At 25.1% G+C, this 57,461-nt stretch carries 49 protein-coding genes, 1 other RNA gene and 1 pseudogene (1 of these 51 cut by a window edge); 33 read left to right on the forward strand and 18 right to left on the reverse strand.

Annotation, left to right across the window (positions count from 1 at the left end; genetic code table 11):
- The 11 genes from nuoG to D9V67_RS00860 form a co-directional block, all read left to right on the forward strand.
- Nucleotides 1–177, forward strand: partial view of an NADH-quinone oxidoreductase subunit NuoG gene (gene nuoG / locus D9V67_RS00810; protein WP_158359161.1) — the 3' end only. The gene continues 2,553 nt to the left of window position 1, outside the view; 177 of the gene's 2,730 nt are visible here — the last part of the coding sequence; its start codon lies beyond the left edge, outside the window; it ends in the stop codon at nt 175–177.
- A complete protein-coding gene (gene nuoH, locus D9V67_RS00815; RefSeq protein WP_158359163.1) occupies nt 174–1,142 on the forward strand; it encodes an NADH-quinone oxidoreductase subunit NuoH in 969 nt (322 codons plus the stop codon). The genes nuoG and nuoH overlap by 4 nt, the downstream gene beginning before the upstream one ends.
- A 23-nt stretch (nt 1,143–1,165) precedes the next feature.
- The gene (nuoI, locus tag D9V67_RS00820; protein ID WP_158359165.1) at nt 1,166–1,708 is read left to right on the forward strand and encodes an NADH-quinone oxidoreductase subunit NuoI; all 543 of its coding nucleotides are present in this window, start codon (nt 1,166–1,168) and stop codon (nt 1,706–1,708) included.
- 10 nt (nt 1,709–1,718) lie between these two features.
- Complete coding sequence (gene nuoJ / locus D9V67_RS00825) at nt 1,719–2,234, forward strand: NADH-quinone oxidoreductase subunit J (RefSeq protein ID WP_158359167.1); 516 nt, start codon at nt 1,719–1,721, stop codon at nt 2,232–2,234.
- A gap of 21 nt (nt 2,235–2,255) precedes the next feature.
- Nucleotides 2,256–2,558: an NADH-quinone oxidoreductase subunit NuoK gene (nuoK, locus tag D9V67_RS00830; protein ID WP_158359169.1), complete on the forward strand. Its 303-nt coding sequence runs from the start codon at nt 2,256–2,258 to the stop codon at nt 2,556–2,558.
- Nucleotides 2,555–4,396: an NADH-quinone oxidoreductase subunit L gene (gene nuoL, locus D9V67_RS00835; RefSeq protein WP_158359171.1), complete on the forward strand. Its 1,842-nt coding sequence runs from the start codon at nt 2,555–2,557 to the stop codon at nt 4,394–4,396. The genes nuoK and nuoL overlap by 4 nt, the downstream gene beginning before the upstream one ends.
- Before the next feature lie 86 nt (nt 4,397–4,482).
- The gene (nuoM, locus tag D9V67_RS00840; protein ID WP_158359173.1) at nt 4,483–6,000 is read left to right on the forward strand and encodes an NADH-quinone oxidoreductase subunit M; all 1,518 of its coding nucleotides are present in this window, start codon (nt 4,483–4,485) and stop codon (nt 5,998–6,000) included.
- Between the two features lie 6 nt (nt 6,001–6,006).
- Nucleotides 6,007–7,479 (forward strand): NADH-quinone oxidoreductase subunit N, encoded by a 1,473-nt coding sequence (locus D9V67_RS00845; protein WP_158359175.1) that lies wholly within the window; start codon nt 6,007–6,009, stop codon nt 7,477–7,479.
- Nucleotides 7,480–7,526: 47 nt separating this feature from the next.
- Nucleotides 7,527–8,471, forward strand: a complete 945-nt coding sequence (locus D9V67_RS00850; protein ID WP_261979699.1) for a TerC/Alx family metal homeostasis membrane protein — start codon at nt 7,527–7,529, stop codon at nt 8,469–8,471.
- Nucleotides 8,472–8,714: 243 nt separating this feature from the next.
- Nucleotides 8,715–9,977, forward strand: a complete 1,263-nt coding sequence (folC, locus tag D9V67_RS00855; protein ID WP_158359179.1) for a bifunctional tetrahydrofolate synthase/dihydrofolate synthase — start codon at nt 8,715–8,717, stop codon at nt 9,975–9,977.
- A gap of 13 nt (nt 9,978–9,990) precedes the next feature.
- Nucleotides 9,991–10,443 carry a CvpA family protein gene (locus D9V67_RS00860; protein WP_158359181.1) on the forward strand — a complete coding sequence of 151 codons (453 nt, stop codon included), beginning with the start codon at nt 9,991–9,993 and terminating at the stop codon, nt 10,441–10,443.
- 96 nt (nt 10,444–10,539) lie between these two features.
- On the opposite strand, the gene D9V67_RS00865 is transcribed toward D9V67_RS00860, so the two are convergent.
- Both D9V67_RS00865 and ispE read right to left on the reverse strand, forming a co-directional pair.
- Nucleotides 10,540–11,487: a ribose-phosphate pyrophosphokinase gene (locus D9V67_RS00865; protein ID WP_158359184.1), complete on the reverse strand. Its 948-nt coding sequence runs from the start codon at nt 11,485–11,487 to the stop codon at nt 10,540–10,542.
- Nucleotides 11,488–11,576: 89 nt separating this feature from the next.
- The gene (gene ispE / locus D9V67_RS00870) at nt 11,577–12,455 is read right to left on the reverse strand and encodes a 4-(cytidine 5'-diphospho)-2-C-methyl-D-erythritol kinase (RefSeq protein WP_158359186.1); all 879 of its coding nucleotides are present in this window, start codon (nt 12,453–12,455) and stop codon (nt 11,577–11,579) included.
- A gap of 194 nt (nt 12,456–12,649) precedes the next feature.
- Between ispE and prfA the strand changes: the two genes are divergently transcribed.
- The 3 genes from prfA (at nt 12,650) to sirB1 (ending at nt 15,533) form a co-directional block, all read left to right on the forward strand.
- Nucleotides 12,650–13,723, forward strand: coding sequence for a peptide chain release factor 1 (gene prfA, locus D9V67_RS00875; protein ID WP_158359188.1), 1,074 nt, complete (start codon nt 12,650–12,652; stop codon nt 13,721–13,723).
- 7 nt (nt 13,724–13,730) lie between these two features.
- A complete protein-coding gene (prmC, locus tag D9V67_RS00880) occupies nt 13,731–14,573 on the forward strand; it encodes a peptide chain release factor N(5)-glutamine methyltransferase (protein ID WP_158359190.1) in 843 nt (280 codons plus the stop codon).
- 150 nt (nt 14,574–14,723) lie between these two features.
- Nucleotides 14,724–15,533: an invasion regulator SirB1 gene (gene sirB1 / locus D9V67_RS00885; protein ID WP_158360067.1), complete on the forward strand. Its 810-nt coding sequence runs from the start codon at nt 14,724–14,726 to the stop codon at nt 15,531–15,533.
- A 7-nt stretch (nt 15,534–15,540) separates the two neighbouring features.
- On the opposite strand, the gene nadE is transcribed toward sirB1, so the two are convergent.
- Nucleotides 15,541–16,347 carry an ammonia-dependent NAD(+) synthetase gene (gene nadE / locus D9V67_RS00890; protein WP_158359192.1) on the reverse strand — a complete coding sequence of 269 codons (807 nt, stop codon included), beginning with the start codon at nt 16,345–16,347 and terminating at the stop codon, nt 15,541–15,543.
- A 102-nt stretch (nt 16,348–16,449) separates the two neighbouring features.
- Between nadE and D9V67_RS00895 the strand changes: the two genes are divergently transcribed.
- Both D9V67_RS00895 and pta read left to right on the forward strand, forming a co-directional pair.
- Nucleotides 16,450–17,652, forward strand: a complete 1,203-nt coding sequence (locus D9V67_RS00895) for an acetate kinase (RefSeq protein ID WP_158359194.1) — start codon at nt 16,450–16,452, stop codon at nt 17,650–17,652.
- 46 nt (nt 17,653–17,698) lie between these two features.
- Entirely contained in the window at nt 17,699–19,828 is a 2,130-nt protein-coding gene (pta, locus tag D9V67_RS00900; RefSeq protein ID WP_158359196.1) for a phosphate acetyltransferase, read from the forward strand.
- A gap of 35 nt (nt 19,829–19,863) precedes the next feature.
- On the opposite strand, the gene yfaE is transcribed toward pta, so the two are convergent.
- The 4 genes from yfaE to gyrA are packed head-to-tail and all read right to left on the reverse strand — an operon-like array spanning nt 19,864 to nt 26,116.
- A complete protein-coding gene (yfaE, locus tag D9V67_RS00905; RefSeq protein ID WP_158360070.1) occupies nt 19,864–20,127 on the reverse strand; it encodes a class I ribonucleotide reductase maintenance protein YfaE in 264 nt (87 codons plus the stop codon).
- 1 nt (nt 20,128) lies between these two features.
- Nucleotides 20,129–21,259, reverse strand: coding sequence for a class Ia ribonucleoside-diphosphate reductase subunit beta (gene nrdB, locus D9V67_RS00910; protein WP_158359198.1), 1,131 nt, complete (start codon nt 21,257–21,259; stop codon nt 20,129–20,131).
- 35 nt (nt 21,260–21,294) lie between these two features.
- Nucleotides 21,295–23,577 (reverse strand): class 1a ribonucleoside-diphosphate reductase subunit alpha, encoded by a 2,283-nt coding sequence (gene nrdA / locus D9V67_RS00915; RefSeq protein ID WP_158359200.1) that lies wholly within the window; start codon nt 23,575–23,577, stop codon nt 21,295–21,297.
- Nucleotides 23,578–23,626: 49 nt separating this feature from the next.
- Nucleotides 23,627–26,116 (reverse strand): DNA topoisomerase (ATP-hydrolyzing) subunit A, encoded by a 2,490-nt coding sequence (gene gyrA / locus D9V67_RS00920; protein WP_158359202.1) that lies wholly within the window; start codon nt 26,114–26,116, stop codon nt 23,627–23,629.
- Between the two features lie 270 nt (nt 26,117–26,386).
- On the opposite strand from gyrA, the gene D9V67_RS00925 reads away from it, so the two are divergent.
- Nucleotides 26,387–27,130, forward strand: a complete 744-nt coding sequence (locus D9V67_RS00925; protein ID WP_158359204.1) for a DUF2076 domain-containing protein — start codon at nt 26,387–26,389, stop codon at nt 27,128–27,130.
- 112 nt (nt 27,131–27,242) lie between these two features.
- Here the strand turns inward: D9V67_RS00925 and D9V67_RS00930 are convergent, their stop codons facing one another.
- Nucleotides 27,243–27,836, reverse strand: coding sequence for a peroxiredoxin C (locus D9V67_RS00930; protein WP_158359206.1), 594 nt, complete (start codon nt 27,834–27,836; stop codon nt 27,243–27,245).
- A 72-nt stretch (nt 27,837–27,908) separates the two neighbouring features.
- Here D9V67_RS00930 and ung point away from each other — a divergent pair.
- A pseudogene (gene ung, locus D9V67_RS00935) lies at nt 27,909–28,575 on the forward strand (uracil-DNA glycosylase).
- 95 nt (nt 28,576–28,670) lie between these two features.
- Here the strand turns inward: ung and grpE are convergent.
- Nucleotides 28,671–29,216, reverse strand: a complete 546-nt coding sequence (grpE, locus tag D9V67_RS00940) for a nucleotide exchange factor GrpE (RefSeq protein WP_158359208.1) — start codon at nt 29,214–29,216, stop codon at nt 28,671–28,673.
- Nucleotides 29,217–29,328: 112 nt separating this feature from the next.
- Between grpE and nadK the strand changes: the two genes are divergently transcribed.
- Nucleotides 29,329–30,207: an NAD(+) kinase gene (gene nadK / locus D9V67_RS00945; protein WP_158359210.1), complete on the forward strand. Its 879-nt coding sequence runs from the start codon at nt 29,329–29,331 to the stop codon at nt 30,205–30,207.
- A gap of 69 nt (nt 30,208–30,276) precedes the next feature.
- A complete protein-coding gene (locus D9V67_RS00950) occupies nt 30,277–30,588 on the forward strand; it encodes an outer membrane protein assembly factor BamE (protein ID WP_158359212.1) in 312 nt (103 codons plus the stop codon).
- A gap of 27 nt (nt 30,589–30,615) precedes the next feature.
- Here D9V67_RS00950 and ssrA read toward each other — a convergent pair.
- Nucleotides 30,616–30,979: a transfer-messenger RNA gene (gene ssrA / locus D9V67_RS00955) on the reverse strand.
- Between the two features lie 97 nt (nt 30,980–31,076).
- Between ssrA and grxD the strand changes: the two genes are divergently transcribed.
- On the forward strand, nt 31,077–31,403 hold the full coding sequence (gene grxD, locus D9V67_RS00960) for a Grx4 family monothiol glutaredoxin (protein ID WP_158359214.1): 327 nt from the start codon (nt 31,077–31,079) through the stop codon (nt 31,401–31,403).
- Between the two features lie 163 nt (nt 31,404–31,566).
- Here grxD and rnt read toward each other — a convergent pair whose 3' ends face one another.
- Nucleotides 31,567–32,211 (reverse strand): ribonuclease T, encoded by a 645-nt coding sequence (gene rnt / locus D9V67_RS00965; protein WP_158359216.1) that lies wholly within the window; start codon nt 32,209–32,211, stop codon nt 31,567–31,569.
- A 347-nt stretch (nt 32,212–32,558) separates the two neighbouring features.
- Between rnt and D9V67_RS00970 the strand changes: the two genes are divergently transcribed.
- The 3 genes from D9V67_RS00970 to ychF all read left to right on the forward strand — a co-directional run bounded on the left by D9V67_RS00970 (nt 32,559) and on the right by ychF (nt 35,006).
- On the forward strand, nt 32,559–33,170 hold the full coding sequence (locus D9V67_RS00970; RefSeq protein ID WP_158359218.1) for a Fe-Mn family superoxide dismutase: 612 nt from the start codon (nt 32,559–32,561) through the stop codon (nt 33,168–33,170).
- Between the two features lie 178 nt (nt 33,171–33,348).
- Nucleotides 33,349–33,879 (forward strand): aminoacyl-tRNA hydrolase, encoded by a 531-nt coding sequence (gene pth, locus D9V67_RS00975; RefSeq protein WP_158360073.1) that lies wholly within the window; start codon nt 33,349–33,351, stop codon nt 33,877–33,879.
- A gap of 38 nt (nt 33,880–33,917) precedes the next feature.
- Entirely contained in the window at nt 33,918–35,006 is a 1,089-nt protein-coding gene (gene ychF / locus D9V67_RS00980; RefSeq protein ID WP_158359220.1) for a redox-regulated ATPase YchF, read from the forward strand.
- A 76-nt stretch (nt 35,007–35,082) separates the two neighbouring features.
- Here the strand turns inward: ychF and thrC are convergent, their stop codons facing one another.
- Genes thrC through thrA form a run of 3 tightly spaced genes read right to left on the reverse strand, consistent with a single transcriptional unit; the run spans nt 35,083 to nt 39,774 of the window.
- On the reverse strand, nt 35,083–36,372 hold the full coding sequence (thrC, locus tag D9V67_RS00985) for a threonine synthase (RefSeq protein ID WP_158359222.1): 1,290 nt from the start codon (nt 36,370–36,372) through the stop codon (nt 35,083–35,085).
- On the reverse strand, nt 36,359–37,306 hold the full coding sequence (thrB, locus tag D9V67_RS00990) for a homoserine kinase (RefSeq protein WP_158359224.1): 948 nt from the start codon (nt 37,304–37,306) through the stop codon (nt 36,359–36,361). Before thrB ends, thrC begins: the two co-directional genes overlap by 14 nt.
- Before the next feature lie 17 nt (nt 37,307–37,323).
- On the reverse strand, nt 37,324–39,774 hold the full coding sequence (gene thrA / locus D9V67_RS00995; RefSeq protein WP_158359226.1) for a bifunctional aspartate kinase/homoserine dehydrogenase I: 2,451 nt from the start codon (nt 39,772–39,774) through the stop codon (nt 37,324–37,326).
- 634 nt (nt 39,775–40,408) lie between these two features.
- Between thrA and hpt the strand changes: the two genes are divergently transcribed.
- Nucleotides 40,409–40,942, forward strand: a complete 534-nt coding sequence (gene hpt / locus D9V67_RS01000; RefSeq protein WP_158359228.1) for a hypoxanthine phosphoribosyltransferase — start codon at nt 40,409–40,411, stop codon at nt 40,940–40,942.
- A 9-nt stretch (nt 40,943–40,951) separates the two neighbouring features.
- Here the strand turns inward: hpt and panC are convergent, their stop codons facing one another.
- The 3 genes from panC to dksA all read right to left on the reverse strand — a co-directional run bounded on the left by panC (nt 40,952) and on the right by dksA (nt 43,177).
- A complete protein-coding gene (gene panC / locus D9V67_RS01005; protein WP_158359230.1) occupies nt 40,952–41,809 on the reverse strand; it encodes a pantoate--beta-alanine ligase in 858 nt (285 codons plus the stop codon).
- 14 nt (nt 41,810–41,823) lie between these two features.
- A complete protein-coding gene (panB, locus tag D9V67_RS01010) occupies nt 41,824–42,615 on the reverse strand; it encodes a 3-methyl-2-oxobutanoate hydroxymethyltransferase (protein ID WP_158359232.1) in 792 nt (263 codons plus the stop codon).
- A gap of 106 nt (nt 42,616–42,721) precedes the next feature.
- Entirely contained in the window at nt 42,722–43,177 is a 456-nt protein-coding gene (gene dksA, locus D9V67_RS01015; protein WP_158359234.1) for an RNA polymerase-binding protein DksA, read from the reverse strand.
- Between the two features lie 361 nt (nt 43,178–43,538).
- Between dksA and truA the strand changes: the two genes are divergently transcribed.
- The 4 genes from truA to D9V67_RS01035 all read left to right on the forward strand — a co-directional run bounded on the left by truA (nt 43,539) and on the right by D9V67_RS01035 (nt 49,998).
- Complete coding sequence (gene truA / locus D9V67_RS01020; protein WP_158359236.1) at nt 43,539–44,339, forward strand: tRNA pseudouridine(38-40) synthase TruA; 801 nt, start codon at nt 43,539–43,541, stop codon at nt 44,337–44,339.
- A gap of 25 nt (nt 44,340–44,364) precedes the next feature.
- Nucleotides 44,365–46,671 carry a penicillin-binding protein 1B gene (gene mrcB, locus D9V67_RS01025; protein WP_158359238.1) on the forward strand — a complete coding sequence of 769 codons (2,307 nt, stop codon included), beginning with the start codon at nt 44,365–44,367 and terminating at the stop codon, nt 46,669–46,671.
- Between the two features lie 267 nt (nt 46,672–46,938).
- Nucleotides 46,939–49,560 carry a preprotein translocase subunit SecA gene (secA, locus tag D9V67_RS01030; protein WP_158359240.1) on the forward strand — a complete coding sequence of 874 codons (2,622 nt, stop codon included), beginning with the start codon at nt 46,939–46,941 and terminating at the stop codon, nt 49,558–49,560.
- Between the two features lie 45 nt (nt 49,561–49,605).
- Nucleotides 49,606–49,998 (forward strand): NUDIX domain-containing protein, encoded by a 393-nt coding sequence (locus tag D9V67_RS01035; protein ID WP_158359243.1) that lies wholly within the window; start codon nt 49,606–49,608, stop codon nt 49,996–49,998.
- A 54-nt stretch (nt 49,999–50,052) separates the two neighbouring features.
- Here D9V67_RS01035 and coaE read toward each other — a convergent pair whose 3' ends face one another.
- Nucleotides 50,053–50,706, reverse strand: a complete 654-nt coding sequence (gene coaE / locus D9V67_RS01040; RefSeq protein WP_158359245.1) for a dephospho-CoA kinase — start codon at nt 50,704–50,706, stop codon at nt 50,053–50,055.
- A gap of 120 nt (nt 50,707–50,826) precedes the next feature.
- On the opposite strand from coaE, the gene D9V67_RS01045 reads away from it, so the two are divergent.
- From D9V67_RS01045 to lpdA, 4 genes are all read left to right on the forward strand, one after another.
- The gene (locus tag D9V67_RS01045; protein ID WP_158359248.1) at nt 50,827–51,876 is read left to right on the forward strand and encodes a GMP reductase; all 1,050 of its coding nucleotides are present in this window, start codon (nt 50,827–50,829) and stop codon (nt 51,874–51,876) included.
- A gap of 199 nt (nt 51,877–52,075) precedes the next feature.
- Nucleotides 52,076–54,739, forward strand: a complete 2,664-nt coding sequence (gene aceE, locus D9V67_RS01050; RefSeq protein WP_158359250.1) for a pyruvate dehydrogenase (acetyl-transferring), homodimeric type — start codon at nt 52,076–52,078, stop codon at nt 54,737–54,739.
- Nucleotides 54,740–54,751: 12 nt separating this feature from the next.
- Nucleotides 54,752–55,969, forward strand: coding sequence for a 2-oxo acid dehydrogenase subunit E2 (locus tag D9V67_RS01055; protein WP_187308337.1), 1,218 nt, complete (start codon nt 54,752–54,754; stop codon nt 55,967–55,969).
- A gap of 31 nt (nt 55,970–56,000) precedes the next feature.
- Nucleotides 56,001–57,422: a dihydrolipoyl dehydrogenase gene (gene lpdA / locus D9V67_RS01060; protein ID WP_158359252.1), complete on the forward strand. Its 1,422-nt coding sequence runs from the start codon at nt 56,001–56,003 to the stop codon at nt 57,420–57,422.
- Nucleotides 57,423–57,461: the final 39 nt, after the last annotated feature.

Raw genomic sequence — 57,461 nt, forward strand, 5'->3', positions numbered from 1 at the left:
GGTTTTAAAAAAGATTCTATAGTAGAATTTAATTGTTTAAATAAGAATTATCGTTTATCAATACGATTATCTAAACATTTAAAACAAAAACAGATAGGCTTGCCTATAGGAAGAAAAGGATTTCCAATTACTCTTGTTGGTAATAAAATTAAATCGTTAAAGGAATTTATGAGATGATTTTTTTAGAATCACATATATTAACAATAATTTTTTGTTTGTTAAAAGTTATTTTTATTTTATTTTTTATAGTTTTTTCTGGTGCTCTTTTAAGTGTTATTGAACGTAGATTACTAGCATTATTTCAAAATAGATATGGACCTAATCGAGTTGGTTGGATGGGAAGTTTACAATTATGCGCTGATATGATCAAAATTTTATTTAAAGAGGACTGGGTACCTCCGTTTAGTAAAAAATTTATTTTTATTTTATCACCAGTCATTGCTTTTGTTTCGTTATTATGTGTTATTCCAATCATTCCATTTAATTCTAATTTTTTTATTATTAATTTAAATATAGGAATATTATTTTTTTTAATGATGGCTGGCTTATCGGTTTATTCTGTATTATTTGCAGGTTGGTCTAGTAATAATAAGTATGCATTATTAGGAGCTATGCGCGCCTGTGTTCAAACTTTAAGTTATGAAGTTTTTTTAGGATTATCATTAATGGGTGTAGTAGCTCAGTCAGGATCTTTTAATATTATAGATATTGTTAATAGTCAAAAAGAAGTTTGGAATATTTTTCCACAATTTTTTGGTTTTTTAACTTTTTTTATAGCAGGTTTAGCTGTTTGTCATAGACATCCATTTGATCAACCAGAATCTGAACAAGAATTAGCTGATGGTTACCATATTGAATATTCTGGTATGAAGTTTGGTTTGTTTTTTATTGGAGAATACATTTCTATTATTACAATTTCATTATTAATAGTAACAGTTTTTTTTGGTGGTTGGTTTGGACCTTGGGCATCAAGTTGTTTTTGGCTTTTTTTAAAAACATGTTTTTTTATTATTTTGTTTATTTTAATTCGAGCTTCTTTACCGCGACCAAGATATGATCAAATGTTATCATTTGGATGGAAAGTTTGTTTACCATTAACATTATTTAATTTATTTATAACTGCTTTTTTTATATTATTGTGAATTTTATAAGAGATTTTTTATTTATGATTTTAAAAAATATTATTATCGGCTTTATAACACAAATAAGAAGTATTTTAATGATTGGTTTGAATATTTTTTCGAAAGCAGAAACGCAATCGTATCCAGAAGAAAAAGTAAATTTATCTCCTCGTTATCGCGGTCGTATTATATTAACACGTAATTTAGATGGAAATGAACGTTGTGTTGCTTGTAATTTATGTGCAGCAGTTTGTCCTGTTGATTGTATTTCGCTTCAAAAATCTGAGAAAATAGGAGGTCGTTGGTATCCTGAATTTTTTAGAATTAATTTTTCTCGTTGTATTTTTTGTGGTTTATGCGAGGAGGCATGTCCAACAGCTGCTATTCAATTAACTTCAGATTTTGAACTCGCTGATTTTAAGAGAAAAGATTTAGTCTATGAAAAAGAAGATTTATTAATTTCTGGTCCAGGGAAATATTCAGATTATAATTTTTATAATTTTTCTGGAGTTGCTATAAAAGAAAAAAATATAGGTGAATTAAATATTGAATCTAAACCTATTAACGTAAAGGATTTATTACCATAAGGAGATTTTTATGGAATTTGTTTTTTATATATGCGCATTTATAGCAGTTATTTCTACTTTTTGTGTAATTATTCAAAAAAACGCAGTATATTCTTTATTATATTTAATTATTTCTCTTTTATCAGTATCTGGTATTTTTTTTACACTTGGTGCTTTTTTTGCAGGTGCTTTAGAAGTTATTATTTATGCTGGAGCTATTATAGTATTATTTGTTTTTGTTATTATGATGCTTAATCTTGGTGATAAAAATGATATAAAAGAAGCAAAATATTTAAAGCCTTACTTTTGGATTGGACCTAGTTTATTATCATTAATATTATTTTCATCAATGACTTATGCGATATTTTTTTTAAAAGAAAAAAAAATAGAATGGTTTCTAATTGACTCAAAAATGATTGGTATTAGTTTATTTGGCCCTTACGTATTATTAGTTGAACTATCTTCAATTCTTTTATTATCTGCTTTAGTTGTTGTATTTCACATTGGTACAGAAAAAAATAAATCAAACATCAATCATAATAATTGATATCTATAAGGATCATGAGTAATGATTTCTTTATTTTACGGCTTGTTTTTATCATTAATATTATTTATCTTAGGTTTAACATCTTTAATTGTACGACGTAATATATTATTTATATTGATTAGTTTAGAAATCATGATCAATGCTGCTGGATTAGCATTAATAGTAGCAGGTAGTTATTGGCAACAAGTAGATGGTCAAATAATGTATATATTCGTGATTACTTTAGCTGCGTCAGAAGCAAGTATAGCTTTAGCATTATTACTTCAAATTTATAGACGTTGGAAAACATTAAATATTGATATTTTAAGTGAGATGCATGGATGAATATTATTTTTTTCATAGTTTTGTTTCCACTAATTGGATTTTTATTTTTATCTTGTAATCAAAGTGTAATTTCTAGAACAAAATCGTCTAATATAGGTATATCTTCAATATTTATATCATTTTTAATCACTTGTTTTTATATTTATAGTTTTATAAAAAACACGGATCAAGTTGTTGTTCAAAAATTATGGCAATGGATATCTATTTATAATTTTAATATAGACTTTTCTATGTGTTTAGATAGCTTATCTTTAAGTATGCTATCTGTAATTACAGGTGTTGGTTTATTAATACATATTTTTGCTTCATGGTATATGAAGAACAAAAAAGATTGTTCACGTTTTTTTGCATATACTAATTTATTTATAGCAAGTATGTCAGTGTTAGTATTAGCAGATAATTTTTTATTTATGTATTTAGGATGGGAAGGAGTAAGTGTATGTTCTTATTTACTAATTGGTTTTTATTATACTAAATTTCACAATAACTACTGTGCTCTTAAGGCTTTTATTTTAACGAGAATTTCTGATATTTTTTTAATGGTTGCAATGTTTTTAATATATCAAGAATATGGTACTTTAAATTTTCAAGAAATTAAATTTTTATCAACTTTTTTAAATATAGACAGTTGCTATAATTTAAATTGGATTACAATTTGTTTATTAATAGGTGTTTTAGGAAAATCTGCTCAGTTACCATTACACACCTGGTTATCTGATGCAATGGTTGGTCCTACTCCTGTTTCAGCTCTTATACATGCAGCTACTATGGTAACAGCAGGTGTGTATCTAATAGCTAGAACTTATTTTTTATTTTTATTAACTCCAGATATATTATATCTTGTAAGCTTAATTGGTACAATAACAATATTATTATCTAGTATTTCTGCTGTATTTCAAACTGATATAAAACGTATTTTAGCTTATTCTACTATGAGTCAAATAGGATATATGTTTTTAGCATTAGGTGTTCAGGCATGGAGTGCAGCAATAACACATTTAATTATACATGCTATTTTTAAAGCATTATTATTTTTATCTGCAGGTTCATTGATTTTATCGTGTAACAATGAAAAAAATATATTTAAATTAGGTGGTTTACGTAAACAATTACCTTTTTTATATATGAATTTTATTGTTGGAGGTGCTGCTTTAGTTTCTTTTCCTTTAGTGACAGCTGGTTTTTATAGTAAAGGTAATATTTTATTTAGTGTTTTACAAAGCGGTTATATTAATTTATTTTTAATCGCTTTGTTATGTTCTTTTTTAACATCTATTTATACCTTTAGAATGATTTTTGTTGTTTTCCATGGAAAAAGCTCTTGTATAGCTATTCCCGCTACTAGCTTGCAGCATAATGTACCATTATTAATTTTATTGTTTTTTTCTACAATTTTGGGTTCATATATTATTTTACCATTATCATATGTATTTCCTATATCTAATGTATTATTAACAGATAATAAATTTTTATTTGAAACAATATGTAGTATATTATCTATTTCTGGAATTTATCTTTCTTATTATATTTGGGTTAAAAACAAATATTGGGTTAATGATAAGTATTTTAAACTTAATAGAATAAGATATATCTTTTCTTTTTTTTCAAAAGGTTGGGGTTTTGATTTTTTTTATAATATATCTTTTGTGAATTTTTATTTATATATATCTCAAATATTCTCTCTTGATCCTTTTAATAAAATTATATATTTTTTTATAAAAATAATAAAAATATTTAATTGTTATTTATTAAAGATAAGTAATGGCTATATAAGATGGTATGTAACTTCAATGGTATTAAGTGTTATCTTAATGTTTATATTAATTTTGTTGTATTAGTGTAGTATACAATAAATTATTTTTTTAATGATAAAAACAATTTCATTGAAAAAACACTTATAGTATATAATAGGAATATATGTGTGATGTTACTTTCTTTATTAATTATCATTCCATTTTTTAGTAGTTTTTTTTCTTTTTTTTCTTATAATTTTAATAAAAACATTCCTCGTTGGACTGCGTTAATAGGAACAATATCAACTTTATTAGTTGTTATAATACTTTTAATACAGGAGAATTATTGTTTTTTACAAGATAAACATTATCCTAATTGGGATTATCAATTTATTATCCCTTGGATACCAAGTTTTGGTATTTCATTTAATATTGCAATTGATGGTTTATCTATTGTGATGCTTATTTTTGCTTCTTTATTATCAATGATAGCTATTGTTTGTTCATGGAATGAAATTAAAACAAAAGAAGGTTTTTTTTATTTTAATTTGATGCTGGTCTTTAGTGGTATAATTGGTATTTTTATTTCTATAGATCTTTTTTTATTTTTCTTTTTTTGGGAAATTATATTAATTCCTATGTATTTTTTAATTGCATTATGGGGTTATAAAGATCAAAAAGAAAATAGTTGTCTTGCTGCTAATAAATTTTTTATATATGGACAAATTTCTGGATTAATATTGTTATCATCTATTTTATTATTAGTTTTTAACCATTATCAAATTACTCATATTATAACTTTTGACTATAATTTATTGCTACATGCATCTCTAAATCAATATGTAGAATATATTATTATGTTGGGATTTTTTTTCGCATTCGCTATAAAAATGCCTATTGTTCCATTCCATGGTTGGTTGCCAGATATGCATGTGCAATCTTCATCTTGTGGTTCAGTAGAGATCATTGGTATTTTATTAAAAACTGCTCCTTATGCACTTTTAAGGTATCATTTAGTTCTATTTCCTCATTCAATAGAAAAATTTGCTCCAGTTATAATGTTTTTAGGTCTTGTGAGTATATTTTATGGTGCTATTCTTGCTTTCGCTCAAACAAATATTAAACGTTTAATTGCTTATTCTTCTATCTCTCATATGGGATTAATCTTAATTGCTATTTATAGTAATAATGAAATATCACTTCAAGGTGTGATAATTCAAATGTTATCTAATAGTGTATCTACTGCTGCTTTATGTATTTTATCTGGTCAACTATATAAACGCTTGAAAACTCAAGATATGCGTCTAATGGGAGGATTATGGTCTTACGTATATTGGATTCCAGGTTTTACATTATTTTTTTCTCTAGCAAATTTAGGAATACCTGGAACAGGGAATTTTATTGGTGAGTTTCTGATTTTATCTGGTCTTTTTCAGTTTTATCCTCTTGTATCCATATTAGCTACAACTGGTATTGTTTTTTCTTCTATTTATTCTTTAAATATGATACACAAGATATTTTATGGTTCACCTACAAAAAATTTTCCAGTTTTCTTTGTAAATAAGCAAGAATTATGGACAATAATAGTATTAATTTTTATGTTAGTTTTTTTAGGTTTAAATCCTCAGAAAATTATAGATACTTCGTATAATTCTATACATAATATTCAAAAAGAATTTAATTATTCTATTTTAAAGATAAGGTTGTGATTAGGAATGACAACAAATTTACAACAATTAATAGCATTTTCGCCTTTTTTAATTGTACTATTCACTGTAATAGCAGTTGTATTTTTTATTGCTTATAATAGAAATCATTGTTTTGTTTCTGTGTTTAGTTCACTCGGCTTAATATCTTCATTATCTTCATTATATTTTTTAAATACTATTGTTCCAATAGATATCAATTGTTTATTTTATATTAATAATTATTCTATTTTTTATATTGGAATGATTATTATTGCGAGTATTAGCACATGTATTTTTGCATACCCATCGTTATTAAAATATCCATTTAATAAAGAAGAATTTTATTTACTGATACTTATATCTACATTAGGAGCTATGTCGTTAATCATTTCTAATCATATGGCCTCTTTTTTAGTCAGCATTGAACTAACATCTTTACCAATATTTGGTTTAATTGGTTATTCTAGTTATAAAAAACAGTCTTTAGAAGCTTCATTTAAATATGTTATTCTATCTGGTGTTACATCTAGTTTTTTATTACTTGGTATTGCTTGGGTGTATTCTATTTGTGGAAGTTTAAATTTTATATCTATCAATAAAGCATTTAATATATTATCTTTGAGCGAAAAAACAGTCGTATTATTTGGTATTAGTATGATATTATTATCTTTATTATTTAAATTATCTATTGTACCATTTCATTTATGGACTCCTGACGTTTATGAAGGCACCCCTGCTTTAGTATTATCTTTTTTTTCTACCGTGGGGAAAATTGCAACTTTTTATGTATTATTAAATTTATTGACATGTTTTTCTATTTCTGATCATAAAATATTATATTTTTTAATATCATTGTGTACTATTTTTTCGATGTTATTTGGTAATTTAATGGCTCTTTTTCAAAAAAATTTCAAGAGATTTTTAGGGTATTCATCAATATCACAAATGGGATATCTTTTTATAGTATTACTTGTATTAGATAATAATTATATATTTTCTTTAGAAGCGAGTACTATATATTTGTTTGCTTATTTATTTAGTAATATAGTTTGTTTTGGTATTATTGATTTAATTTCTAGTTCAGATAAAAAAAATGATGCACATTTAATATCTTCATATCAAGGATTATTTTGGTCACATCCTATTTTATCTACTGTTTTAACACTTGTTCTACTATCTTTGGCAGGCATTCCAATAACTTTAGGATTTATAGGGAAATTTTATATATTATCAATTATTGTTAAAGAACATTTATGGATGATTGGTTTTTCATTTTTAGTCGCTACATTGTTAGGTGTTTATTGTTACTTGAGAGTTATTATTACTTTATACTCAAGTTCTTCATCATTATTTGTGCAAAAAGATTTAAAGATATTAAATAATTTAGTATATACTCCTTCTAAAATAGTTATAGTTTTTTCAGGATTAATCTTATTAATATTAGGGATATATCCAAATCCATTGATTAGCTTACTAAAGCTATCTTCATTATTTGAATAATTACAAATATTTTTTTAAAAAAAATAGGATTGAGATTAGTGATTTATATGCATTCTATGAAATTACTTTGGAGTATTTTTTTTTTCTTAATTGTAATTATATTCATAATAGATCATTACATCTACAAAAAGAACAAAATACAAGAAAAATTTTTAAAAAAATCTTTTTTTTATTGTTTTTATTGGTTTTTTTTATCTTTATTTTTCGTGATAATTTTTTGGTTTATTACGTATAAGAATCAAGGTCCTGCAATCGCTAATGAAAATATTATAATATTTTTTACTGGATATTTATTAGAAATATTACTTTCAATTGATAATGTGTTTGTATGGTTTCTTATTTTTAAATCGTTAAAGATACCAAAAATTTTTCAAAGAAAAGTGTTGTTATATGGGATATGGAGTGCAGTAATACTGCGTGCTAGTATAATTTTTTATGGGCAAATATTATTTTCTAAATATCATTGGATATTATATTTTTTTGGTGTATTTTTTTTATTGACTAGCTTAAAAATGATTTTTTTTAATACTAAAAATAGTACGAAAGAAAAAAATATTAGAATGTTTTGGATTTCTAATGTTTTTAGAGTTTCTCACTGTATTGATAATAAAAAATTTTTTTTTATATCAGATAAAAAATTATTTATTACTCCTCTATTATTGTCTTTAATTATGATAGAGTTAAGTGATATTATATTTTCAATAGATAGCATTCCTGCCGTTTTTTTTATTACTGATAATTTTTTTATTATATTGACTTCAAATATCTTTGCAGTATTAGGATTAAGATCTATATATTTTTTAATATCAGTTATTATAGAAAAATATCCTGAAATTGAATATGGATTATCAGGGGTATTAATATTTATTGCATTTAAAATACTACTTGAAAAATTTTTTGTTATATCAACATTTCTTACATTATTAATAATATTAATAATACTAATTATTCCATGTATGATTAAAAGAATTTTATATTTTAGAAGACAGTAAAAGTTTTTTATTTAAGATATAATATATTTTTTTATAAAAAGATTTTAGAATTATCATATAATATAATTATGATTATAATCTAAATCTTTTAAAATTTTCATTTTATAAAAATAATTTTATCTATAAAAGTCATTTTTAGTCTATAAACATTTTATGTTTAGTGTTTTGAATAATTTATATATTTAAAAAATATTTATATTTTTATTCCATTTTTTTGTTATGTAATATAATTATAAGAGTTACATGTATAATAACAATTCTTTATCTATGTGGTTAAAATATTTAGAAAAAATTGATAAAACAATAATCTTTAATCTTAATGAGTTAAAATCTATTGCTAAAAAATTAAACTTATTAAATTTTAAAGAGTTTATTTTTACTGTCGCAGGTACTAACGGTAAAGGTACAACTTGTGCAATGTTAGAAACATTGCTTTTAAAATCAGGTTATAAAGTAGGATTGTACACTTCTCCTCATTTGATTAGTTATTTAGAACGGGTGAGAATTAATGGTTCTATTCTCAATGAAGAACAACATATTTCTTCTTTTAAATATATAGAATTAGTTAGATGCTCGACTGTATTAAGTTATTTTGAATTTATCACACTAGCAGCATTAATGTTATTTAAACAATATTCATTAGATGTAATTATACTAGAAGTAGGTTTAGGTGGACGATTAGATGCTACTAATATTATTGATTCCGATTTATCTATCATTACTAATATAGGAATAGATCATACTTATATATTAGGAAAAAATCGTTTCAGTATTGCACGTGAAAAATCTGGTATTTTTAGAAAGAATAAAATTTCTGTAATTGGAGAAAAAAATATTCCAGATTCTATGAATCAAATAGCTAAAGAAAAAAAAACCATATTAAAAAAAATTAATAAAGATTGGTCATGGAATAAAAAGAATAATCATTGGAATTTTATTCATTCGAATATTGAATTACATGGTTTACCTTTAACTCATATACCACTATCTAATACAGCTATTGCTTTATCTGCATTATATTATGCTGGTTTTAAAATTACTGAAGAAGTAGTAAGAAAATCTATTTCTACTGTAAATCTACCTGGTAGATTTCAAATTATTTCTACTTTCCCATATATTATTGTAGATGTAGCTCATAATCCTCATGCCTCTTTATATTTATTTAAAAAAATAAATAATTTAAATTTGACAGGAAAAATATATGCATTAGTAGGGTTTTTAAAAGATAAAGATATTACTGGAATTATTAATCCTTTTAAAAATACTATTAATTATTGGTATGCTGCACCTTTACAAACTAACCGTACTGCTACTATAGAACAATTAAAAAAATTTTTACCTTCAGATAATACTTTAGTATTGAATAGTATTTATGAATCTTATAAAATAATACGTATATCATTAAAAAAACAAGATGCTATTTTAATATTTGGTTCTTTTTTAACGGTTTCAGAATTTATTTCCGCAAAAAATATAGAAGATAATGTAAATATATCAAAAATATAATTTTGGAAAATTTATGTTTCTAATAGATTATATTATTGTTTTTACTGTTTTTATTTCAATTTTTTTAGGTTTATCACGTGGTTTTTTACAAGAATTTATTTCTTCTTTTTTTTGGTTTTTTAATTTTTATTTTTTTTATAAGTATTATTATTTTAGTTCTTTTTATATAAATGCTTTTCAAGATATTTTTTTTAAAAATAAAATTTTAATATTAATTATATTTTTTTTTATTATAAAAAAAATATTAAATTATGGTGTGCAAAAAATAATTAAAAAAATAAATCTTGTTTTTTTAAATATTATTTTAGGAGGTTTGTTTGGAATATTTCGTAGTTTTATATTAGTATTTCTATTTCTGTTAATTTTTAAACATTTTTCTAGTGCTCTAAGCTATTATACTTATATACAAAGTTCGTTTTTAATTAATGTTTTTTTTAAAATTACATACTTTTTTATTAATTTATAATAATTCTTTTTTTAAAAACTAAGCACATTTTTTATAAAATACAGAGGAGTATAGTGTGCTTAGCATTGTATATATTAAATTAATATAAAAAATGTATTAATGTTCAAACATAGCAGAAATAGATTCTTCATTGCTAATTCTTCTTATCGCTTCAGCTAACATACCTGCTAAGGTAAGTGTACGTACATTTGGTAGTGCTTCAATTTTTTCTGATAATGGAATTGTATCACATACAACAACTTCATCAATCATAGAATTTTTTAAGTTTGTAGAAGCATTTCCAGAAAAAATAGGATGTGTTGCATATGCGAAAACTCTCTTTGCTCCTCTTTCTTTTAAAGCTTCTGCAGCTTTACAGAGAGTTCCTCCTGTATCTATCATATCATCTACTAAGATACAATCTCTATTTGCTACATCACCGATAATATGCATAATTTGAGATACATTAGCACGAGGTCTTCTTTTATCAATAATTGCCATATCTGTATCATAAAGTAGCTTAGCGATTGCTCGTGCTCTTACTACTCCACCAATATCAGGGGAAACAACAATTGGATTTTTGAGTTCTCTTTGCAGCATATCTTCCAAAAGAATTAAACTGCCAAATACATTATCAACAGGAACATCAAAAAAACCTTGTATTTGTTCTGCATGAAGATCTACTGTTAGTACTCGATCTACTCCAATACTAGATAAAAAATCTGCTACCACTTTTGCTGTGATAGGAACTCTCGCTGATCTTACTCGACGATCTTGACGCGCATATCCAAAATATGGTATCACTGCAGTGATTCTACCAGCAGAAGCTCTTCTCAATGCGTCTACCATCACAACTAATTCCATTATATTATCATTAGTTGGTGAGCAAGTAGATTGAATAATAAAAATGTCACCACCTCTTACATTTTCATTAATTTGTACACTGATTTCACCATCGCTAAATCTACCTACAGCTGCATTGCCTAAATTAATATACAATCTATTTGCAATAAATTTTGCTAGTTTCGGAATAGAATTTCCGGCAAAAAGTTTCATCTCAGGCATAAAAAACCTTATTTTTTATTATGTATTTTAAATCAATAGTATTTTTTATATTTCATCTTGAATAAATTATTGATATAAAAATATTTTTCTTAATTAATAAACAATATATTTTTTTTATAAAGCATATTATGTAATGGTGAAATATTAACACTTTTTGAGATAAATCCTTTCATATTTTTAGGGATCAAAGCAAGAATTTTTTGTGCAGATTTTTTGTCACTAAATTCAGAAAAAATACAAGATCCTGTACCACTCATACGTGAAGGTGCATATGTAGATAGAATTGAAAGTAATTGTTTTATATGAATAAATTTTTGTATTACAAGATCTTGAAAATCGTTTTTAAAAGGCATCTTTAATAATATTTTGATAGGTTTTTTAGTGCTATTACTTTTCAATAAGGGATTTGAAAACATATTTTTTGTTAATATCTGAATATTAGGATATACAACTAAATACCATTTCTCTTTTTGTGTAATAGGATATAATATTTCTCCTATTCCTTCAATAACAGCTGTATGTCCCATAATAAAACCAGGTACATCTGTTCCTATTTTTAGACCAAATACAGATAGTTCTTCTAATGTAAATTGTGTATTCCATAATTGATTTAAAGCAATAAAAGTAGTTGCAGCATTAGAAGAAGCTCCTCCTAATCCACTTCCTAAAGGGATTCTTTTTTTTAAAAATATTTTTGCTCCAAAATTAGTGTTGTGTATTTTACCGTAAAGTAATGCTTGTTCTTTTAATATTTGAGCTGCATGTATAATACTATTTTTAATATTTATAAGAGATTGTTTTCTGGTAAATAGTTGAACATGACTAGTTTTATTAGGAACTATTGTTAGTGTATCTCCGTAATTAAGAATTTGGAATAAGGTCTGTATGTAGTGATATCCATCTAGACGTATACCAGTCACGTATAAAAATAGATTAATTTTTGCAGGCGATGGCCATGTATATATCATTTTAAGATTCATTTTTTTTATTAAAACAATGTTTTATATTAGTTTTATTAAAATTACAATAGAAATATTAAAAAATGATATAATTATTATAGTATAGTTATTTTAATTTTTTTATATATGTTAAATTGTTAACATAAAATGTTTTTTGTTAATTAATAATTGTTTTAAAAAATTCTGATAAATGGAAAAATTTTATGAATAATTCTATTTTTAATAAATTACAATCTTTACGAAATCGTTATCAAGAAATTGAAATTATGCTTACTCAAAAAAATATTATATCAAATCGAGAGCGTTTAAAAACTTTATCTCAAGAATATTTAAAACTTTCTGAAATTGTAAAATATTTTATTAAATGGGAAAAAGTAGAAATTGATATTAAAAATATTCATTCTTTATTTGAAGATCTAGAAATGCAAGATATAGCAGCAGAAGAACTATTAATATTTAAAGAAAAAAAGAAAACACTTGAAGATAAAATTTATAAATTATTATTACCTGAAGATCCTAATGATAAAAATAGTTGTTTTATTGAGATTAGAGCTGCAACAGGTGGGGATGAATCTTCTATTTTTGCTGGTGAATTGTTTAGAATGTATACACGATATGCTGAATCGTATTCATGGAAAATAGGAATTGTTAATATTAGTGAGAGTGAAAAAGGAGGGTTTAAAGAAATAATTGCAAAAATTACAGGAAAAGGTGCTTGTGGTCGTTTAAAATTCGAATCTGGTGGTCATCGTGTACAAAGAGTTCCAGAAACAGAATCACAAGGAAGAGTTCATACATCAACATGCACTGTTGCCATTATGCCTGTAGTTCCTAAAGAAGAAAAAGAAGAAATTAATATCTCTGATTTAAAAATAGATACTTTTCGTTCTTCTGGTGCTGGAGGTCAGCATGTTAATACTACTGATTCTGCAATTCGAATTACTCATATTCCTACTGGACATGTAGTTGAATGTCAGGATGAACGATCACAACATAAAAATAAAGCGAAAGCATTATCTATTTTATCTGCTCGTGTTTATGCTGCTAAATTAGAAAAAAGTCAAAAAGAAAATTCTTCTATGAGACGTATTTTATTAGGTAGTGGTCAACGTTCTGATAGAAATAGAACATATAACTTCCCTCAAAATAGAATTACAGATCATAGAATTAATCTTACTATATATAAATTAGATGAAGTATTACAGGGAAAACTAGATTTATTAGTAGAACCAATTATTCAAGAGTATCAAGCTGATATGTTTTCTTCTTTGTCTTAATAAAAATATGAATATATTAAAATGGTTAAATAAAACTATTAAAATATTGTCTTGTGTTGATAATCCTAAATATGAAGCTGAATTTTTATTGACTTACGTATCTGGATATAATCGTAGTTTTATTATAACTTCTGATAGAGTTGAATTAAGTCAAAAACAATATCAATATTTAAATTACTTAGTTTATCGTAGATCTTTAGGAGAACCTATAGCTTATATAATAGGAGAAAAAGAATTTTGGTCTTTGTCTTTACGTGTTTCATATGATACTCTTATTCCAAGACCTGATACAGAAATTTTAGTAGAACAAGTATTATTTAAAATTATTAATAATAAATCGACGTTAATTCTTGATTTAGGTACTGGATGTGGAGCTATTGCTTTAGCTTTAGCGAAGTCTTGTGTGAACTGTTACGTTATTGGTGTTGATAAATCAAAAAAAGCACTTGATATTGCTCGAATTAATGCGTTGCAATTAAAAATAAAAAATGTTTCTTTCTTATTTAGCAACTGGTTTTCACATATAAATAAAAAATTTGATATTATTGTGAGTAACCCACCATATATTAGTAAAAAAGAAATTACATTGCTTAAAAAAGATATTTTTTTTGAACCGTTTGATGCTCTTATATCAGATAAGAATGGACTTTCAGATATTGAAAATATTATCCAACAAGCAAAAAAATATTTATTTATTGGAGGTTGGTTATTAATTGAACATGGATGGCAGCAAAAAATACAAGTACAATCTTTATTTAAAAAATATAATTTTTTTGAAATAGAATCTTATCAAGACTATGGAGGCAATGATCGTGTGACAATTGGAAGACATTTAATAAATAAAAATTAATTACTTTTTAAAAAAGTTTTTAAAAATAAAAACTATGTTGTTTTAACAATAAAAATGTTATATTTTAATATAAAATATATATTAATTATATAAATACTTATTATAATTTGAATGTTTAATTATTTAAAAAATATTAATATTACTAATAATATGAAAGCTTCTTCTAATATTGACTTTTCTACATTATCACTTTTTGAATCTATGATTAAGGCTTCTCAAGTTATTCGAGAAGATTTTCCTACTATTTTCGTTCGATCTGAATTAAAACATAGAATACAAGAAGCGGAATCTTATGTTGCATCTGAATATGAACCAAATCGACAATTAGAAAAATTGTTAGAATTATTTTATATTCATTGGAATTTTGGTGGTGCAAGTGGTATTTATCAACTTTCAGATACATTATGGATTGATAATGTACTGAAAACACGTCGAGGAACTGCGGTATCGTTAGGAATTCTATTCTTGCATATTGCTCAAGAATTAAAGTTACCATTAAATCCTGTTGTATTTCCTACTCAATTGATTTTAAGAGCAGATTGGATCAATAAAAAAAAATGGTTAATTAATCCCTTTAATGGAGATATATTAGATCAGCATACATTAGAGGTTTGGTTGAAAGGTAATATCAGTCCAACAGCAGAATTATATGAAAATGATTTATATAAATCTGAACCTATTACTGTCATTAGAAAAATGTTAGATACTTTGAAATCTGCATTAATGGAAGAAAAAAAAATGGAGCTAGCATTAAATGTTACTAATCTATTATTGCACATTGATCCTAATGATCCATATGAAATTCGTGATAGAGGATTAATATATGCACAATTAGAATGTAATCATGTTGCTTTAACAGATTTAATTTATTTTGTAGAGCATTGTCCAGAAGATCCAATTAGCGAAATTATCAAAGTACAAATTCATTCTATTGAACAAAAAAAAGTAGTATTGCATTAATTTTTATTTATTGCGTAATTGGTCCATGACGTTTATGTGATGTATTTAAATACAATCTTTCAATTATTTTTTTGCTGATGATATCTATTTTTTTTCCTTCTAAATAAGAATCAATTATATCATATGTAACACCTAAAACAGATTCATCTTCTTTCTGTGGATTTTTTTCTTCTAGATCTGCCATAGGTTTTTTGAAATACAAATGTTTAGGACAATTTAAGTGTTTTAATAGTAGTCGACCTTGTCTTTTATTTAACCGAGCAATAGGATTAATATCTGTTCCACCATCTCCATATTTTGTAAAAAAACCAGTAATAGTTTCTGCTGCATGTCCTGTTCCTACTACTAGACCTTTTTTTACTGCAGCAATACTATATTGTACTTTCATTCTTTCTCTAGCTTTTTCGTTCCCTTTAATATAATCTGAAATAATAATACCTGATTTTTTTAAAGATTTTTCACTACTTAAAACCGCATCTTTTATATTTACATATAATATACAATCTGGACATATAAAGTTTAGTGCATCTTTACAATCATTTTCATCATATTGAATACCATATGGTAATCGTAATGCAATAAATTGATAATTTATATCTTTCGTTTCAGATCTTATTTTTTCAATTGTTATTTGACATAATTTTCCTATTAGTGTTGAGTCTTGTCCTCCACTAATACCGACTATCAAAGATTTTAAATTGAGATGTTGAAGTAAGTAATTTTTTAAAAAGTTGATACAATTGTTAATTTCTATTTCAGGTTTAATTATTGGTTTTACTTTTAGTAATTTAATAATTTTTTTTTGAAGAGACATAATTTCCTTCTATTTTATGGGAAATTTAATAAATGATGTATTAAAGATTAAATATGCTTTAAAATTATTTAAATGATATATTTTAAAAAAGTTGGATAAAAATTGAAAGATTTAATTTTGGTATTAAATTGTGGTAGTTCTTCTGTAAAATTTGCAGTACTAAATCCATATACTAAAAAAAAATATTTATATGGTATAGTAGAGCGTTTATTTTTATCAGAAACATATATTACATGGAAACATTTAGGGATGCAATATAAAAAGATAATAGGTTTAAACATTACTCATGAATATGCCTTAAATTTTATTTTAGATCAAGTCTTATTAGAACACAAAGATGTTTTAAAAAATTTAATCGGTATCGGACATAGAGTTGTACATGGAGGTGTTAAAATAAAAAAAACAATATTAATTAACGATAATGTTATTAGATGCATTGAAGATGCAGTTTCTTTTGCTCCATTGCATAATCCAGCAAATTTAATTGGTATTAAAACAGTTATTAAAAAATATCCGAGATTATCAAAAAAAAATGTAGCTGTATTTGATACATCATTTTATCAAAACATGCCTAAATCTTCTTTTTTATATGCTATTCCTTATAATTTTTATAAAGAATACGGTATTAGACGTTATGGTGCACACGGTACTAGTCATTATTATGTAGCTAGAAAAGTTGCTGTTATTTTAAATAAAAATTTTAACACTTTAAATATTATAACATGTCACTTAGGTAATGGTGCTTCTGTATCTGCTATTCGTAATGGCATATGCGTAGATACTTCTATGGGTCTAACACCCTTAGAAGGATTAGTAATGGGTACACGAAGTGGAGATATAGATCCTTCAATTATCTTTTTCATGCATAAAAAACTGAAGATTAGTATTGATGATATTGAAGTCATTTTAACTAAAAAATCAGGATTATTAGGTTTAAGTGGAATTAGTAGTGATTTTAGATATTTTGAAAAAAATTATTTTCTTAAAAAAGAAGCTAAGAGATCTGTAGACATTTTTTGCCATAGATTATCTAAATATATTGCAGCTTATACAACTTTAATGAATAATCGTTTAGATGCTGTAATTTTTACAGGAGGTATTGGTGAAAATGTATCTCTAATAAGAGAAATTACTCTTAATAAATTATCTTTATTAGATTTTAAAATTAATATTGAACTCAATTTAGCTGCTGTTAATGGAAAATCTGGATTAATTACTGAATATGATTCTCGTCCAGTATTTGTGATTTTAACAGATGAAGAATTGGCTATAGCTGAAGAAACTATTAGTATTATTAATAAATAATTATTTTTTAATAAAAGTTGTATCAACTTAACATAATAGGATGATTATGGCACGTATTATAATGTTAATTCCTATAGATCAAGATGTAGGTTTAACTACAGTGAGTTTAAGTATAATTGATTTTTTTAATCAAAATAAATTAAAAAAAAACTCTCATAAATCTATATTATATTTTTCTTGTATAAATAATTTAACAGATGATACAGCATTAATTATTAATAAATATTTTTCAAAAATTATCGATGTATTTAAAGAGATAGATTTTTCTAAAAATGACTTTTATTCTACTGAATATTTTTCTTGTCTGAATCGAGTAATTGAAGAATGCTATAATCAAAAAAAAATATATGAAGTAATTCTAATTGAAGGTATTTGTTATCATCGTAGTATTTATGCTGAAAAAATTAATTATGATATTGCTCAAAATATAAGTGCAGAAGTAATTTTTATAGCAAATTTAAAAAGTAATTCGTTAAAAGAGGTTGAAGAAAAAGAAAAAAAAATTAATTTTTTTTTAAAAAAACAAAAATATAAAAATGTTTTAGGTGTGATTTTTAATAAAATTAATTCTCCTTTTATAGATAAAAAATATGATTTTTTGACAAAATTAACTATATTAAAAAAAATAAAAAATATTCAAAAAAAAATATTTATTACATATAAAGTATTTAAAAATAGCAATTTCCCAATTATAGCTTGCATTCCTTGGAATAAAAATATTATACAAACACGTACAAGAGATATTTATAATTTTTTAAATTTAAATTTTTTAAATTCATTTGAAAACAAGAATCATATTATTAAGAATATAATGATATTTGATGAAATTTGTAAAAATATATCAAATAAAAAATATTCTAATACTTTAATGATAGTTTCATTTAGTCGTATAAATATTTTTATTAAAATGTTTAATGTAAATATTATCAGTAATAAAATTAGTGGTATTATATTTACAAAAGTATCTAAATCAAAAAAACTGATTATTTCTATATGTCAGACATTAATAGATAGAAAAATTCCGATTTTTTTTACAAAAAGAAATACAATTGAGATAATATCTCAATTACATATTTTTAATTTTAACATTTTAGTAAAAAAGAAAATATATATCAAAAAATTGCAAAAATATATTTCTAGTTTTTTTAATCGTAATTCTATTATTCCTCCAGAAAAAAAAAATAATTTTTATATAAAATATTCTCCAAAAGAGTTTTTTTATCACTTAAAAGTATTATCAAAAAAAAATAATAAGCGTATTATTTTACCTGAATCATATGAAATCAGAATATTAAAAGCTGTTTCTATATGTCAAAAATATAATATTGCTAATTGTATATTGTTAGGAGATGCAAAAAAAATTTATAGTATAGCTTATGATCAAGGTATTCACTTAAATGAAGATACTGAGATAATAAATCCTATTTTAGTAAGACATAAATATATTTCTCGTTTTATTGAACTCCGCAAACATAAAGGTATAAATAAACTTTCTGCTATTAAGCAATTAGAAGAAAATATTATTTTAGCTACTTTAATCCTTGAATCTAATAAAGTGGATGGATTAGTTTCTGGATCAGTGAATACGACAGCAAATACTATACGTCCAGCACTACAGTTAATTAAAACTAATATGAATACTTCATTGGTTTCATCTATTTTTTTTATGTTATTACCTGATCAAGTCGTAATTTATGCCGATTGTGCTATTAATGTTAATCCTACTGCAGAAGAATTAGCAGAAATTGCCATTCAGTCTGCAGAATCATCAAAAATTTTTGGTATTGAGCCACGTATAGCTATGTTATCCTATTCTACTGGTTATTCAGGATTTGGATGTCAAGTAAAAAAAATTAGAAATGCTACTGATATAGTTAAAACAAGAAGGCCTGATTTAATTATAGATGGTCCTATTCAATATGATGCAGCTGTTTCAGAAACAGTTTCCAAATTGAAAGCACCATATTCAGCTATTTCAGGTAAAGCAACGATATTTATATTTCCTGATTTAAATTCTGGGAATATAGCTTATAAAGCAGTGCAACGGTCTGCAAATTTAATTTCTATTGGTCCAATATTACAAGGATTAAGAAAACCAGTTAATGATTTATCTCGAGGAGCTTCAATAGAAGATATAATTTATACTATTGCATTAACATCAATTCAATCGACATAAAAAATATAAATTTCATATGATATAAATGTTATTTATTAAATTTTAATTATAATATTTCCATCAGGTTGGCAATAACATGGAAAAATATCGTTCTTTTTGAATAAAGCAGCTATTGGCTGTTTTATTGAATAGCATATTTTTCCTTTTATTAATTCAATACGGCACATACCACAATAACCAGATCGGCATTGATATTGAATATTAATATTATTTATTTCTAGAATACATAATAGTGAAATATTTTTTTTATATATAATCTTCTTGTTAACATTTACTACTTCAATAATAGAATAATTCATATTATAATATGAATTTTTTAAATTCATTGTCAGATACTTCTGAATCAATTTGGCCTACTAAATAAGAACTAATTTCTGTTTCTTGCGGAGCATTTTGAACGTGATCTGAAGTTAACCAAGAATTAATCCAAGGAATTGGATTAGAGTGTTTTTTAAAAGGTATTTTAAGACCGATTGCTTGCATCCGCATATTAGTGATATATTCTATGTATTGACAAAGTATGTCTTTATTTAATCCTAACATTGATCCATTTTGAAATAAGTATTCAGCCCATTTTTTTTCTTGTTCTGCTGCTAATATAAATATATTAATAGCCTCTTCTTTACATTCTAAAACAATATGTCTCATTTCTTCATTAGTATTTATATCACTTAAAAGATTTAAGATATGTTGAGTACCAGTTAAATGTAAGGCTTCATCTCGTGCTATTAATCTAATAATTTTTGCATTTCCTTCCATTAATTCTCTTTCTGCAAATGCAAAAGAGCATGCAAAACTAACATAAAATCTAATTGCTTCTAATACATTAACACTTATTAAACATAGATATAGTCTTTTTTTGATCAAATCTAAATTAATATTAATTTTTTTTCCTTTTATTAAATGTACTCCTTCTCCCAGTAAATGCCAATAACTAGTTATTTTTATTAACTCATCATAGTATATAGAAATATTTTGTGCTCGATCATTAATATTTTTATTTGAAATAATATCGTCAAATATTAAAGATGGTGAATTAACAATATTTCTAATTATATGAGTATAAGATCGTGAGTGAATAGTTTCTGAGAAAGACCATGTTTCAATCCATGTCTCTAATTCAGGAATAGAAATAATTGGTAAAAAAGCAATATTAGGACTTCTACCTTGAATTGAATCAAGTAATGTTTGATATTTTAAATTACTCGTAAAAATATGTTTTTCATGTGCAGGTAAATTTTGAAAATCTATTCTATCTCGAGAGAGATCTATTTCTTCAGGTCTCCAAAAAAATGATAATTGTTTTTCAATTAATTTTTCAAATATATTGTATTTTTGTTGATCATATCGTGCAATATTTACAGGTTGTCCAAAAAACATTGGTTCTTTAAGTTGATTATTTTTTTTTTTTGAAAAAATTGTATAAGACATTTTTTATACCTAATAATTAATTAAATATTTCAATTTTATATAATACATGAACCACTTTCACAAATTTCTTCTTCTATTTCAGATTTAATATTTTGATGTTCTTTAGAGCCATCTCGAGTATTTTGGTAATATAATGTTTTTAATCCAAGTTTATACGATAATAGTAGATCATATAGAAGTTGTTTCATAGGTATTTTATCATTTAAAAATCTTTTTGGATCATAATGTGTATTTACTGAAATAGATTGATCAATAAATTTTTGCATGATGCCAGCTAGTTCTAAATATCCAATATTATTTGGTATATCCCAAAGCAATTCATACTGTGATTTTAATTTTTTATAATCTGGCACTACTTGACGTAATATTCCATCTTTTGATACTTTAATGCTAACAAAACCTCTTGGTGGTTCAATACCATTAGTGGCATTAGATATTTGAGATGATGTTTCTGAAGGCATTAAAGCAGATAATGCTGAATTTCTTAATCCATATTTTTTGATTTTTGAACGTAATAAATTCCAATCTAGATGTAAAGGTTCATTACATATTTTATCAATATCTTTTTTGTATGTGTCTATTGGTAATTTTCCCAAATAATAATTAGTTTGATAAAACGAAGAACATGCTCCTTTTTCTTTTGCTAAATCGCAAGATGCATCTAATAAATAATATTGCATAGCTTCAAAAGTTTGATGTGTTAGATTTTTTGCACTTCCATCAGAATAACGTACTTTATTTTTAGCTAAGTAATATGCAAAATTAATTACACCAATTCCTAAAGAACGTCTGGAAATAGCTGATTTTTGAGCAGCTAATATTGGATAATTTTGATATTCTAATATTTCATCGAGTGCACGAACTGATAATATAGATAGTTCTCTAAAATCATTAAGATTATTAATAGTTCCTAAATTAAAAGCTGATAATGTGCAAAGTGCAATTTCTCCATTTTTATCATGAATATGTTTTAAAGGTACAGTCGGTAGTGTAACTTCTAAACATAAATTAGATTGTCTTATTGGAGATAATTTCGGATTAAATGAACTGTGTGAATTACAATGATCTACATTTTGTATATAAATGCGTCCAGTAGAGGTTCTTTCCTGCATCATAAGCGAAAATAAATCTAATGCTTTAATACTTTTTTTTCTTATATTATTATTAATTTCACATGCAAGATAGATTTTTTCAAATTTTTCTTGATCAGAAAAGAATGCTTCATATAACTGTGGTACATCAGAAGGACTAAATAATGTAATTTTTTTTCCTAATAACATTCTTTGGTACATAAGTTTATTAATTTGAAGTGCATAATCTACATGACGAACTCTATTGTCTTCAATTCCTCTATTATTTTTTAATACTAATAAACTTTCAACTTCAAAATGCCATATTGGATAAAATATTGTAGCAGCTCCTCCTCTGACACCTCCTTGAGAACACGATTTTACGGCACTTTGAAAGTGTTTATAGAAAGGGATACAACCAGTGTGAAAAGCTTCTCCATTTCTAATAGGACTACCGACTGCACGAATTTGTCCAGCATTAATACCAATTCCTGCACGTTGAGAAACATATTTTACAATAGAACTCGTAGTAGCATTAATAGAATCTAGACTATCAGCACATTCAATTAAGACACAAGAGCTAAATTGACGAGTAGGAGTTCGTACACCTGACATAATTGGTGTTGGTAAGGAAATTTTAAATGTAGAAATAGCATTATAAAAACGTTGAATATAATTCATTCTAATATTTTTAGGGTATTGAGAAAATAAACATGCAGATATTAAAATATATAAAAACTGTGCACTTTCATAGATTTGTCCGCTAATACGATTTTGTATTAAATATTTTCCTTCTAACTGTTTTACAGCTGCATATGAAAAATTCATATCACGCCAATGATCAATAAAAGAGTTCATTTTTACATACTCTTCATAAGAATAATATTTTAATAAATTTTTATCATATTTACCTAAAAAAACCATTTTTTTGACATGTTCATATAACATAGGAGGTTCAAATTGACCATAAGCTTTTTTTCTAAGATGGAAAATAGCTAATCTTGCAGCCATATATTGATAGTCCGGTGTATCTTGTGAAATTAAATCAGCTGCAGCTTTAATAATAGTTTCATGAATATTAATCGTAGTGATATTATTATAGAATTGAATTCTAGAGCATAATTCCACTTGAGATACAGATATATCATCAAGACCTTCTGCTGCCCAGTTCAATACTTTATGAATTTTATCTAAATTTATTTTTTCTTTTTTTCCATTTCTTTTGGTAACAAATAGACTTGTTTTCATATTTAATTTTGACTTATGATATATAAGATATATTGTTGATTAAGTTTTTTTATATAGTTTCTACAATTTTTTGTAAAGCAACAACTTTTTCATTTTTTGCTGTTCTTATTAATATGACCCCTTGTGTATTTCTGCCTAAAATACCTACTTCGTCAACTCTGATTCTAACTAGTGTTCCTGCATTAGTAATCATCATAATTTGATTTTTTTCTAAAACTTGTATGGCACCAATTATTTTTCCATTTTTTGGGGTAATTTTTGTTGAGATTACACCTTGAGTAGCTCTTGATTTTATAGGAAAATCTGTTATTTTAGTTCTTTTTCCATAACCATTTTTTGTTGCTATTAAAATACTACCTGTATTTTTAGGGACAATTAAAGAAACAACTTTATCATGTTTTTTAATCTTTATTCCTTTTACTCCAGAAGCAGTTCTACCCATAGTTCTAACGCTATTTTCTGAAAATTGTACTACTTTACCATTTTGTGTAAATAACATGATGTTATTGTTACCATTAGTTAAAGCAACACCTATTAGTTCGTCGTTAGCATGTAAATTAATAGCAATAATTCCTGATAATCTAGGTTTTCTAAATTGATTTAAAGAACTTTTTTTTACTATGCCATGAGCAGTTGCCATAAAAATATTAAGATTATCTTTATATTCATGTACTGGTAATATAGAAGTAATTCTTTCTTTTGAATTTAAAGGTAATAAATTAACTATAGGTCTACCTCTTGCATGTCTACTAGACTCTGGCAACTGATAAACTTTCATCCAATATAAAATACCTCGACTCGAAAAACATAATATAGTATCATGTGTATTTGCAATTACTAAACTTTCTATAAAATCTTCTTCTTTTGTTTTTGCTGCCGATTTTCCTTTTCCTCCTCGTCTTTGAGCATTATAATCAGAGAGAGGTTGATATTTTACATATCCTGAATGAGATAGAGTAACTACAACATCTTCTTGATTAATTAAATCTTCAATATTAATATCTGTATGATTGTCAGTAATTTGTGTTCGTCTTTTATCACTAAAAATATTTTGTATAATACGTAGCTCTTCTTTAATTACATTAAACATCGTTTTTGTATTTTCTAAAATATTTGTTAATTCTTCTATTTTCTTTTTTAGATCACGATATTCTAAAATAATTTTTTCTTGTTCCAAACTAGTTAATCTATGTAAACGCAAATCTAAAATAGCTTGTACTTGTCGTTCAGTTAAATAATATTTTTTTTCATTTTTTTCTGTAAGAATACTAGATTCTTCTATGTTTTCAGATTTCCAGTGTTGTTTTTTTATTAAATTTTTTGCATCTAATAAATTTTCTGAATTTTTTATTATTTTTACAATGACATTAATATTTATTAAAGCAATATGTAATGCTTTAAGAATATGTATACGATTACGAGTTTTATTTAATTCGAATATACTTCTTCGTGTGATAATTTCTTGTCTATGAGATATGAAATTTTTTAATATTTCTTTTAAAGATAAAGTTTTTGGTTGTCCTTGACATAAAGCCACCATATTAATACCAAAAGAAATTTGTAATTGAGTTAAAGAATATAATTGGTTTAAAATAATTTCAGGTATGATTTCTCTTTTTATTTCAATAACAATTCTCATACCATCTTTATCTGATTCATCACGTAAAGCAGTAATTCCATCAATTCTTTTATCTTTTACTAAATCTGCTATTTTTTCAATTAAACGTGATTTATTAACTTGATAAGGAATTTGATCAAATATGATTGACTCTTTTTTATTTTTTTTATTTATTTCAATAATATGATGTGCTCGAATATAAATTTTACCTTTTCCTGTACGATAAGCCTCTTCAATTCCTGATTTTCCATTAATAATTCCAGATGTTGGAAAATCTGGTCCGGGAATATAAGTAATTAGCTCTTCTAGTGTGATATCGTTATTATCGATATATGCTAAACATCCATTAATAACTTCATGTAAATTATGTGGGGGTATGTTTGTTGCCATACCTACAGCTATTCCTGAAGATCCATTGATTAATAGATTAGGTATTCTTGCAGGAAGAATTTCTGGAATATTTTCAGTTCCATCATAGTTTGGTAAAAATTCAACTGTATTTTTTTCTAAATCATTTAAAAGTTCATGAGCTATTTTAGACATGCGAACTTCTGTATATCGCATTGCTGCAGCAGAATCTCCATCTACTGAACCAAAGTTTCCCTGACCATCTATTAGCATATATCGTAATGAAAATTTTTGAGCCATACGTACTATAGCATCATATACTGCTGAATCACCATGTGGGTGATATTTTCCTATCACGTCACCTACTACTCGAGCAGATTTTTTATATGCTTTATTCCAATCATTATTTAATATATACATTGCAAAAAGTATTCTTCGATGAACAGGTTTTAAACCATCTCGCACATCCGGTAAAGCTCGGCCAATTATTACAGACATAGCATAGTCTAAGTAAGAGCTTTTTAACTCTTCTTCAATATTGACCTGTATGATTTCTCGTGCAGAGTCTTTCATAAAACTATTATCTCTTTAATTAATATACTGAAATTAAGTACAAAAGTATAACATAATTAAACTATTAGATGCATAGAAAGAAAATCATTCTTATCATGATATTTAATCGTATAAAGTTAATTTCTTAATAAAAGATATTTTTTTATATTGTTTATTTTAAATGAAAGTATTAATATAAAAATAATTATAATTTTATTTTAAAAAATATTAATAAGTAATTATTAAAAATATAATAATTTATTAATTCGACTTGAAAATGAGATCTTATATATGAAAGATGAAGAAAAAAATCTTATAGAAAATTTATTTAATCGTTTAAAAAAAACTGAGTTGAATTCCTCTGAAAGAGATCAAGAAGCAGATGATTTAATTCAAAAATTAGTAAAACAACAACCTGCTTCTTCTTATTACATGGCCCAAACGATATTGATTCAAGAGACAGCTATAAAAAAAATGAGCATTACAATTGAAGAGTTAAAAAAAAGAATTGAAATGTTAAATAATATAGAAAAATCAAGTAAAAAACCAAGTTTTTTATCTAATTTTTTTAAAACAAGTCCAATTTCTCAAAAAATATCTCATGATAATAATATATGGAAAAATAATGATAAAACTTCTTCACCATTTCAAAATTCTAATGCAACAATGTCTACTCCCATAGCACAAACAATACCAACAGTAACAACTACAAGAAATAGTGGATTTCTTAGTAATGCATTACAAACAGCTACAGGTGTAGCAGGTGGTATGATTTTGGGAAATATGTTAATGAATGTTTTTAATCATTCAAAACCAGAAGAAGAAATATTTGATACTATTAATAAACCTTCTTTAAATCATCATATAGATGAGCATGTAGATGAAAATTTAATTAATAATCATGATACTGATTTAATAAATTATGAAGCCAATAAATCAGATATGCATACAAACGAATCAAATTTTGATTTTGTTGATAAAAATGAATTCAATGATGTAGATGATACTGATATTAATGATGATAACTTTATTTAAAAAATACTATTAATTATTTTAAATAAATGTTACTTACTGAATAAGTATATCAAGATTGATATTAATCAAAAAATAAAGCCAGCATAAAATTTTTTGCTGACTTTAAATTTTTTTAAGAATAATTACTTAGATACTCAGCAACTCCTTCTGAAGATGCCTCCATTCCCTTTTTCCCTTTTTCCCAATTAGCAGGACACACTTCTCCATATTTGTTATGAAAATCTATAGCATCTACTATTCTTATCATTTCTTTTATATTACGTCCAAATGGAAGATCATTTATTACTTGATGGCGTATAATCCAATTTGAATCAATTAAAAAAGAAGCTCTTAGTGCTATACCTAGTACTGGATGTTCAATACCATAAGATTTTTGAATATTATGTTTTATATCTGACACCATAGGAAAATTAATTTTTCCAATTCCGCCATTTTTAGGTAATGTATTTTGCCATGCTTTGTGTACAAAAACACTGTCAATTGAAACACCTACAATTTTAACATTTCTTTTTTCAAAATCTGAATACAGTTTATTAAATTCTATAATTTCAGATGGACATACAAAAGTGAAATCCATAGGCCAAAAGAAGAGTATAATCGGTTGACCGTTAGAATATTCTTTAAAATTAAATTTTTCAGTGATTTTATGATTTGGTAAAAGTGCTGGAGCTATAAAATTTGGTGCATTTTGTGTAACTAAAACCATTTTTTTTTCCTATTAGTTGTAATTTATTGAATGAAATGATAAATTTAAAGATTATGAAAATGGAAAATACATATGAATACAAAATTATCTTGGAAAGACGTTTTATCTCAAGAAAAAAAAAAGATATTTTATTAATATAATAAGCTTTCTGAAACAAGAACGTTTAAAAAAAACAATTTATCCAGATCAAAAAGATATCTTTAATGCTTTTTTATACACTAATTTATATAATATAAAAGTTGTAATTCTTGGACAAGATCCTTATTTTTCCAAAAAACAAGCACATGGATTAGCATTTTCTGTTTTTAAGAATTGTACTATACCACCTTCTTTACAGAATATATATAAAGAGTTAAATAGTGATTTTCAAAAAAAGCATTTTTTTCATCATGGATGTCTTGAAGGTTGGGCTAATCAAGGTGTTTTTTTATTAAATACGATTTTAACAGTAGAATCAGGGAAACCAAAATCACATAGTACTATAGGATGGAACATTTTTACTGATAAAGTAATTTCTATAATTAATTTATATAAAAATAATATTATTTTCTTACTATGGGGAAATGATGCACAAAAAAAATCTAATTTAATTGATATAAATAATCATTATATCTTAAAATCTTCTCATCCATCTCCATTATCAGCATACAGAGGTTTTTTTGGTTGTAAACATTTTTCTAAAACAAACAAAATTTTAGTGAAAAATAAAAAAAAACCAATTAATTGGTTTATAAATTAAAAATAGAAAAAATTTTTAAGATTTTTTCTATTTTTTGTATTTTATGAATTTTTTTTAATATCATTAAATATGTTTAGAAAAAATATTTATTACAATTATTTTTTTGAAATGGTTACTATTGCTTTTCTTAATACTACTTTATTTAAACTAAATCCTTTTTTATGAATTGAAATAATATGATTATATGGTATATCATTAGATGTTTTTTTTTCAAAAATATCATGAATATTAGAGTTAAAAACTTCGTTTTTATTACCTTCTATTTTAACATTCAATTTAAATAAGATATTAAATAAAGACTGTAGTGTTAATTCAATTCCTTTAATTAAAGGTTGTTCTGTGATATTTAATTTTTTAGATAATGTTAATATATCTTCTAAAGAATCAATGATTGGTATTATTTTTTTTAAACACTTTTCAGTTTCTGTATATTTTATCTTGTTGATTTTTTCTTTTGTATTTTTATTTATATTTTCTATATTAGCTAATTTACGCAATTCAAGATCATCTATTTTTTTCTTGTTCTTTAATAACTGAACTTTTAAATCCTGAATTTTTTTATTTTGAAATAAAAGAATATCATCAATATTTTCTTCTATATTATTTTTTTTATCATTAGACTGTTTGTTTTCAGTATGCATTAATCTTACCATTTTAATGTTAATAAATAATTTATTATAAAGACTATAATTAATCTTTCAAGTTGATTTACTGTTATAATATATATTATTTTTTATTAGGAATTTTTATGTAATGAAGCAACATTTCACTTGTATTGGTATTGTTGGACATCCGCGTTATGCGAGTGCATTAATAACTCATAAAATACTTTATAAGTGGTTGATAAAAAATGGTTATAAGGTTTTTATTGAGCGTACTGTTTCTAGATCATTAAAATTAGATAGTGCTAAAACTGCGACATTATTAGAAATTGGTCAATCATGTGATTTAGCAATTATTATAGGAGGAGATGGAAATTTATTATGTGCAGCTCGTGTTTTATCATTTTATAATATTAAAATTATTGGTATCAACCGTGGTAATTTAGGTTTTCTTACTGATTTAAACCCTGATACTGGATTGCAGAAATTATCAGAAGTATTATCTGGAAATTATTTATTAGAAAATCGATTTTTATTAGATGCACAAGTTTGTCAAGATAAAGTAATATCTAGATCTAGTATAGCTATTAATGAAGTAGTATTGCATACAAAACATTTAGCACATATGATAGAGTTTGAAGTTTATATAAACAATAAATTTTCTTTTTCTCAACGTGCAGATGGATTAATTGTTTCTACTCCTACAGGTTCTACTGGTTATTCACTTTCAGCAGGTGGACCAATTATAGAAACATCTTTAAATGCGATTGTATTGATGCCTATGTTTCCACATACTCTATCTTCTCGTCCTTTAGTTATTGATAGCAACAGTACTATTTGTTTGAAATTTTCTAAGGCTGAAACTAATTTAAAAATTAGTTGTGATAGTCAAATTGTTTTAACTATTGAAAGAGGTGAATGCGTATTTATTCGTCGTAGTAGTTACTATTTAAATCTTATTCATCCTAAAAGTTATAATTATTTTAAAACATTGACTTCTAAATTAAATTGGTCTAAGAAGTTTTTTTGAATAATTTAAATAGGAATTAAATAGTAATAAAATAAAAATTTTTTATATAAATTATAATCGGATATTATAATGGAAAATTATATCAAAATACTATTGATAGTTGTTTTTTTTTCTGGCTGTTCTTATTTAGATCAAAAGAAATACTATGCTAACAATTATTTAGAGACAAAACATGTTAATCAAAAATTTTTAAATAAAAGTTATATTGGTATGACAAAAGAACAAATAATTTATATTTTTGGTGTACCGATCATTTCTGATCCCTTTGATGATGTATATCATTATTATATATATAGTAAGAAAGACCAAAATATTTTTCATAAAAATATGTTAAATTTATATTTTAAAAAGAATCAAGTATCGAGTTATGATATTCAATAGTTTTCAGATAATAATATGATAAATTTTTTGGAGCTGGCGGGATTTGAACCCGCGTCCAAAATCTCTACTAATAAAGTACTACATGCTTAGTTTTTTCTTTATTACATTCATATCCTAATTTGGAAAAACTCATTTTAGGTATATAGCTTGAAATTATTTACGTGTCATTACCAAGCTTAATGTTCACGTTTTTCTCTTTTTTGACCTTCCTATATTTCTCGTCCTAAGAGAGAAGGCTGAGAAGGAAGGGCTTTATACAGTTTTTTAAGCTGCTAAAGCGTAGTTTTGTTTATTATTTGCAGCTATTTTTTTACGGCTTTTAACGAGGCAAACCGTTCCTCGGCATGCACTTTACTTTGTTGATAATTTTGTCGAATCCAAAAACAGCCCCTTTTTTACAATATTAGTATTACAAAAAAAAATAAATTTGTCTATTAATTATTTAAGAGTATCAATTTATAAACAATAATTAAATATAGGAATGAAACATGAATGTAATTCAAAAAATAGAGCAGCAAATTAAAGATAATATTATTTTAATTTATATGAAGGGAACTCCTGAGGCTCCTAGTTGTGGTTTTTCTGCACAAGCAGTACGAGCTTTATCAGTTTGTGGAGAAAAATTTGCTTATGTAGATGTTTTAGAAAATACAGATATTAGAAATGAGTTGCCAAAATATGCTAATTGGCCTACATTTCCTCAGTTATGGATAGATGGTAAACTCATTGGTGGATGTAGTATTATACTTGAAATGTTAGAAAGTGGGGATTTAAAAAAAATAATATTAGATACAGTAAAAAAATATCAAGTTTAATTTTTTTATAAAATTATTAATACAGCTAACATATAAAAAAGATTAGATATGACATTATAGAAAAAAATATAATCAATAATGTCATATCCATTATAGTAAGAACACTACTAAAGTATATATTAAAATAGTTATTTTTTTGATTTTTATTCTAAATATAACTTTATTATTTTTTTTTTATATTTAGAGGCCATCCACCTAAACGTTTCCAGCGATTTACTAATTCACAAAAAAGATTAGCAGTTTGTAGAGTATCATAAAGTGCAGAATGAGCTTGATGATTATCAAATGATAAACCAATAGCTTTACATGCTTTAGCTAAAACTGTCTGTCCAACTACTAATCCGCTTAATGCTGCGGTGTCAAACGTAACAAATGGATGAAAAGGATTATTTTTTATTTTTGCTCTTTCAATTGCTGCCATTAAAAAATTATGATCAAAATTAGCATTATGTGCAACAACAATTCCGCGACTACAACCTTGCATTTTAATTCCTTGACGTACGGTATCTAATATAGATTCAATTGCTTTTTTTTCGCTAATAGCGCCACGTAGTGGATTAAACGGATCAATTTTATTAAATGCTATTGCATCAGAATTAATGATAGATCCTTGAAAAGGTTCTATATGAAAATGCACCATATTTTCTTTATGTAACCATCCTGATTCATCCATTTTTAATGTTATTACAGCAATTTCTAATAATGCGTCAGTTTGTGCATTGAATCCTGCAGTTTCAATGTCTATGACAACAGGATAAAAAGTACGAAATCGATCACTTAATAAATTGAATTCTTGAGTTGTAGACATCAAAATCTCATTTTTTAAAACACTTTGTGTTTGATGTAGTTAATATTTTATATTTTAAAAAATCAATATTTTATAAAATATTAAAAATAAATTAATATATAAATGTTTAAGAGGAAGTTTTTTGTTAATATTTTTATAGAATAAATAAAATATTAATACAAATAGATACTTTAATATAAAAAAAGAACAATATTTTATATTTTTATTTTTGGATACTTTTGAATATATATATATATTGATTATTAAATATTTAATAAGTGTACTATAATTTATTAGAATATTTAAGATTAAATTATTAATTTAATATTTTTTATAAAAATTTTTTGGAATTACATTAAGGAGATAAAATGAGTTATATTCTTCCTGCTTTACCTTATTCATATAATGCTTTAGAACCTTTTTTCGATGAAAAAACTATGAAGATTCATCATACTAAACATCATCAAAATTATGTGAATAATACTAATTCTATTTTAGAAAAAACAGCATTTTCCTCATTGTCTATTGATGAATTAATATCTATTTTGAATGAGATTAATTTAGAAAACAAAATTGTATTACAAAATAATGCAGGAGGGCATATTAATCATAGTTTTTTTTGGAAAAGTTTGAAATTAGGTACTATTTTACAAGGTGATTTAAAAATAGAAATAGAAAAAGAGTTTGGTACTATTGATTTATTTAAAGCAAAATTTGAAGAAGTTGCTCTTAATCATTTTGGTTCTGGTTGGATATGGTTAGTTAATCAGAATGGAATTCTATCGATTGTTTCTACAGTTAATCAAGACAATCCTTTAATGGGAAAATTAATATCTAATACCTATGGGTATCCCATTATTGGTTTAGATGTTTGGGAACATGCCTATTATTTAAAATATAACAATAGACGATTAGATTATATTAAAGCTTTTTGGAATGTTGTTAATTGGGAAGAAGCTTCTAATCGTTTACAGAAATAATTTATCTATTTAATAAATATAGTTATTTGTAATCATGATAGTTCAGCTTATAATTTTTTAGAAAATAAAATATTTTTTTTATATTATTTTAAAAACATATAATATTTATATTATATGTTTTTAAATACGTTTCATGAAAATTATTAAGATTTAAGGATTTTTTTTGAATATTATTAAAATGATAGTAGGATTATCTAATCCAAAATTAAAATATCATAATACACGTCATAATGTAGGCTCTTGGTATATTTATGCATTAGCTAAAAAATTTTATAAAAGTTTAAAAGAAGAAAAAAAATTTTTAGGTTTTACTACTTCTTTTAATATAGAATCAAAATCTATTCGATTGTTTATACCTAATATATTTATGAATATCAATGGTGAATCAATATTAAAAATAGCATTGTTTTATAATATTAATTTATATGAAATATTAGTAGTACATGATGATTTAGAACTAAAACCTGGAATTTTAAAAGTAAAGTACAGTTATGGACATAATGGACATAATGGATTAAGAAACATTATTAGTGTATTCAATAAAAAAATTAATTTTTATCGATTAAGAATTGGTATTGGTCGTCCAAACAATAAAGATGAAATATCTTCTTTTGTACTATCAAATCCTAATGATACAGAGAAAATATTAATTCAAAAATCAATTAAAGAAGCTGTAGAAAAAACTTTTGATTTAATTTCGCCAAAATAATATAAAAACTTTGTCTTATTTATAAAGGTCTATCAGATATGGGTTTAAAATGCGGCATTATAGGGTTGCCTAATGTTGGAAAATCTACTTTATTTAATATTTTAACCAAAGGAAATTCAGCAGTTGCTAATTTTCCATTTTGTACCATCAAACCTAATATAGGAATTGCTCCAGTTTTTGATCAACGTTTGAGTAAACTTGCTCAAATTATTTCTCCTAAAAAAATAACACATGCATTTATAGAGTTTATAGATATTGCAGGGTTAGTTAAAGGAGCTTCTAAAGGTGAAGGATTAGGTAATCAATTTTTAAGTAATATACGAGAAGCTGATGCTATAGTACACGTTATACGTTGTTTTAAAGATGATAATATTACTCATATTTATAACGATATTAGACCTTTACAAGATGTTGATATTATTAATACTGAATTGATTTTATCTGATTTTGATACTTGCGAAAAAGCTATATTACAATTACAAAAAAAAACAAAGAATACAAATCATGAAACTGAAAAAAAAATGAATGTTTTAAAGAAGTGTATTAGTCATTTAAAAAAATGTTTAATGTTAAAAATTCTTGATTTAAATACAGATGAAAAAGAAATAATTAGTGATTTACGTCTTTTAAGCTTAAAACCAACTATGTATATAGCGAATATCAATGAAGATAAAGCATCTTATTGTTTTTTACAAGATTTAAATAAATTAGCTAAAAAAGAAGACGCTGTAGTTATTCCTATTTATGCGAATTTAGAATTAGAATTAATTAATATGAATACGGAAGAAAAAAAATCTTTCATGCACGAGTTTAATATAACTAATTCAGGATTAAATAATATTATTCAAAATAGTTATAAACTACTAAATTTAATAACTTTTTTTACTGCAGGTGAAAAAGAAATTCGCGCTTGGGAAATTCTTAATGGTAGTACTAGTCTTCAGGCTGCACACAAAATACACAGTGATTTTAGTAAGGGTTTTATTAGAGCGCAAATTATTAAATATTTAGATTTTATAAAATATAAAAGTGAAGTAAAAATCAGAGAAATAGGTAGATTTAAGACTGAAGGAAAAAATTATCAAATACAAGATGGTGATATTGTACATTTTTTATTTAACATATAGATATATTACTGTTTTAAAAAATATATTTTGTAATGTTTTTTTAGAGAGGAAATATAATTTATCCTCTCTAAATTTTTTAGTTTTCGACTAAAAACTCTTTTAATTTATTAAAATCGGGATTAATGTTATAGGATAACAGTGGTAAATTTATTCTGTTTTTCAGTTCATCAGGTAATGAAATATTATTATTTAATATTTTTTCTACAGTGTTTTTAAATTTAGCTGGATGTGCTGTACCTAAAAATAGACCAAACTCATCTTTTTTTAATTGATTTTGTAATAATCGATATGCTATTGCAGCGTGTGGTTCAGAAACATAACCTAATTGAAATAGTTCTTTTAATGTTTCTTGAGTTATATCATCTGATACACTGCCAAATCTAAGTTCTTTTAAATTCCATTTATTTCTATAAAATAATTCTTCAATTCGGGTCCAATTATTTGGCTGACTAATATCCATAGCATTAGAAATTGTAGACACAGTTTTTTTAGGATACCATTTTCCATTTTGAAGAAATCGTGGAACTGTATCGTTGGCATTAGTACAAGCAATAAATGATTTAATGGGTAACCCCATAGATTTAGCCAATAATCCAGCAGTTAAATTACCAAAATTACCACATGGAACTGCTACTACTAAGTTATTTCTTTGTTGTTCAGAAATTAAAGAAAATGCTTCAAAATAATAACATATTTGTGCTAATAATCTACTTATATTAATAGAATTTGCAGAATTTAATCCTATAGATTCTTTTAGTTTTTTATCGTTAAACGCTTCTTTTACTAGTTTTTGACAGTCATCAAAACTACCATTAATTGATATAGTTTTAATATTTTTTCCTAAAGTACAAAATAATTTTTCTTGTAATTCACTAATTTTGCCTTTTGGATATAAAATAATAACTCGAACATTTTTCATTTTATAAAAAGCATGTGCTACTGCTGCACCAGTATCTCCTGAAGTTGCAGTTAAGATAGTAACAGATTCATTTTTTGTATTTAATGAAAAAATCATTTGAGCCATAAAACGTGCTCCAAAATCTTTAAATGCTAATGTTGGACCGTGAAATAGTTCAAAACAATGTATATTTTTTGTAATTGGCACTTGTAATGGGTGTTTAAATGAAAAAGCTTTTTTGACATGTTTATATAATTTATCTTTAGATATTTCATTGCAAATAAATTTAGAAAGTATTTCAGTACTACGAGTAATAAAATCTAATTTTAATATTTCTGATAATTGAATCGGTGTAATAGTTGGTAACTTTACTGGAAAAAATAATCCTTGTTGCTGTCCTAATCCTAATTTTACAGCTTTTGCAAAATTTACTGTTTCGTTATGATTTTTTAAGTTATAAAGTTTCATTATTTTGTCCTAATTGGCGTACACCTTTTAAATCTAAAAAACAAATATGAACGAATCCTGTATTATTTTGCAAATAATTTTTTCTAAGCCATAAAGATATTTCTTCTGCTATATGTATATTATCCGCAACAGCAAAAAGAGCGGGTCCTGAACCAGATATCCCACAGCTTATAGCTCCAATTTTCTTGATTTTTTCTTTAGCTTCTAAAAAATTAGGTAATATTTTAATACGATATGGTTCTGCTATAAAATCTTGCATTAATCGTGCTGCTAAATGAGGCTGTTTACTATATGAAGCATGAATAAAACCAGCTAAATAACGATTATTTTTTATGCAAATTTCTTTTTTATATTTTTTAGGTAGTATATCTCTTGCCTCTGCTGTAGAAACATTAATTCCTGGCCAAGCAATTACCCAAAACCAATTTTTAAAATTTGGAATTTTCTGACTAATTATTTCAGAATCTTCTAGTATTAATTGTAGACCTCCAAGATAAGATGGAGCAACATTATCATAGTGTATACTGCCTGATATTTCACCTTCTATTTCTCCCATAAGCAATAACAATTCTTTTGAATTTAGAGGTTTATCACAAAACTCATTCATAGCAACTAAAGTAGCTACTACAGAACAAGCGCTAGACCCTAGTCCTGATCCAATAGGCATATTTTTTTCAAGGATAATAGAAACTGGAACATTTTTTTTTATAATTTGACAAAATTTTAACCAGCATTTCCAAACAATATTTTGATTCGTGTTTTTTGGTAATTTATTAGAAAAAATGCCCGTATTAACTAATTTAAATTGTGTTGATGGTTTTATTGTAACTAAATCACCTAATAAAGTTCCGTTTATAGGTATAATTGCTGCACCTAAAATATCAAATCCCACTCCAACATTACCAATAGAAGCTGGTGCATAAATTTTGATCATTGCTATGCTCCTGACGTTTATGATAGTGTACGTAGTAAGTCGGAAAATACTCCAGACGCGGTCACTTTATTACCAGCCCCATAACCTCTTAGCACAAGAGGAATTGGTTGGTAATAATGAGTATAAAATGCTAGTGCATTTTCACCATTTTTTACTTTGTATAATGGGTTATTGATATTAATTTCTTCAATTTTTACATGACACTGTCCTTTTTTGTCTATGGTACCGACAAATCTTAATACATTACCTATATTATGTGCTTTATGAACACGATTTAAAAAATATTCATCTAGTTTTTTTAACTGTAAAAAAAATTCATCAATATTGTTATTTTTTTTAAAATAATCAGGTAACACAGGTTCAATTTTAATATCTTGTAGTTCTATTTCATATCCAGCTTCACGTGCTAAAATAAGTAATTTTCTAGCAACATCTATACCTGATAAATCATCATATGGATTTGGTTCAGTAAAACCTAATTCTTTAGCTTCTTTAGTAGCTTGTGATAATAAAACACCTTCTTCTAATCTTCCAAAGATAAAAGATAAAGAACCAGATAGTATGCCTTTAAAACAAATGAGATTATCTCCTGTTTTAAATAAGTTTTGCAGTGTTTCTATAACTGGTAATCCCGCACCTACATTAGTTTCATATAGAAATTTTTTATTAGTTTTACAAATAGCACTTCTAATTTGTTTATAATAAGGTAGTGTACCAGTATTAGCCTTTTTATTTGATGCTACTACGTGACAGTTATTGTATAGAAAATAAACATATTGTTCAGATAACAATTGATCAGATGTACAATCAATTATAACTGGATTTAAAAAATGATATTTTTTTATAAACTCATTTAAAACGTGTAGATTAAATATTGTGTTTGATTTTTTAAAATTATTTTCCCAATCATATAAGCTTGTTTCTTGATCTAATATTAATATTTTTTTAGAATTAGCAATGGCTAAAACTTTAATTTTTATATTTTTTTCATCTAGATATTTTTGTTGTTTTAATATTTGTCGAAGTAGTGAGCTACCAATGCTACCTATGCCAATTAAACATACATAAATGATTTTTTTATTATTATAAAATAATATATCATGAACGTTTTGGACTGATTTTAAAATGTGTTTTTTTTCAATAACTAATGAAATAGAATGTTCTGAAGAACCTTGTGCAATTGCAAGAATATTAATTCTAGCATTACCTAAAGAAGAAAAAATTTTAGATGCAATATTATGTTTTTGATAAATATTAGATCCTATTACTGAAAGAATAGATAGATTATTTATTATTTTAAAAGGATTTAATAATTTATCTTTTAACTCTAATTGGAACTCTTTATTTAATAAAGATAATATTTTATATATTTTATTATTTATAATACAAAAAATAATTTTATTTTCTGATGATGATTGAGTCATCAGTATAATTTTAATATTATGTCTTGAGATTATAGTAAATATACGTGGAATAATATTTTCTATATGTTTTATAGAAGGTCCAGATATATGAAACATAGTTATATCATCAATATGTGTAACACCTTTCAAAAAGCTTTCTTCAGAGTTGTTTTTTTCACAAATTACAGTTCCATTTGATTCAATATTATTAGTATTTTTAATAAAACATGGAATTTTAAATTGAGAGATTGGTTCTATAGTACGCGGGTGTAATACCTTAGCCCCAAAATAAGACAGTTCCATAGCTTCTTGATATGATATTGATTTTAATAAATGCGCATTGGGTACTATTCTGGGATCAGCAGTAAAAACTCCATCCACATCTGTCCAAATTTCACAACTATTTGCATCTAAACATGCGGATAAAATAGCAGCAGAATAATCAGAACCATTACGTCCTAGTACTACTAGTTCTTTATCTTGATTGCCTGCAATAAATCCAGGCATTAAAATAATATTATTTTTATTTATATCTATTTTATTAATACGTTTCTTAGATTCAGATATGTTAACACTAGAATCTAAGTAATGACCTATAGATAAAAAATTTTCGACAGGATTAATGATAGTAATACTATATTTTTTAGATTCTAATATACTTTTCATTATAAAAATTGAAAGTATTTCTCCACGAGAAATAATAATTGCACGAATACTATCTGGACATTGTTTTAATAATATAACACCCTGTACTATACTTTTTAATTCATTAAACTCTTTTTTTATAATCGTTTCTATTTCTTGATAATTGATATTAGATTGTATTTTTAATAGCTCATTAATAAGCTGAATAAATATACTTTCTACAAGGTTTATTGTTTCTAATATTTCATTATTATAATTTTTTTTTTCTATAATAGAAACTAAATAATTAGTTACCTTAGCTGGTGCTGATAGTACAACTGCAATTTGTTCAAATTTATTTTTTTTTTCTATAATATTAGCTACAGATAAGAATTTTTCTGCATTAGATAATGAAGTACCACCAAATTTTAATAATTTCATATTTTATAATTCCTTAAATTTATTTCATAAAAAACCCGCCTTAAGTATGAGCGGGTTTTCAAAAACATATGATTTTGGCCCACATCATGACTAGTTATAATAATTAGAATAGCTATTCTAGTGAAGAGGCTATAAATAGATATTAAGATTTTTTTATGAATACGTATAGTACGTTCATTTATTAGGTATTTTTTTATATAATTTGAATATTGTATGAAAAAGATTCTTCTTGTCTTCAAATTATTATAAAGTATTAGTATTATTAATTTTATATATTAAATATATTGAATTAAAAATGTTGTTTTTTATACGAAAAAGAATTTTTTAGTTTTTATAAATTTGATGTCATATTTTAATTTAGATATAAAATATAACATAAATTACATTGTCATATAGCTAGAATATATCTTTTTATAATTTTTTTAATGTTTAAAATAATTTATTATTAATAGTTTTCTTATTTGATTAATTTTTATAACATAATGATCATTATTAGTGCAATAGTTAAAAAAATAAATATTTTATTTTTTCTTGAAAATACTCAACTTAATTATTATACATACTGTATTTTTTAAATAAAAAAATCAGTATATCCTTTTAAATTTTAATTTACATTCAACATTTAGTTAATATTATGAATCATATTATTAAAGTTATTATTTCTGAAAAAGAGCTTGATATACGTGTTCGAGAATTAGGTCGAGAAATTACTAAAAAATATCGTCATAGTAGAAATAAAATGATCTTGATTGCTTTACTACGTGGTTCTTTTGTATTTATAGCAGATTTATGTCGTAGAATTCATATTAAACACGAAGTAGATTTTATGACAACCTCTAGTTATGGTCGTGGAATATTATCTAGTGGCGATGTAAAAATTATCAAAGATTTAGATGAAGATATTTATAATAAACATGTTTTAATTGTCGAAGATATTATTGATTCTGGAAAAACTTTAAGTAAAGTATCAGATATATTAAAGCTTAGAAATCCAAAGTCATTATCAATTTGTACTCTTTTAGATAAACCAGAATGTCGTGAAGTTAATATTAGTGTTGACTTTATAGGATTTTCTATTCCAGATGATTTTATTGTGGGTTACGGTATTGATTATGCTCAATCTTATCGTTATTTACCATATATCGGTAAAGTGATTTTTAAAAAATAAAAATATTTTTTAATTGAAAAATATTTTTTTATTGTCAATTAGACGAGTTCTTCCTAACGAAACAGATGCTAAAAGTATCATTTTTTTTGTAGTTTTATCTGGAATATTTAATGTTTTGTAATGATATACATTAAATATATCAATAGAAAATCCTTTTTTTAATAGTAATATTTTAGATTCCTGAATAATTTCTTCAATAGAATTAATATTACCTTTTTGAATAATTTTTGTAGATGTTTGCTTTATGATTTTATATAAATAAGGCGCTATTTTTGTCTGTTTAGAATTTAAATTATTATTTCTAGAACTGAGAGCAAGTCCGTTTTTTGATCGTACTATAGGTAGACTAATGATTTTTATTGCATAATTTAATTCTGCTACAAGTGTTTTAATTATTAATAATTGTTGATAATCTTTTTCTCCAAAAAAAGAAAAATCTGGTTGTGTTATATTAAATAGTTTAGCGATAATTGTCGTAACACCTTGAAAATGTCCAGGTCGATATTGACCTTCTATAATGTCAGATAGTTTTGGTACCTTAATAAAGGTTTGATTTTTTAGGTTATTAGAATACATTTCATGTATATCAGGAAAAAAAAGAATATCTATTTTATTATTTTTTAAGATTTTACAATCTTCTTCAAAGCTTTTAGGATAATTTTTAAAATCTAATACATTGTTAAATTGTATCGGATTAATAAAAATACTTACAATAGTAATATCAACATATTTTTTTGATAATAAAATTAACTGTATATGACCGTTATGTAAGTTTCCCATTGTAGGAACTAGTCCTATTTTTTTATCTGTTTTTTTTAAATATTTTATTTTTTCATATAAATCTTTTAAATTTTTAATTATATACATATAATACCTTTTTTTTAAAAACTATATTTTTTATTAGGATACATACCAGTTTTTACTTCATTAATATATTGCTGAATAGCTTGTGTAATACTTCTGCCTTCAGACATGAAATTTTTTGCAAATTTTGGTATTTTTCCTTGATTAATACCTAATAGATCTTGCATTACAAGAATTTGTCCATCAGTATATTTGCCTGCTCCTATTCCAATGACTGGAATTGATAAATTTTTAGTTATTTTTTTTGCTAATTGTTCTGGAATACACTCTAATACAAGCATTTTAATCCCTGCTTCTTCTAATAAAAAAGCTTCATCTATTAATTGATTTTCATCTTTTTGTTCTTTCCCTTGAATTTTATAACCACTTAAATAATTAAAAGATTGTGGTGTTAAACCTATATGACCGCAGACTAATATTAATCTACTAGATAATTCTTTAATGATTTCTATTAACCATTTTCCACCTTCTATTTTTATCATATTTGCACCAGATTGTATTATTTTTGCTGTATTTTTAAGAGCTTCTTTAGTATTGTAATAAGACATAAAAGGTAAATCAGATAATAAAAAACTTTTAGATGTTCCTTTTCTAACTGCTTTAGTATGATATTCAATATCTTGAATCGTTACAGGTATTGTAGAAGCATGTCCTTGAATAGTCATACCAAGAGAATCACCTATCAGCATAATTGGAATACCTTGATTAGAAAATAGTTTTGAAAAGCTAAAGTCATAAGCAGTGATAGCTGCAAATTTATTTTTGTTTTTCTTCCAATTATTTATTTGAGAAATAGTGATACATTCCATATTTACCTCATTTTATTTGAAAAATATAAAAAAATAAGAAGGATATTCGAGATTATTTTATCAATTAATCGAATATCCTTATTCAAGAATAATATAAGTTGTTTAACTAACCAGTCATTTGCTTTTCTCTAATTTCTGCTAATGTCTTACAATCGATACAAAGATTTGCAGTCGGTCTAGCTTCTAAACGACGAATTCCAATTTCAATACCACAGGAATCACAATAACCAAAATCTTTTTCGTTAATTTTTTTTAAAGTTACTTCAATTTTTTTAATTAATTTTCGACTACGATCTCGATTTCTTAGTTCTAAGCTAAATTCTTCTTCTTGTGTTGCCCGATCAATAGGATCAGGAAAATTAGTAGCTTTATCTTGTATATAGAGTAGCGTATGGTTGATTTCATCTTGTAGTTGATTTTTCCATGTCTCAAGAATTTTATAAAAGTGTAACATTTGATCTTCATTCATGTATTTTTCGTCTATTTTTTTTTTATAGGGTTTTAAACCTGCAATTGAAAGAACATTTAAAGATGATGTTTTTTTGTTTTTTTCTTTTTCCATAGTTCTCTCCGAAATAATTTATTTGATGAAATTGAATATGAAAGTGTTTTCTAATAAAATATTTTTTAAAATTATTGATATCTTTAAGAATAAAGATTTATATCGCAAAACAATTTAATTTATATTTTTTTATAATGGTATTTTTGTAATAAAAATTTTAAAAAAAATAATTTATATATTTTAGATATATAAGATGTGCTTGATTTTATGTCTATAAAAATTATTATAATAAATATTTTTAACATAAACTATAATTAAATATATTTTTTACAGTGTTGAATGTTTTAAGAAGACTAGTCTTAGTTTATGTATCAATATTTATTTTTTTATAATAAATTTCACAATAGGACGTTTTATAGACATGATAAAAAAAAATGTTAAAAAATTTGCTTTAGGAGTTGAATATGATGGAAGTTTTTATCATGGATGGCAACGTCAAAATACAGTATCTAGTATTCAAGAACAAATAGAAAAAGCTTTGTCTATCATTGCTAATCATAAGATAGATGTTGTATGTGCAGGTAGAACTGATGCTGGAGTTCATAGTATAGGACAAGTCATTCATTTTAATACTACAGCTATTCGAAAAAAATCATCTTGGACAATAGGAGTCAACCGTTATTTATCTAAAGATATTGCTGTTGTCTGGATTAAAGAAGTTCCAGAAGATTTTCATGCACGTTACAGTGCTATTACACGTTCTTATCGTTATATAATATATAATCATCGTTTTCGTTCTGCTATTTTTCGAAATAGATTTAATCATGTTTATAAGAGTCTCAATGTAAATAAAATGAACATTGAAGCTCAATGTTTGTTAGGAGAACATGATTTTACATCTTTTCGAGCAAGAAATTGTCAGTCACGTTCCTCTTGGAGGAAAATTATAAAACTAAATGTATGGCGTTACGCAGATTTAGTCGTAATTGATATTATAGCTGATTCGTTTTTATATCATATGGTTCGTAATATAGTTGGTTCCTTAATTGAAATTGGAATGTCTAAAAAAAAAGAGTTTTGGATACAAGAATTATTACAAAAAAAAAATAGAATTTATGCTGGACCTACAGCGCCAGCTAAAGGTTTATATCTATTATTTGTACAGTATCCTTTACGTTTTAATTTACCACAAGTAACATATAATTCTATTTTTATTAAGTAAAAAATATTATTGATATCTCTGGAGTATATTTTTTTATGTATATAAATGTAAAAAAAAAAGAAAAATTTTAATAAAAATACTTTTTTTAATATTTATTTTAATTATATTGTATGGCTTTTATTTGTACGAAAAAATAGGACAATCAATTCAAGGTAAAGTATGGAGTTTTCCTACATCAATATATGGACGTATAGTTAATTTAGAACCAGGTAATCCATATTCTCAGAAAGAAATATTAAGTCTTTTAAAAGGCACTATGTATAGACAAGTGCATACTGTGATGTTACCGGGTGAATATAGTATAAAAGATAACACTATAGATTTTATACGACGTTCTTTTGATTTTCCAGATATTAAAGAAGGTGAATTTCATACACGATTATCTTTTAAAGAAGGTATTTTAAAAGAAATTAAAAATATTGAAAATAATCGTAATTTTAGTTTTTTCCGTTTAGAACCTAAATTAATCACTATGTTAAAATCTTCTCAAGGGAAAAAACGTATATTTATTCCTCGTAATAAATATCCAGAAATTTTAGTTAAAACACTATTGGCTATTGAAGACAGATATTTTTATGAACATGATGGTATTAATATATCTTCTATAGGTCGCGCTTTTTTAGTAAATGCTATAGCAGGTCGAGCAATTCAAGGAGGTAGTACTCTTACTCAACAATTAGTAAAAAATCTTTTTTTAACTAATACACGTTCTATTTTAAGAAAAATCAACGAAATGTATATGGCTTTGATTTTAGACTGTTTTTATACAAAAGATAGAATTTTAGAATTATATTTAAATGAAGTATATTTAGGTCAAGATGGTGATGAGCAAATAAGGGGATTTCCACTTGCAAGTATTTATTATTTCGGTCGTCCAATAGATGAGTTAAGCTTAGAACAGTATGCGTTATTAGTTGGAATGGTAAAAGGAGCTTCTTTATATAGTCCTTGGGCTCATCCTATTTCTGCATTAAAAAGAAGAAATTTAGTCTTATTTTCATTATATAATCAAAAATACATTACTAAAGATATATATAGAAAATTATGTAAAAGAGGATTAAATGTTCAATCTAAAGGTAATATTATTGCACCTCATCCTTCTTTTATACAACTTGTACAATCTGAATTACAAAAAAAAATTACTACTTCCATAGAAAATATTTCAGGTATAAAAATATTTACTACTTTAGATTCTATATCACAAAATGCAGTAGAACAAGCTGTAAAAATAGAAATTCCTATATTAAAACAAAAAAAGGGATTAAAAGATTTAGAAGTTGCCATGATAGTCATGGATAAATTCACTGGTGAGATTCAAGCACTGATTGGAAGCGCTAAGCCAGAATTTAACGGCTATAATCGTGCTTTAAAATCTCGACGTTCAATTGGTTCATTGTCTAAGCCGATAACATATTTAACTGCTTTATCAGAACCAAATAAATATCATTTAAATACTTGGATTTCTGATCATCCTATTGCTATTAAATTAGATAATGGTCAATATTGGATGCCAAAAAATAATAATTATCGTTTTAGTGGAAAAGTAATGTTATTAGATGCTTTAATTCATTCAATAAATATTCCAACAGTTAATTTAAGTATAGATATAGGTTTAAAAAAACTAGTTGATAGTTGGTTACATTTAGGTGTTTCTAAAAATCATATTACTCCTTTTCCATCTATATCTTTAGGAGCTATTAATTTAACACCGATTGAAACTGCACAAGTATTCCAAATAATTGCTAGCGGTGGTTATAAATCATTATTATCTTCAGTTAGATCTGTGATATCTGATGATGGTAAAGTATTATATCAAAGTATACCTCAAAAAAAACATATAGTTTCTTCTGAAGCATCTTATTTAACATTATACGCTATGCAGCAAGTAGTTGAGCATGGAACAGCTAAATTATTAGGTAAACATTTTAAGGAATTTTCTTTAGCAGGAAAAACTGGGACTACAAATAATTTAGTAGATAATTGGTTTGTAGGTATTGATGGTAAAACAATTGTAATTATTTGGATTGGAAGAGACAATAATAAAACAACAAAATTATATAGTTCTTCCGGAGCAATGCAAATTTATCGAAAATACCTTGAATATCAACGTCCAGTACCATTAGTATTGCAACCTCCAAAAGGTATTAATATGTTTTATATAAATAAATTAGGAAAATTATTTTGTAATAAAAATAATGATCATGATCGATCTTTACCCATATGGTCTTTAAATAATCAAACTATTTGTCATGATGGTAAATTATTAGAACAGAGTCTTGAAACAAGAAATAAAAAAGATTTTCTATTTTGGTTAAAACATTTATTTTTATAATCAATAAAATGTGAATAAATATTTAAAACTATCTTAGTATATAATTCTTGAATTATATCTTTTAAATATTTGATATAAAATATTTTTAGAATAAAAATTATCTTCTTCTATTTTAAAATTTATTTATATGAAAATATATCGATAAATATTTCACATGTAGAAAAATATATATAAATAGATTTAAAATAGTTGATTATTTTACTTAAAAAATAATAAATTTTTTTAATGTTTATTTGATTTAAAAAATTTAAATATGAGAATAATAGTATGTTAATTAAATTTTTTACTAAAATATTTGGTAACCGGAATAATCGTATTTTAAAGAAGTTAAAAAAAATTGTATATTCTACTAATCAGTTAGAAAAGAATTTTGAAAAATTATCGGATAAAAAATTAAAAGAACATACCAAATTATTTCGTTTACGATTAAGTCAGGGTGAAACTTTAGATGATTTACTACCAGAAGCTTTTGCTACAGTTAGAGAGGCAAGCAAGCGTGTCTTTAATATGCGTCATTTTGATGTTCAAATTCTTGGAGGTATAGTTTTAAATAAAAGATGTGTTGCAGAAATGCGCACAGGTGAAGGAAAAACTTTAACATCTACTTTACCAGCTTATTTAAATGCATTAAGTGGAAAAGGTGTTCATATAGTTACTATGAATGATTATTTAGCTCGAAGAGATGCTGAAAAAAATACTCCATTATTTCAATTTCTTGGTTTAAAAGTAGGATTGAATTTATCTGAAATGTCTTTTTTTTCTAAACGAGAAGCTTATTTATCTGATATTACTTATGGTACTAATAATGAATATGGCTTTGATTATTTACGTGATAATATGGTTTTTTCTCCTGAAGAAAGAGTGCAAAGAGAACTTAATTATGCATTAGTAGATGAAGTAGATTCTATTCTAATAGATGAAGCGAGAACACCTTTAATTATTTCAGGACCATCAGAAGATAGTTCTGAACTATATAAAGAAATTGATGCTATTGTTCCTCTTTTAATTCTTCAAAAAAAAGAAGATTCAGAAATTTTCCGTGGTACAGGTCATTTTTCTATTGATGAAAAATCAAAACAAGTACATTTGACAGAAAGAGGATTAATTAAGATTGAGAAAATATTATTTGAAAAAAAATTAATGAATATAGGTGAATCTTTATATTCTTCGAATAATATAATATTAATGCATCATGTGTTATCTGCATTACGTGCTCATACATTGTTTGTACGAGATGTTGATTATCTTATAAAAGATAACAATATTGTTATTGTAGATGAACATACCGGACGAACTATGCCAGGAAGAAGATGGTCAGATGGATTACATCAAGCAATAGAAGCTAAAGAAAATGTACCGATAAAAAGTGAAAATCAAACATTAGCGTCAATTACTTTTCAAAACTATTTTCGTTTATATAAAAAAATATCTGGTATGACAGGCACTGCTTTAACTGAATCTTTTGAGTTTAGTTCTATTTATAATTTAGACACTATTGTAATACCTACAAATAAACCCATGATACGTAAAGATATGTCTGATTTAGTATATATCACTAATAAAGAAAAAATCAATTCTATTATTAAAGATATACAGAAGTGTATAACGTTAAATAGACCAGTTTTAGTAGGTACAGTTTCCATTGAAAAATCAGAAATTATTTCTAAAGAGCTAAAAAGATTAAAGATTCATCATAGTGTTTTAAATGCTAAATTTCATGCAAAAGAAGCTGAAATTATAGCGCAAGCAGGAAAACCTAAATCAATTACAATTGCTACAAATATGGCTGGACGTGGTACAGATATAGTACTTGGTGGAAATTTAGAAGTTGAATTGAATCGACATTCAAATATTACTTTAGAAAATATAGAAAAAATCAAAAAAAAATGGCAAAAAGAACATAATTTAGTTGTTTCTGCAGGTGGATTACATATAATTGGTACTGAGCGTCATGAATCACGTCGTATTGATAATCAGTTAATAGGTCGTTCTGGTCGTCAAGGAGATAATGGTTCTTCACGTTTTTATCTTTCAATGGAAGATTCATTGATGAGAATTTTTGCATCTGAAAAAATTGTTCAGATGATGCGTAAGTTAGGAGTATCTTTAAACGAAGCAATTGAACATCCTTGGGTAACAAAAGCAATAGAAAATGCTCAGAAAAAAGTAGAAAGTCGAAATTTTGATATTAGAAAACAACTATTAGAGTATGATGATATTATTAATGAACAGCGTCGTACGATTTATTTTCAAAGGAATAAATTAATTGATGCAAAAGATATAAAAATAATTATTAATGATATTTTTAAGGATGTATTAACTAAAATTATCTTTTTATATGTCCCTCATAGCATTATAAAAAATAAATCGAATATTTCTGATTTAGAAAAAAAAATAAATGTTGATTTTCACTTAAATATTCCAATATTAGATTGGTTAAATGAACAACCTACTTTAAATACTACAGAATTAATAAAAAAAGTTATTAACTTTTCAAAAATACAGTATCAAAATAAAGAACAATTAATTGGTGTGAATAATATGCGAATAATAGAAAAATCTATTATGTTACAAACATTAGATTCTCTTTGGAGAGAACATTTGTCAGCTATAGATTATTTAAGACAAGGTATTCATTTACGTGGTTATGCTCAAAAAGATCCTAAACAAGAGTATAAACGAGAATCTTTTAATATGTTTTCTAACATGTTAGAATTATTAAAATATGAAGTAGTATCATTTCTTAGTAAGATTAATTTATCTTATTCAAAAAAGTATATGAATTTAAATAAAGACTCTATCATACATTCTCATAATAAAATTAGTCGTAATACGCTTTGTATATGTGGTTCAGGAAAAAAATATAAGTATTGCCATGGTAGTTTATAATGTGATAAATATCAAAAATAATATTTTTTTTGAGAATATATTAAAATGAATTATACAAAAGTAGCTATTGGTATTCTTTTAAAGAAAAATAAAGTATATATTACTAAAGGAAAATATAAAAAAAATATTTGGGAATTTCCAGGTGGAAAAGTAAAAAAACATGAAAATATAGTTCATGCCTTAAAAAGAGAATTGTTAGAAGAAGTTGGTATTTTAATATTAAAATTTCGTTTTTTTAAGTATGTAAAATATATTTCTCTTAAAAAAAAATTAAAATTATATTTTTTTCTAATTAACAAATGGAAAGGTGAACCTTATAGTAAAGAAGGCCACGTTTATATTTGGATATTTTTATACAATCTTAAATTTTTTAATTTTCCACTTGCAAATGATAGTGTTATACATCTTCTGAAAAAAGATATTCATTTTTTAAAATAGTTTGATAAATAATATATTAAATATTGTCATAAATAATATTTAAAAAAATACATGTTAATAAAATTTTGTTAAATAATTTTTTTTTATATTGATTGTTGTTTGTTGACTATATTTTCTTGCTAAATATGAATAAAAAAAGTTTAAATAATAAATATGTTTATGTATTTTTTCAATTTTTTTTGTATTTAAAATAATATCATCTGCAATAGAAATTCTTTCTTTTCGAGTGGCTTGTAGTGAAATAATTTTTTTTGCTTCTTGTACACTAATTTGATCTCTTTTAACTGTACGTTTAATTTGATGTTGTATAGGTAAGTCTACTAAGAGTATGCGATTTACTTTTTTTTCTAATTTTTTTTCAACTAATAATGGTACGACCCATAAGCACCAATTTGATTCTATAAGTTTGATCTGTTTTTTACTTTCTTGAAAAATATCAGGATATAATAAGTTTTCTAGCCATAATCTATCATGCTTATTATTAAAAACTTTTTTTCGAAGTAAAATGCGATTAATTGAATTATCTGTATTTAATATTTCCTTCCCAAATTTTTTTTTAATGATATTTGATATTTTAGAGTTATATTGAATGATATTTTTTGCAATTATATCAGTATCAATAATATTTACGCCTATTTTTTTGAAACCATTAGAGATAGTAGTTTTTCCGCTACCAATACCTCCAGTAAGTGCTACAATATAAGTCATATTTCTTTAAGATTTTTTTATAGATCCAGATAATATATATTTTTTAATTTCAAACATAAAATGTTATTTTTTATAATATTGTATATTTATATTATATATTTTAATTAGGATGTTAATGTTATGCGTATTGAAGAAGATATTAAATTAGGTTTCAAAGATGTTTTAATTAGACCAAAACGTTCTACATTAAAAAGTCGTTCTCAAGTTGATCTTATTCGTAATTTTTCTTTTAAATATTCTTCTATGATATGGTCAGGAATTCCTATTATTGCAGCTAACATGGATACAATAGGAACATTTAAAATGGTAAAGTCTTTATCAGATTTTAATATACTTACTGCAGTTCATAAATATTATTCACTCGAAGATTGGAAAAATTTTATTAACTCATCATCTAGTCATGTATTAAATCATGTAATTGTATCAATTGGAACTGCTAATTGTGATTTTATAAAAATCAAAAAAATTTTTTTATTATCTTCTGAGATAAAATATATTTGTATTGATGTTGCTAACGGTTATTCCGAGCATGTAGTTTCTTTTTTAAAATTAATAAGAGATTCTTTTCCTGATAAAATTATTTGTGCCGGAAATGTTGTAACCGGAGAAATGGTAGAAGAATTGATACTTTCTGGGGCTGATATAGTTAAAGTAGGTATTGGACCAGGATCAGTTTGTACTACAAGAGTAAAAACTGGAGTTGGTTTTCCTCAATTATCAGCAATTATAGAATGTGCTGATGCAGCACATGGTTTAGGCGGTCAAATTATTAGTGATGGAGGATGCACTGTTTCAGGAGATATTGCTAAAGCTTTCGGAGGTGGAGCCGATTTTGTTATGTTAGGAGGTATGTTATCCGGTCATAAAGAGTGCGCAGGAGAGATAGTTGAAGAAAATTCAAAGAAATATATGTTGTTTTATGGTATGAGTTCTATTTCTGCAATGCAGCGTTATACAGGAAAAATTGCAGGATATCGTGCATCTGAAGGGAAAACAGTTAAAATACCTTTTCGTGGTTATGTTAATGCTACAATACGTGATATTTTAGGGGGATTACGTTCTTCTTGTACTTATGTAGGTGCAGAAAAATTAAAAGAGCTGACAAAAAGAACTACATTTATACGAGTAACTGAGCAAGAAAATTGTATTTTTAATATTTTTCAGGAATAAATTATATTTAAATTTTTTTTATTTTTTATGTTTGATGAAATCAATAAAATTAATTATATGTATATATATTTAATTTTATTGATTTTTTTTAGAGATTTAAAATTAATATTTAATTACGACAATAGTATAGAAAATTTAATTTTTTTAGATTAAATGTTAATTTAATCATTAAGTATATAATTTATAAGGAATTTATACTATGTCAGAACGTTTATATGATGATATCGATCCAATTGAAACTAGTGATTGGGTAGAGGCTATTGAATCTGTTATTCGTGAAGAAGGTCGTGAAAGAGCTTATTTTTTAATTGAACAAATTTTAAAAAAATCTAAAATAAATAGAGTAGAATTTTTTAGATCGTTTTTTACTAGTGACTACGTGAATACTATCAGAAGTGAAGATGAAGTTGAATATCCAGGTAATTTAGTTTTAGAAAAACGTATTTGTTCAGCCATTCGTTGGAATGCTATAATGATGGTATTACGTGCTTCAAAAAAAAAATTAGAACTAGGCGGCCATTTATCTTCTTTTCAATCATCAGCAACTATATATGAAGTATGTTTTAACCATTTCTTTCGAGCAAGGAATAATCAAGACGGAGGAGATTTAGTTTATTTTCAAGGTCATATTTCTCCTGGTATTTATGCTCGTTCTTTTTTAGAAGGACGATTATCAGAAGAACAAATTAATAATTTTAGACAAGAAGTTGATGGGAAAGGTTTATCTTCTTATCCACATCCTAAATTAATGCCAAATTTTTGGCAATTTCCAACTGTATCTATGGGTTTGGGTCCGCTTTGTTCTATTTATCAAGCAAAATTTTTAAAATATTTACAAAATCGAGAACTAAAAAATACTTCAAAACAAATAGTTTATGCTTTTTTAGGTGATGGTGAAATGGATGAACCGGAATCTAAAGGTGCTATTTCTATTGCTGTTCGTGAGAAACTAGATAATTTAATATTTATAATAAACTGTAATTTACAAAGACTAGATGGTCCAGTTGTAGGTAATGGTAAAATTGTTAATGAATTGGAGAGTTTTTTTTATGGTGCAGGATGGAAAGTTATAAAAGTAATATGGGGAAGTCGATGGGATCTATTATTAAAAAAAGATAAGACTGGAAAATTAATTCAGTTAATGAATGAAACAATTGATGGTGACTATCAAACTTTTAAATCTAAAGATGGAGCATATGTTCGTAAGTATTTTTTTGGTAAATATAAAGAAACATTAAAATTAGTAGAGCATATGACTGATGAAGAAATATGGAAACTGAATAGAGGAGGACATGATCCAAAAAAAATGTTTAATGCTTTAAAAAAAGCAAAAGAAACAAAAGATAAACCAACAGTTATTTTAGCTCATACAGTAAAAGGATATGGAATGGGTGTTACTGCAGAAGGTAAAAATATCGCTCATCAAATAAAAAAAATAAATATTAATGGAATAATGCATATTCGAGATCGTTTTCATATTCCAGTATCTAATGAAGAGATTAATAACTTACCTTATATTACCTTTAAAAAAAATTCTGAAGAATATTCTTATATACATTCTCAACGAAAAAAATTAGGTGGCTATATTCCTTTTCGTTTATCTAAATTTACCAATGCATTGAATTTACCAGATTTAAAAGATTTTCAATCATTATTAGAAGAACAAAAAAAAGATATTTCTACTACAATAGCTTTTGTTCGTGTTTTAAATATCATTTTAAAGAATAATTTTATAAAAGATTTAATAGTGCCAATTATTGCAGATGAAGCACGGACGTTTGGAATGGAAGGGTTATTTAGAAAAATTGGTATTTATAGTTCTAGTGGTCAAAAGTATATTCCACAAGATCGAGAGCAATTAGCTTATTATAAAGAAGAAAAAAAAGGCCAAATATTACAAGAAGGAATAAATGAGTTAGGTGCTGCTGCTTCTTGGTTAGCTGCTGCTACATCTTATAGTACTAATGATTTTCCAATGATTCCGTTTTATATTTATTATTCAATCTTTGGCTTTCAAAGAATAGGGGATTTATTTTGGGCTGCAGGTGATCAACAAGCAAGAGGTTTTTTGATTGGTGGTACTTCAGGAAGAACTACTTTAAATGGTGAAGGATTACAACATGAAGATGGACATAGTCATATACAATCTTTAACAATTCCTAATTGTATATCTTACGACCCTGCTTTTGCTTATGAGGTTGCTGTAATTATACAAGATGGATTAAGACGTATGTATGGTCCTTTACAAGAAAATATATACTACTATATAACTACAATTAATGAAAATTATTATATGCCAGCTATGCCTAAAAATTCAGAAATAGGTATTTGTAAAGGCATTTATAAATTGAAAACTTTACATGGTACGACTTCAAGAATACAGTTAATGGGTTCTGGTGCTATTTTACGTTCTATTTGTGAGGCTGCAGAAATTTTATTAAAAGAATATTCAATTACAACAGATATATATAGTGTTACTTCTTTTACAGAATTAGCTAGAAATGGTGAAGATTGTGAAAGATGGAATATGTTAAATCCAGGTAAAAATAATAGAATAGCATATATTAAAAAAGTTATGAATAATTATCCAGCTGTTGCTGCAACTGATTATATGAAATTATTTGCTGAACAAATTCGTAATTATATTCCAACAAAACAATATTATGTATTAGGAACTGACGGTTTTGGTCGTTCAGATAGTCGTGATAAATTACGTAATCACTTTGAAGTAAATTCTCATTATATTGTAGTTGCTTCTTTAAATTTATTATATAAATTAAATAATATTAATATAAAAATATTAGAAGACGCTATTATGAAATTTAATATTAATCCTGATAAAATCAATCCGCGTTTAGCTTAAGAGGTACAAACAGTGGATATTGAAGTAAAAATGCCTGATATTGGTGTAGATGAAGTTGAAATTATAGAAATATTAGTTAATGTAGATGAAAAAATACAAATAGAGCAAGGATTAATTACTGTAGAAGGAGAAAAAACTTCTATGGAAATACCTTCACCTATATCAGGTGTTGTAAAAAAAATTTATATAAAAATTGGTGATAAAATTAAAACTTCTTCTATTATAATGATGTGTAATGTTGATGGTCATCAGAATAATATAGAACAAAAAAGTAAAAATTTATTAAAGAAAGAAAGTAAACAATTAAAAAAAGATTCGTTTTTTCAATCTGAACAAAATATTCCTATACATGCAACTCCAGTAGTAAGAAGATTAGCTCGAATTTTAAATATTAAATTAGGTAATGTTATTGGAACTGGTCCTAAAAATCGTATTTTAAAACAAGACATAGAATTATATAAAAATAATCTTAAAGTTAATACATTATTAAAAAATAATGCAATACATGCAAATGATACTAAAACGTTTCAAACAGAAAAAATAGAACTCAGTTCCCTTCAAAAAAGTGTTGGTAATAATTTACATCAAAATTGGATTAATATACCTCATGTTACACAATTTGATGAAGTAGATATTACTATTTTAGAAAAATTTCGTCAAAAATATAATGATGAAAAAAAGAATGATAAAAGTGTAAATTCAAGAATTACAATATTGATTTTTATAATAAAAGTCGTTGCATATGCATTAGAAAAATTTCCTATTTTTAATAGTTCTTTAACTGCAAATAATACACAGATCATTCTAAAAAAATATATTAATATTGGTGTTGCTATAGATGTTAATAATGAACTATTTGTTCCTGTATTAAAAAATGTGAATAAAAAAAATGTTCAACAATTATCTGATGAATTAATATATATTTTAGAAAGAGCACGTCAAAAAAAGTTAAATACATCTGATATGACTAAAGGATCTTTTACAATATCTAATTTAGGAGGAATTGGAGGTAGTTGGTTTTCTCCTATTATCAATGCGCCTGAAGTAGCAATTCTTGGTATTTCAAAAGCTAAAATTAAACCATTATGGAATGGTAAAGAATTTTTACCAGCTTTAATATTGCCATTGTCTTTATCATATGATCATCGTGTTATAAATGGTGCTGAAGCAGCACGTTTTATTACATTAATTAGTAAATTACTTTCTGATATACATTTTTTAATTATGTAATTTTTACTTTAATTAATTTCAAGAGGTTAGAATGCATCAAAAAATTTATACACAAGTTGTAGTTATTGGTTCAGGTCCATCTGGTTATTCTGCAGCTTTTCGTTGTGCAGATTTAGGATTAGATGTTTTATTAATAGAAAAATATAATACATTAGGTGGTGTGTGTTTAAATGTTGGATGTATACCTTCAAAATCATTATTGCATATAGCTAAAGTAATTCAAGAAGCAAGAGAATTACATAGTACAGGTGTTTCTTTTAGTGAACCAGTAATAGATATAAAAAAAATTAGATTTTGGAAAGAAAGTGTTATAAAAAAATTGACTGATGGTCTAGACTACATGCGGAAGAAAAGAAATATAAGAATTATTAAAGGAAGAGCTATCTTTGATAGTGATAGAAGTCTTTTAGTAGAAGAAAAAGAGAATAAATTTCACGTTTTTTTTAAAAATGCAATTATTGCAACAGGTTCTCAACCTATTAAAATTCCTTCATTATCATATAATGATGAAAGAATCTGGGATTCAACTGATGCTTTATTATTAAAAAAAATACCGAGTCGTTTTTTAATTGTGGGAAGTGGGATTATTGGTTTAGAAATGGCAACAATATATAGTGCATTAGGTTCTAAAGTTGATATTATAGATCGTTTTAAAGATTTTTTACCTGCGGTAGACCAAGATATTGCAGATGTATATATTAAATCTATTAATGAAAGATTTAATTTAATGTTAAATACGCATCTTGATAAGATTAAAGAAACAAAAAATGGATTAATAGTTAAGATGATAGAAAATAATTTGAATAAAGAAGAAATATCCTATGATGCTATATTAATAGCAATAGGAAGAACTCCTAGTATTAATGAATTAGGATTAGAAAAGATAGGATTAAAGATAAACAATTTTGGATTTATTCAAGTTGATAAACAATTAAAAACAAATATACCTCATATTTATGCTGTTGGTGATGTAACAGGTCCTCCTATGTTAGCTCATAAAGGTACACATGAAGCACATATTGCAGCTGAAGTTATTTCTGGAAAAAATCATTTTTTTGAACCTACAGTAATTCCTTCTATTGCATATACTGAACCAGAAATTGCATGGGTAGGATTAAATGAAAAAGAAGCAAAAAAAGAAAATATAGATTATGAAGTTGCATCTTTTCCTTGGAGTGCGTCAGGTAGAGCTATTGCTTCTAATTGTAGTTTAGGAATGACAAAATTGATTTTTAATAAAAGCAATAATAAAATTATAGGTGGTGCTATTGTAGGTACAAATGCTGGTGAATTAATTGGAGAAGTAAGTTTAGGTATTGAAATGGGGTGTGATGCAGAAGATTTAGCATTAACAATACATGCTCATCCTACTTTATATGAATCCATTGGCTTATCTGCTGAGGTTTTTAAAGGTACTATAACAGATTTACTTAATATAAAACGTATAAAATAATTATTATTTAATATTGTTAAAGAACAATTTTTCAGAAAA

The sequence above is a fragment of the Buchnera aphidicola (Brachycaudus cardui) genome (assembly GCF_005081945.1).
Taxonomy (GTDB): domain Bacteria; phylum Pseudomonadota; class Gammaproteobacteria; order Enterobacterales; family Enterobacteriaceae; genus Buchnera; species Buchnera aphidicola_AN.

What these genes read in the sequence shown, in the direction of transcription:
- nuoH (WP_158359163.1), top strand. Translation starts at nt 174, where the DNA reads ATGATTTTTTTAGAATCACATATATTAACAATAATTTTTTGTTTGTTA.
- nuoI (WP_158359165.1), top strand. Translation starts at nt 1,166, where the DNA reads ATGATTTTAAAAAATATTATTATCGGCTTTATAACACAAATAAGAAGT.
- nuoJ (WP_158359167.1), top strand. Translation starts at nt 1,719, where the DNA reads ATGGAATTTGTTTTTTATATATGCGCATTTATAGCAGTTATTTCTACT.
- nuoK (WP_158359169.1), top strand. Translation starts at nt 2,256, where the DNA reads ATGATTTCTTTATTTTACGGCTTGTTTTTATCATTAATATTATTTATC.
- nuoL (WP_158359171.1), top strand. Translation starts at nt 2,555, where the DNA reads ATGAATATTATTTTTTTCATAGTTTTGTTTCCACTAATTGGATTTTTA.
- nuoM (WP_158359173.1), top strand. Translation starts at nt 4,483, where the DNA reads ATGTTACTTTCTTTATTAATTATCATTCCATTTTTTAGTAGTTTTTTT.
- D9V67_RS00845 (WP_158359175.1), top strand. Translation starts at nt 6,007, where the DNA reads ATGACAACAAATTTACAACAATTAATAGCATTTTCGCCTTTTTTAATT.
- D9V67_RS00850 (WP_261979699.1), top strand. Translation starts at nt 7,527, where the DNA reads ATGCATTCTATGAAATTACTTTGGAGTATTTTTTTTTTCTTAATTGTA.
- folC (WP_158359179.1), top strand. Translation starts at nt 8,715, where the DNA reads ATGTATAATAACAATTCTTTATCTATGTGGTTAAAATATTTAGAAAAA.
- D9V67_RS00860 (WP_158359181.1), top strand. Translation starts at nt 9,991, where the DNA reads ATGTTTCTAATAGATTATATTATTGTTTTTACTGTTTTTATTTCAATT.
- D9V67_RS00865 (WP_158359184.1), bottom strand. Translation starts at nt 11,487, where the DNA reads ATGCCTGAGATGAAACTTTTTGCCGGAAATTCTATTCCGAAACTAGCA.
- ispE (WP_158359186.1), bottom strand. Translation starts at nt 12,455, where the DNA reads ATGATATATACATGGCCATCGCCTGCAAAAATTAATCTATTTTTATAC.
- prfA (WP_158359188.1), top strand. Translation starts at nt 12,650, where the DNA reads ATGAATAATTCTATTTTTAATAAATTACAATCTTTACGAAATCGTTAT.
- prmC (WP_158359190.1), top strand. Translation starts at nt 13,731, where the DNA reads ATGAATATATTAAAATGGTTAAATAAAACTATTAAAATATTGTCTTGT.
- sirB1 (WP_158360067.1), top strand. Translation starts at nt 14,724, where the DNA reads ATGAAAGCTTCTTCTAATATTGACTTTTCTACATTATCACTTTTTGAA.
- nadE (WP_158359192.1), bottom strand. Translation starts at nt 16,347, where the DNA reads ATGTCTCTTCAAAAAAAAATTATTAAATTACTAAAAGTAAAACCAATA.
- pta (WP_158359196.1), top strand. Translation starts at nt 17,699, where the DNA reads ATGGCACGTATTATAATGTTAATTCCTATAGATCAAGATGTAGGTTTA.
- yfaE (WP_158360070.1), bottom strand. Translation starts at nt 20,127, where the DNA reads ATGAATTATTCTATTATTGAAGTAGTAAATGTTAACAAGAAGATTATA.
- nrdB (WP_158359198.1), bottom strand. Translation starts at nt 21,259, where the DNA reads ATGTCTTATACAATTTTTTCAAAAAAAAAAAATAATCAACTTAAAGAA.
- nrdA (WP_158359200.1), bottom strand. Translation starts at nt 23,577, where the DNA reads ATGAAAACAAGTCTATTTGTTACCAAAAGAAATGGAAAAAAAGAAAAA.
- gyrA (WP_158359202.1), bottom strand. Translation starts at nt 26,116, where the DNA reads ATGAAAGACTCTGCACGAGAAATCATACAGGTCAATATTGAAGAAGAG.
- D9V67_RS00925 (WP_158359204.1), top strand. Translation starts at nt 26,387, where the DNA reads ATGAAAGATGAAGAAAAAAATCTTATAGAAAATTTATTTAATCGTTTA.
- D9V67_RS00930 (WP_158359206.1), bottom strand. Translation starts at nt 27,836, where the DNA reads ATGGTTTTAGTTACACAAAATGCACCAAATTTTATAGCTCCAGCACTT.
- grpE (WP_158359208.1), bottom strand. Translation starts at nt 29,216, where the DNA reads ATGCATACTGAAAACAAACAGTCTAATGATAAAAAAAATAATATAGAA.
- nadK (WP_158359210.1), top strand. Translation starts at nt 29,329, where the DNA reads ATGAAGCAACATTTCACTTGTATTGGTATTGTTGGACATCCGCGTTAT.
- D9V67_RS00950 (WP_158359212.1), top strand. Translation starts at nt 30,277, where the DNA reads ATGGAAAATTATATCAAAATACTATTGATAGTTGTTTTTTTTTCTGGC.
- grxD (WP_158359214.1), top strand. Translation starts at nt 31,077, where the DNA reads ATGAATGTAATTCAAAAAATAGAGCAGCAAATTAAAGATAATATTATT.
- rnt (WP_158359216.1), bottom strand. Translation starts at nt 32,211, where the DNA reads ATGTCTACAACTCAAGAATTCAATTTATTAAGTGATCGATTTCGTACT.
- D9V67_RS00970 (WP_158359218.1), top strand. Translation starts at nt 32,559, where the DNA reads ATGAGTTATATTCTTCCTGCTTTACCTTATTCATATAATGCTTTAGAA.
- pth (WP_158360073.1), top strand. Translation starts at nt 33,349, where the DNA reads ATGATAGTAGGATTATCTAATCCAAAATTAAAATATCATAATACACGT.
- ychF (WP_158359220.1), top strand. Translation starts at nt 33,918, where the DNA reads ATGGGTTTAAAATGCGGCATTATAGGGTTGCCTAATGTTGGAAAATCT.
- thrC (WP_158359222.1), bottom strand. Translation starts at nt 36,372, where the DNA reads ATGAAACTTTATAACTTAAAAAATCATAACGAAACAGTAAATTTTGCA.
- thrB (WP_158359224.1), bottom strand. Translation starts at nt 37,306, where the DNA reads ATGATCAAAATTTATGCACCAGCTTCTATTGGTAATGTTGGAGTGGGA.
- thrA (WP_158359226.1), bottom strand. Translation starts at nt 39,774, where the DNA reads ATGAAATTATTAAAATTTGGTGGTACTTCATTATCTAATGCAGAAAAA.
- hpt (WP_158359228.1), top strand. Translation starts at nt 40,409, where the DNA reads ATGAATCATATTATTAAAGTTATTATTTCTGAAAAAGAGCTTGATATA.
- panC (WP_158359230.1), bottom strand. Translation starts at nt 41,809, where the DNA reads ATGTATATAATTAAAAATTTAAAAGATTTATATGAAAAAATAAAATAT.
- panB (WP_158359232.1), bottom strand. Translation starts at nt 42,615, where the DNA reads ATGGAATGTATCACTATTTCTCAAATAAATAATTGGAAGAAAAACAAA.
- dksA (WP_158359234.1), bottom strand. Translation starts at nt 43,177, where the DNA reads ATGGAAAAAGAAAAAAACAAAAAAACATCATCTTTAAATGTTCTTTCA.
- truA (WP_158359236.1), top strand. Translation starts at nt 43,539, where the DNA reads ATGATAAAAAAAAATGTTAAAAAATTTGCTTTAGGAGTTGAATATGAT.
- secA (WP_158359240.1), top strand. Translation starts at nt 46,939, where the DNA reads ATGTTAATTAAATTTTTTACTAAAATATTTGGTAACCGGAATAATCGT.
- D9V67_RS01035 (WP_158359243.1), top strand. Translation starts at nt 49,606, where the DNA reads ATGAATTATACAAAAGTAGCTATTGGTATTCTTTTAAAGAAAAATAAA.
- coaE (WP_158359245.1), bottom strand. Translation starts at nt 50,706, where the DNA reads ATGACTTATATTGTAGCACTTACTGGAGGTATTGGTAGCGGAAAAACT.
- D9V67_RS01045 (WP_158359248.1), top strand. Translation starts at nt 50,827, where the DNA reads ATGCGTATTGAAGAAGATATTAAATTAGGTTTCAAAGATGTTTTAATT.
- aceE (WP_158359250.1), top strand. Translation starts at nt 52,076, where the DNA reads ATGTCAGAACGTTTATATGATGATATCGATCCAATTGAAACTAGTGAT.
- lpdA (WP_158359252.1), top strand. Translation starts at nt 56,001, where the DNA reads ATGCATCAAAAAATTTATACACAAGTTGTAGTTATTGGTTCAGGTCCA.